51 protein-coding genes, 1 tRNA gene and 1 pseudogene (2 of these 53 cut by a window edge) are annotated in these 56728 nt (G+C 64.9%); 25 read left to right on the top strand and 28 right to left on the bottom strand.

Annotated elements, in window-relative coordinates; genetic code table 11:
- Both BGP00_RS20790 and BGP00_RS20785 read left to right on the top strand, forming a co-directional pair.
- On the top strand, positions 1 to 2412 hold the 3' portion of the coding sequence (locus BGP00_RS20790) for a phosphoenolpyruvate carboxylase (RefSeq protein WP_292688677.1). It extends 357 nt beyond the left edge of the window; only the last 2412 of its 2769 coding nucleotides appear in the window; its start codon lies off the left edge, out of view; the stop codon is at positions 2410 to 2412.
- A 130-nt stretch (positions 2413 to 2542) separates the two neighbouring features.
- On the top strand, positions 2543 to 3328 hold the full coding sequence (locus BGP00_RS20785) for a L,D-transpeptidase family protein (RefSeq protein WP_292688675.1): 786 nt from the start codon (positions 2543 to 2545) through the stop codon (positions 3326 to 3328).
- On the opposite strand, the gene tilS is transcribed toward BGP00_RS20785, so the two are convergent.
- The 5 genes from tilS to BGP00_RS20760 all read right to left on the bottom strand — a co-directional run bounded on the left by tilS (position 3325) and on the right by BGP00_RS20760 (position 9197).
- Positions 3325 to 4278, bottom strand: coding sequence for a tRNA lysidine(34) synthetase TilS (gene tilS / locus BGP00_RS20780; RefSeq protein ID WP_292688674.1), 954 nt, complete (start codon positions 4276 to 4278; stop codon positions 3325 to 3327). The genes BGP00_RS20785 and tilS overlap by 4 nt on opposite strands.
- Positions 4269 to 5237 carry a hypothetical protein gene (locus BGP00_RS20775; RefSeq protein WP_292688672.1) on the bottom strand — a complete coding sequence of 323 codons (969 nt, stop codon included), beginning with the start codon at positions 5235 to 5237 and terminating at the stop codon, positions 4269 to 4271. The genes tilS and BGP00_RS20775 overlap by 10 nt, the downstream gene beginning before the upstream one ends.
- A gap of 108 nt (positions 5238 to 5345) precedes the next feature.
- Positions 5346 to 6332 (bottom strand): helix-turn-helix domain-containing protein, encoded by a 987-nt coding sequence (locus BGP00_RS20770; protein WP_292688670.1) that lies wholly within the window; start codon positions 6330 to 6332, stop codon positions 5346 to 5348.
- Positions 6333 to 6492: 160 nt separating this feature from the next.
- Positions 6493 to 8796: a phosphoenolpyruvate--protein phosphotransferase gene (gene ptsP, locus BGP00_RS20765; protein WP_292688668.1), complete on the bottom strand. Its 2304-nt coding sequence runs from the start codon at positions 8794 to 8796 to the stop codon at positions 6493 to 6495.
- A gap of 245 nt (positions 8797 to 9041) precedes the next feature.
- Positions 9042 to 9197: a DUF465 domain-containing protein gene (locus tag BGP00_RS20760; RefSeq protein WP_168605653.1), complete on the bottom strand. Its 156-nt coding sequence runs from the start codon at positions 9195 to 9197 to the stop codon at positions 9042 to 9044.
- A 438-nt stretch (positions 9198 to 9635) separates the two neighbouring features.
- Between BGP00_RS20760 and BGP00_RS20755 the strand changes: the two genes are divergently transcribed.
- The 5 genes from BGP00_RS20755 to nadA all read left to right on the top strand — a co-directional run bounded on the left by BGP00_RS20755 (position 9636) and on the right by nadA (position 13270).
- Positions 9636 to 9833: a DUF465 domain-containing protein gene (locus BGP00_RS20755; protein ID WP_168605652.1), complete on the top strand. Its 198-nt coding sequence runs from the start codon at positions 9636 to 9638 to the stop codon at positions 9831 to 9833.
- A gap of 190 nt (positions 9834 to 10023) precedes the next feature.
- Positions 10024 to 10485: a DUF1465 family protein gene (locus BGP00_RS20750; protein WP_168605651.1), complete on the top strand. Its 462-nt coding sequence runs from the start codon at positions 10024 to 10026 to the stop codon at positions 10483 to 10485.
- Between the two features lie 44 nt (positions 10486 to 10529).
- The gene (locus tag BGP00_RS20745) at positions 10530 to 11405 is read left to right on the top strand and encodes an MBL fold metallo-hydrolase (protein WP_292688664.1); all 876 of its coding nucleotides are present in this window, start codon (positions 10530 to 10532) and stop codon (positions 11403 to 11405) included.
- A gap of 68 nt (positions 11406 to 11473) precedes the next feature.
- Positions 11474 to 12205, top strand: coding sequence for a hypothetical protein (locus BGP00_RS20740; protein WP_292688662.1), 732 nt, complete (start codon positions 11474 to 11476; stop codon positions 12203 to 12205).
- Between the two features lie 78 nt (positions 12206 to 12283).
- Positions 12284 to 13270, top strand: a complete 987-nt coding sequence (gene nadA, locus BGP00_RS20735; RefSeq protein ID WP_292688660.1) for a quinolinate synthase NadA — start codon at positions 12284 to 12286, stop codon at positions 13268 to 13270.
- 686 nt (positions 13271 to 13956) lie between these two features.
- On the opposite strand, the gene nusG is transcribed toward nadA, so the two are convergent.
- The 4 genes from nusG to BGP00_RS20715 form a co-directional block, all read right to left on the bottom strand.
- Positions 13957 to 14493: a transcription termination/antitermination protein NusG gene (gene nusG, locus BGP00_RS20730; protein ID WP_168605647.1), complete on the bottom strand. Its 537-nt coding sequence runs from the start codon at positions 14491 to 14493 to the stop codon at positions 13957 to 13959.
- A gap of 23 nt (positions 14494 to 14516) precedes the next feature.
- A complete protein-coding gene (secE, locus tag BGP00_RS20725) occupies positions 14517 to 14723 on the bottom strand; it encodes a preprotein translocase subunit SecE (RefSeq protein ID WP_168605646.1) in 207 nt (68 codons plus the stop codon).
- A gap of 145 nt (positions 14724 to 14868) precedes the next feature.
- The gene (locus BGP00_RS20720; RefSeq protein ID WP_292688657.1) at positions 14869 to 16341 is read right to left on the bottom strand and encodes a hypothetical protein; all 1473 of its coding nucleotides are present in this window, start codon (positions 16339 to 16341) and stop codon (positions 14869 to 14871) included.
- A gap of 154 nt (positions 16342 to 16495) precedes the next feature.
- Positions 16496 to 16571 (bottom strand) — tRNA-Trp (locus tag BGP00_RS20715).
- A 154-nt stretch (positions 16572 to 16725) separates the two neighbouring features.
- Here BGP00_RS20715 and aat point away from each other — a divergent pair.
- Entirely contained in the window at positions 16726 to 17520 is a 795-nt protein-coding gene (gene aat, locus BGP00_RS20710) for a leucyl/phenylalanyl-tRNA--protein transferase (RefSeq protein ID WP_172249382.1), read from the top strand.
- Positions 17521 to 17555: 35 nt separating this feature from the next.
- Here aat and BGP00_RS20705 read toward each other — a convergent pair.
- The 3 genes and pseudogenes from BGP00_RS20705 to BGP00_RS20695 form a co-directional block, all read right to left on the bottom strand.
- Positions 17556 to 17954, bottom strand: a pseudogene (locus tag BGP00_RS20705) (DUF2155 domain-containing protein); the annotation flags it as partial.
- 8 nt (positions 17955 to 17962) lie between these two features.
- Positions 17963 to 18361 (bottom strand): NADH:ubiquinone oxidoreductase subunit NDUFA12, encoded by a 399-nt coding sequence (locus BGP00_RS20700; RefSeq protein WP_168605644.1) that lies wholly within the window; start codon positions 18359 to 18361, stop codon positions 17963 to 17965.
- A 123-nt stretch (positions 18362 to 18484) separates the two neighbouring features.
- The gene (locus BGP00_RS20695; RefSeq protein WP_292925863.1) at positions 18485 to 19069 is read right to left on the bottom strand and encodes a RecX family transcriptional regulator; all 585 of its coding nucleotides are present in this window, start codon (positions 19067 to 19069) and stop codon (positions 18485 to 18487) included.
- A 134-nt stretch (positions 19070 to 19203) separates the two neighbouring features.
- Here BGP00_RS20695 and BGP00_RS20690 point away from each other — a divergent pair, with 134 nt between their 5' ends.
- Both BGP00_RS20690 and BGP00_RS20685 read left to right on the top strand, forming a co-directional pair.
- Complete coding sequence (locus BGP00_RS20690; protein WP_292688651.1) at positions 19204 to 20979, top strand: fatty acyl-AMP ligase; 1776 nt, start codon at positions 19204 to 19206, stop codon at positions 20977 to 20979.
- Positions 20980 to 21105: 126 nt separating this feature from the next.
- A complete protein-coding gene (locus tag BGP00_RS20685; protein ID WP_292688649.1) occupies positions 21106 to 22188 on the top strand; it encodes an alkene reductase in 1083 nt (360 codons plus the stop codon).
- 141 nt (positions 22189 to 22329) lie between these two features.
- Here the strand turns inward: BGP00_RS20685 and BGP00_RS20680 are convergent, their stop codons facing one another.
- Both BGP00_RS20680 and lipB read right to left on the bottom strand, forming a co-directional pair.
- Entirely contained in the window at positions 22330 to 22581 is a 252-nt protein-coding gene (locus BGP00_RS20680; protein ID WP_292688647.1) for a hypothetical protein, read from the bottom strand.
- A complete protein-coding gene (gene lipB, locus BGP00_RS20675) occupies positions 22578 to 23294 on the bottom strand; it encodes a lipoyl(octanoyl) transferase LipB (protein WP_292688645.1) in 717 nt (238 codons plus the stop codon). The genes BGP00_RS20680 and lipB overlap by 4 nt, the downstream gene beginning before the upstream one ends.
- 91 nt (positions 23295 to 23385) lie before the next feature.
- Here lipB and BGP00_RS20670 point away from each other — a divergent pair, with 91 nt between their 5' ends.
- Positions 23386 to 24201, top strand: coding sequence for a hypothetical protein (locus tag BGP00_RS20670; RefSeq protein ID WP_292688643.1), 816 nt, complete (start codon positions 23386 to 23388; stop codon positions 24199 to 24201).
- A 265-nt stretch (positions 24202 to 24466) separates the two neighbouring features.
- On the opposite strand, the gene BGP00_RS20665 is transcribed toward BGP00_RS20670, so the two are convergent.
- The 4 genes from BGP00_RS20665 to BGP00_RS20650 form a co-directional block, all read right to left on the bottom strand.
- Positions 24467 to 25096, bottom strand: a complete 630-nt coding sequence (locus tag BGP00_RS20665; protein WP_168605639.1) for a methyltransferase domain-containing protein — start codon at positions 25094 to 25096, stop codon at positions 24467 to 24469.
- Between the two features lie 143 nt (positions 25097 to 25239).
- The gene (locus BGP00_RS20660) at positions 25240 to 25584 is read right to left on the bottom strand and encodes an arsenate reductase family protein (RefSeq protein ID WP_292688641.1); all 345 of its coding nucleotides are present in this window, start codon (positions 25582 to 25584) and stop codon (positions 25240 to 25242) included.
- On the bottom strand, positions 25581 to 26138 hold the full coding sequence (locus BGP00_RS20655) for a (2Fe-2S)-binding protein (RefSeq protein WP_292688639.1): 558 nt from the start codon (positions 26136 to 26138) through the stop codon (positions 25581 to 25583). Before BGP00_RS20655 ends, BGP00_RS20660 begins: the two co-directional genes overlap by 4 nt.
- A gap of 46 nt (positions 26139 to 26184) precedes the next feature.
- A complete protein-coding gene (locus BGP00_RS20650) occupies positions 26185 to 28233 on the bottom strand; it encodes a TonB-dependent receptor (RefSeq protein WP_292688637.1) in 2049 nt (682 codons plus the stop codon).
- 271 nt (positions 28234 to 28504) lie between these two features.
- Here BGP00_RS20650 and dxs point away from each other — a divergent pair, with 271 nt between their 5' ends.
- Both dxs and BGP00_RS20640 read left to right on the top strand, forming a co-directional pair.
- Positions 28505 to 30448: a 1-deoxy-D-xylulose-5-phosphate synthase gene (gene dxs / locus BGP00_RS20645; RefSeq protein ID WP_292688635.1), complete on the top strand. Its 1944-nt coding sequence runs from the start codon at positions 28505 to 28507 to the stop codon at positions 30446 to 30448.
- On the top strand, positions 30445 to 30882 hold the full coding sequence (locus BGP00_RS20640) for a DUF2141 domain-containing protein (protein ID WP_168605634.1): 438 nt from the start codon (positions 30445 to 30447) through the stop codon (positions 30880 to 30882). Before dxs ends, BGP00_RS20640 begins: the two co-directional genes overlap by 4 nt.
- Before the next feature lie 90 nt (positions 30883 to 30972).
- On the opposite strand, the gene BGP00_RS20635 is transcribed toward BGP00_RS20640, so the two are convergent.
- Complete coding sequence (locus BGP00_RS20635) at positions 30973 to 31599, bottom strand: ABC transporter substrate-binding protein (RefSeq protein ID WP_168605633.1); 627 nt, start codon at positions 31597 to 31599, stop codon at positions 30973 to 30975.
- A gap of 282 nt (positions 31600 to 31881) precedes the next feature.
- Here BGP00_RS20635 and ispH point away from each other — a divergent pair, with 282 nt between their 5' ends.
- Both ispH and hpnH read left to right on the top strand, forming a co-directional pair.
- Positions 31882 to 32844: a 4-hydroxy-3-methylbut-2-enyl diphosphate reductase gene (gene ispH / locus BGP00_RS20630; protein ID WP_210428666.1), complete on the top strand. Its 963-nt coding sequence runs from the start codon at positions 31882 to 31884 to the stop codon at positions 32842 to 32844.
- Between the two features lie 23 nt (positions 32845 to 32867).
- A complete protein-coding gene (gene hpnH / locus BGP00_RS20625) occupies positions 32868 to 34040 on the top strand; it encodes an adenosyl-hopene transferase HpnH (protein ID WP_168605632.1) in 1173 nt (390 codons plus the stop codon).
- 52 nt (positions 34041 to 34092) lie between these two features.
- On the opposite strand, the gene BGP00_RS20620 is transcribed toward hpnH, so the two are convergent.
- The 7 genes from BGP00_RS20620 to hpnA are packed head-to-tail and all read right to left on the bottom strand — an operon-like array spanning position 34093 to position 41821.
- On the bottom strand, positions 34093 to 34770 hold the full coding sequence (locus tag BGP00_RS20620; protein WP_168605631.1) for a phosphorylase: 678 nt from the start codon (positions 34768 to 34770) through the stop codon (positions 34093 to 34095).
- Positions 34758 to 36695 (bottom strand): squalene--hopene cyclase, encoded by a 1938-nt coding sequence (gene shc / locus BGP00_RS20615; protein ID WP_292688630.1) that lies wholly within the window; start codon positions 36693 to 36695, stop codon positions 34758 to 34760. Before shc ends, BGP00_RS20620 begins: the two co-directional genes overlap by 13 nt.
- On the bottom strand, positions 36692 to 37963 hold the full coding sequence (gene hpnE, locus BGP00_RS20610) for a hydroxysqualene dehydroxylase HpnE (RefSeq protein ID WP_292688628.1): 1272 nt from the start codon (positions 37961 to 37963) through the stop codon (positions 36692 to 36694). Before hpnE ends, shc begins: the two co-directional genes overlap by 4 nt.
- The gene (hpnD, locus tag BGP00_RS20605; protein ID WP_292688626.1) at positions 37964 to 38824 is read right to left on the bottom strand and encodes a presqualene diphosphate synthase HpnD; all 861 of its coding nucleotides are present in this window, start codon (positions 38822 to 38824) and stop codon (positions 37964 to 37966) included.
- On the bottom strand, positions 38821 to 39696 hold the full coding sequence (gene hpnC / locus BGP00_RS20600; RefSeq protein WP_292688624.1) for a squalene synthase HpnC: 876 nt from the start codon (positions 39694 to 39696) through the stop codon (positions 38821 to 38823). Before hpnC ends, hpnD begins: the two co-directional genes overlap by 4 nt.
- Positions 39693 to 40829 (bottom strand): glycosyltransferase, encoded by a 1137-nt coding sequence (locus BGP00_RS20595; protein ID WP_292688622.1) that lies wholly within the window; start codon positions 40827 to 40829, stop codon positions 39693 to 39695. Before BGP00_RS20595 ends, hpnC begins: the two co-directional genes overlap by 4 nt.
- Positions 40826 to 41821: a hopanoid-associated sugar epimerase gene (gene hpnA, locus BGP00_RS20590; RefSeq protein WP_292688620.1), complete on the bottom strand. Its 996-nt coding sequence runs from the start codon at positions 41819 to 41821 to the stop codon at positions 40826 to 40828. The genes BGP00_RS20595 and hpnA overlap by 4 nt, the downstream gene beginning before the upstream one ends.
- A 65-nt stretch (positions 41822 to 41886) precedes the next feature.
- On the opposite strand from hpnA, the gene hpnI reads away from it, so the two are divergent.
- From hpnI to BGP00_RS20570, 4 genes are read left to right on the top strand one after another with little or no spacing between them, the layout of a single operon-like run.
- The gene (gene hpnI / locus BGP00_RS20585) at positions 41887 to 43038 is read left to right on the top strand and encodes a bacteriohopanetetrol glucosamine biosynthesis glycosyltransferase HpnI (RefSeq protein ID WP_292925860.1); all 1152 of its coding nucleotides are present in this window, start codon (positions 41887 to 41889) and stop codon (positions 43036 to 43038) included.
- Positions 43035 to 44480, top strand: coding sequence for a hopanoid biosynthesis associated radical SAM protein HpnJ (hpnJ, locus tag BGP00_RS20580; protein ID WP_168605623.1), 1446 nt, complete (start codon positions 43035 to 43037; stop codon positions 44478 to 44480). Before hpnI ends, hpnJ begins: the two co-directional genes overlap by 4 nt.
- 4 nt (positions 44481 to 44484) lie before the next feature.
- Positions 44485 to 45300 (top strand): hopanoid biosynthesis-associated protein HpnK, encoded by an 816-nt coding sequence (gene hpnK, locus BGP00_RS20575; protein ID WP_292688616.1) that lies wholly within the window; start codon positions 44485 to 44487, stop codon positions 45298 to 45300.
- Positions 45300 to 46316 (top strand): VacJ family lipoprotein, encoded by a 1017-nt coding sequence (locus BGP00_RS20570; protein WP_292688614.1) that lies wholly within the window; start codon positions 45300 to 45302, stop codon positions 46314 to 46316. The genes hpnK and BGP00_RS20570 overlap by 1 nt, the downstream gene beginning before the upstream one ends.
- A 256-nt stretch (positions 46317 to 46572) precedes the next feature.
- Here BGP00_RS20570 and BGP00_RS20565 read toward each other — a convergent pair whose 3' ends face one another.
- Positions 46573 to 47565: a lysylphosphatidylglycerol synthase domain-containing protein gene (locus BGP00_RS20565; RefSeq protein WP_292688612.1), complete on the bottom strand. Its 993-nt coding sequence runs from the start codon at positions 47563 to 47565 to the stop codon at positions 46573 to 46575.
- An 83-nt stretch (positions 47566 to 47648) separates the two neighbouring features.
- Between BGP00_RS20565 and BGP00_RS20560 the strand changes: the two genes are divergently transcribed.
- The 6 genes from BGP00_RS20560 (at position 47649) to BGP00_RS20535 (ending at position 55385) form a co-directional block, all read left to right on the top strand.
- Positions 47649 to 50261 (top strand): MMPL family transporter, encoded by a 2613-nt coding sequence (locus BGP00_RS20560; protein ID WP_292688610.1) that lies wholly within the window; start codon positions 47649 to 47651, stop codon positions 50259 to 50261.
- A complete protein-coding gene (locus BGP00_RS20555; RefSeq protein WP_292688608.1) occupies positions 50258 to 51001 on the top strand; it encodes a polysaccharide deacetylase family protein in 744 nt (247 codons plus the stop codon). The genes BGP00_RS20560 and BGP00_RS20555 overlap by 4 nt, the downstream gene beginning before the upstream one ends.
- Before the next feature lie 109 nt (positions 51002 to 51110).
- Positions 51111 to 52133: a hypothetical protein gene (locus BGP00_RS20550; protein WP_168605617.1), complete on the top strand. Its 1023-nt coding sequence runs from the start codon at positions 51111 to 51113 to the stop codon at positions 52131 to 52133.
- A 3-nt stretch (positions 52134 to 52136) separates the two neighbouring features.
- The gene (locus BGP00_RS20545; protein ID WP_168605616.1) at positions 52137 to 52661 is read left to right on the top strand and encodes a DUF2141 domain-containing protein; all 525 of its coding nucleotides are present in this window, start codon (positions 52137 to 52139) and stop codon (positions 52659 to 52661) included.
- A gap of 143 nt (positions 52662 to 52804) precedes the next feature.
- A complete protein-coding gene (locus BGP00_RS20540; RefSeq protein ID WP_292688605.1) occupies positions 52805 to 53998 on the top strand; it encodes a glycosyltransferase in 1194 nt (397 codons plus the stop codon).
- Positions 53999 to 54098: 100 nt separating this feature from the next.
- Positions 54099 to 55385, top strand: a complete 1287-nt coding sequence (locus BGP00_RS20535) for a dipeptidase (RefSeq protein ID WP_292688603.1) — start codon at positions 54099 to 54101, stop codon at positions 55383 to 55385.
- 250 nt (positions 55386 to 55635) lie between these two features.
- On the opposite strand, the gene BGP00_RS20530 is transcribed toward BGP00_RS20535, so the two are convergent.
- Positions 55636 to 56728, bottom strand: the 3' end of a protein-coding gene (locus BGP00_RS20530) for a S8 family peptidase (protein ID WP_292688601.1). The gene runs 1271 nt beyond the window's last position; the window shows 1093 of its 2364 coding nt (coding positions 1272-2364); its start codon lies beyond the right edge, outside the window — the gene reads right to left on this strand; it ends in the stop codon at positions 55636 to 55638.

Here is a 56728-nt window from a genome sequence, read left to right as displayed (position 1 = left end):
CAGACCGCCACCGTGGCCCATGCGGCAAGCGAAGGGGATTTCGGCCCCGCTACCTGCGCGGCAACAGCGGCGCGCGACACGATCACGCTGGACACCGAGCATGACGCCGCGCTGGCCGCCATCGCGCGCGGGCATTCGGCTCGCGCCAAGGTCACCCAGACGCTGTTCAACACCGCCCGCGCCCGCTGGCCCCAGCAATGGCGCGCGCTGCGCCCGATGCCGATCCGCTTTGCCTCGTGGGTGGGCTATGACATGGACGGGCGGACGGACATCGGCTGGAACACCTGCATCCGCTATCGCCTGATGGAAAAGGCCCAGCGCCTGTCGGCCTATGCCGCCGATCTGGCCGAGGCCGCGCCCGATATCGCCACGCGCCTGCTGGCCGGTGCCGAGCGCGCCGAGGAAATGGCCGCGCTCTTTGCCCGCGACATGAAGGACCCCGCCACCCTGTCGGAGGCCGCGAACACGCTGACCGGGGATCATCCGGCCAAGCTGACCAGCCTGTCAGGCATCATTGCCGAGCTGGAGGCGCTGGCCGCCACGGCAAGTGATGATGTGGCAGAGGTCCTGCTGACCACGGTTGCCGCGATGCAGGCCGATGGTCTGGGCATGGGCTGGGTGCATTTCCGCGTGAACAGCAGCCAGCTTCAGAACGCGATCCGCCGCCGCATCGATCCCGATGGCCGCCTCGATCTGGCCAGTCAAGCAGCCCTGGTCAAGATGCGCGAACTGCTAGCCACGGCCAAGGTCCTGCGCACCAATTTCGCCGCGCTGGCGATTGAGAACAGCACCGCAATCCGCCTGTTCCTGACCATGGCGCAGATCCTCCACCATGTGGATGCCGACACGCCGATCCGCATGCTGGTGGCCGAATGCGAACAGCCCACCACGATGCTGGCCGCGCTCTATTTCGCCAAGCTGTTCGGGATCGAGGACAAGGTGGACGTCTCGCCCCTGTTCGAGACGGAGACGGCGCTGGAGCATGGCGGACGCTTCCTTGATGCGCTGCTGGCCGAACCGGCGTATCGCGCCTATGCGCGCGGTCGCGGGCGCGTATCGATCCAGACCGGCTTTTCCGATGCCGGGCGCTTCGTGGGCCAGATCCCCGCCGCGCTGGCCATCGAGCGCCTTCAGGGCCGCCTGGCCGAGGCGATGACCGCCAACCAGCTTTCGGACGTCTCCGCGCTGATCTTCAACACCCATGGCGAGAGCATGGGGCGCGGCGCACATCCCGCCTCGCTGGCCGATCGTCTGGCATGGCCGCTCTCGCCTTGGGCGCGGCGCCGTTTCGTGCGGGCGGGCATCCGTCTCGAACCGGAAGTCTCGTTTCAGGGCGGCGACGGCTATCTCTTCTTCGGCAGCGACGAACTGGCGCTGGCCACGCTCACGCGCTTTATCGAACTGGCGCCTGCCGAAACCGATCCCTATGCGCCGACCGACCCGTTCTATCGCCGCACGGACCTGTCCCTCGACTTTTATCGCGCGATCCGCCGGGTTCAGCAACAGCACCTGTCGAGCAGCACCTACAGCCGCGCGCTGACCGCCTTTGGCCTTGGCCTGCTGAACGACACCGGCAGCCGCAAGAGCCGTCGCCAGAGCGACGTTTCCTCCGACCGCACGATGTCGCTGCGCCAGATCCGCGCGATCCCGCATAATGCGGTGCTGCAACAGCTTGGCTATCCGGTGAACATCATCGCCGGGGCGGGCAGCGCGGCTGAGGGCAATTACGAGGAACTGGCCGCTTTGCTCCGCTCGTCGGAGCGCGGGCGTCAGATCGTGCGTCTGGTGCGCGCCGCCAATGCGCTGGCCAGCATCAAGACGCTGACGGCCTTTGGCGAGCTGTTCAACAGCGCCTATTGGGCCAGCCGCCCCTATCGCGGGCATGAAGAGCATATTGCGGATGGCTGCCTTGCGCTGGCCGAATATCTGACGGGGGATGACCGGGCGGGCGTGTTCCGCCGTCTCTCGACACGCCTGCGGGTCGATGCGCTCAAGCTCCACCGCCTGCTGGCGCTGATCCCGGACGAGGCGCCCCTGCCCGACCGCGAACATACGCGCCGCATGATCGGCGTGCTTCAGGCGCTGCGTCTCGCGCTGTTCCAGCATATGTTCCTGCGCGCGGTCATGGTGCCGCAATTCAGCCGCGCCAATGACATCGCGCGCGAAGATGTGCTGGAGATGGTCTTCACCCTGCGTATCGACGATGCGCTGGCCCAGCTTCGCCGCGCCTTCCCCACCAGCTTCCCCAGCCTGGACGATTTCCGGGTCGAGGAACCGGCCGATTATCCCGACGATGCCGCCCATGGCTATGGCGTCATCCGCCGCGATTATATCGAACCGATCGAGCGCGCCTATGGCCTTGCCCTGCGCATCGGCACGGCGATTGCCAATGAATTTGGCGCGCACGGGTAAAATGTGATCGAATGGGGCGGGCGTAAATCCGTCCCATTTCGATACAGGCTTCACAGACCTCTGGCGCGCAGGCACAAGGTAACGCATCTTTAACCATAGCGTTTAACCTTGCCTGCGAGTCTGCCAGACCATGCCTATCGGCACCCATCCCACCCCTGCGACCGGCGACCCGTTTCTGGCGGCGCGCGCGCTGATCATCATGGGCGGGCTGGGGCTGACGGTGCTGGCGGGCCTTGCGCTGATCGAGGCGGATGAGCGGGGCGGCACCGCCCATCTGCCCCGCGACGTTGTGATCGCCGCGCGCCCGCAACTGGCGCATCAGATCGCGCTTGGGGTCGATCCCTATGCCGGGGCGCAGGGCGTCAGTTTCGACACGCCTGCCACCACTATCGGTATGCGCAGCCCCGGCAAGGGCGGCGGCGTGATGCCCACCTCAACCCCGTCCCCCACCGACCGCCGCTTTGTCATCCGGCGCATCCTGCCGATTTCCGGACCGATCAAATATGGCCAATGGGCATGGGACGAGGATGGCGTGCCGCCCGGCCCGCTGGTCATCACCGTCGATCTGGAGGCGCGGGTGCTCTCGGTCTTCCGCAACGGGTTTGAAATCGGGGCCACCGCCGTCCTGCTGGGCACGCAGGAAAAGCCCACCCCCACCGGCACCTTTCCGATCAGCCAGAAGGACAAGGATCACGTCTCAAACCTTTATGACGCGCCCATGCCCTATATGATGCGGCTGACCGATGATGGCATTACGATCCACGCCACCAATGTGCGCAACGGTTTTGCCAGCCATGGCTGCATCGGCGTGCCGCTGGATTTCGCGCGCAAGGTATTTGGCGAGGCGCATATCGGCGACAAGGTTTACATCACGCGGGGCAAGCAGGTGGGGCTTGGAGATTCTCTCGTCGATTAAGCGCGGCGTTTCGGGGCCTTCATAAAGCTCCACACGCCGGGGCCGGGCCGGGCCACCACATCGCCGATCGACACCGGTTGCCGCGCCAGCAGACTGTCAAAGGCGCGGGCCACCGCATTGCCGCGCGGGGCATGGCCGTCGATCTCCTCGACGATCCGGGCGATAACGCGCATGGCAATCGCGCGCGGCGCAGCAGGGCGGTAATTCACCCCCAGCCCTTCGCGCACCACCCGCGCGCCATATTCCCGATCCGCCGCCCAATCGAGCGCGGCATCGGCATCGGCCAGATTTTCCGCGCAGCGCGCCCATGCCCCCACATCCAGCCAATCCGCCCCCGCCAGCGCCTGACGCACGCGCACCCGGTCAAAGGCAGTGTTGCGGTTGGACGGATCATCGGCGGCCACCAGCCCGGCATCGGCCACCACAGCGGCCAAATCCGCCCGCCGCCAGCCCAGCACCGGGCGGATCAGCAAATGCTCGCTCTCGGGCACCCAGCCCCGCTCGCGCACCCCGGCAAGGCCCGCCACCCCGCTGGCGCGGTTCAAGCGCATCACCAGCGTCTCGGCCTGATCGTCGGCATGATGGGCCGTGGCCAGCGCCGCCACCCCCTCACGCGCCATCCAGTCGGCCAGAGCGGCATAGCGCGCCGTGCGGGCCTCGGATTGCACATTGCCCGGTTCGACCGATACCCGGAGCGTTTCATGCGGCACGCCCAGATCGCGGCAGACCGCCGCCACTTGCGCCGCCTCCGCCGCGCTTTCCGCGCGCAGCCCATGGTCGACCGTGGCCGCGCAGACCGCGCCGGGCCGCGCCGCCGCCGCGAGCAGCAGCAGTCCAAGCGAATCCGGCCCGCCGGACACCGCGATCCCCAGCTTCAAGCTCGGATCGCGCGCGCCCTCGGGCCAGATCTGCGCCAGACTTTGTGCGAAACGGTCGGCGGTCAGTTGCACTTCACCTTGGCACGAATGCCGTCATAGGCCGACTTCAATCGCCCGGCGGCATCGGCCGGATAGCCATCGGCAAATTCGCCCAGAGCGATACAGGCACGGTTGATGTCCTTGAGCTCGATCATCGCCTCGGACAGATAGAGCAGGCTGTCGGACGCGCGGGCGCCCTTCTTATCGGCCTGATAGTTCTGGAGGAACCACGGGGCCGCATCGCGCGGCTTGCCATCATCCAGATAGGCGCGACCCAGCAGGTTGCGCGCATAGCTCACGCGCTTGTGCTTGGGATACTGGTCCAGATAGAGCTTCAACTGCTGCTGCGCCTCGGGGAAGAACTTGGCCTCCCACAGCTTGTAGCCATAGGTATAATCATCCTCCGCCGGGTCGCCGGTGGCGGGCTTGGCAATCGCCTTGACCGCCGTGACGCGGCTGGCGGGCGCAGGTGCGGGCTTGACCACCGGCGCTGCAACCGGCGCCGGGACGGGCGCGGGCTTGACCACCGGGCGCGGCGCGGGGGCCGCATCGCCCACGGCGGGCGGGGCCGGTTCAGGCGCGGTCACACCCTGTTCCACCGGCGCATTGGCCGCCGCGCGCGCTGTGTCGAGCTGGCGCACATGGTTCGACAATTCCTCGACCTGCGCGGTCAGGCGGGCGTTCTGCGCCTCCACAGCGCTCAGCCGCGCAAGGATATCGGTCAGCGCCGTATTGGCGGGCGGCGCGGCAGGCACCTCGGCCGCTGCGGCCGGGGCCGCGCCGGGGGCCGGATTGGCCGCCTGCTGGCCGAACAGCTTGGTATCGCCGCCGGGGAACACCTGCCGTTGCAAGGCGCGGACCTCGGCCTCCAGCTTGCGCATGCGGATTTCGCCTGCCGTGCCTTCCTGTGCCTGCGCCGGGATGGCGCTGCCTGTCCAGAGCAGCGCTGCCAGCGCCACGCCAGCCAGCCTGATCCGCTGCTTATACATCATCTTTCTTCAACTCCCACGGCGCGCCCGATCACGGGCGGCCCAGATCATCGGTTGTTCCATGCCCCAAACGCACAGTGCCGCAAGCAACCCCCTGCTGTCGAGTGGGGGTTAAGGCGTAACGGTGGATGGGGTGGCGGGTGCGGCAGGCGCATCAGCCGTTGGTGCGGGCCGGGGGCGCGGGAAATGGCGCAACGGGCGCGGGGCCGCAACGGGCGACGGAACCGCAACGGGCGCATTGGCCGCGCCGGGGATCGGCTCGGCCGGCGGCGTTGCCGCTGGCGCAGGCTTTCCGCGCTCCAGCAAAGCCTTGGCCGAGATCGGCACATTCCGGACAATCTCGGGGACCTTGCTGATCGGCGGCACGTCCTGACCACCCACGGTGATCGCCAGCTTGTCAGGGCGGCCGGTCCATACGGTCGGCCCTTGGGCATCCTCGGGCACCGTATAGGTTTCGCCCATCGCCAGCACCTTTTGCACCAATTGCTTGCCGCCCGCGTCCGAGACCTTGATCCACAGCTTATCCATCTGCGCGGTCAGCACGACAGGGCCGGTGGGCGCGGCGGAGGCTTCTTCGCTGGGCGCCTCGCTGGGCGCGGCCGATGCGGTCTGGCTGGGCACGGCGCTGGGCACTTCATCGGGGATCAGCGAGGGCAGGCTGTCGGTCGCGCTGGAATTGTTCTGCCACCAGATGAAGCCGCCGATGGCGACCACCAGCAGCACGAAACCGGCCATCCAGGCAAAGCGCGAGGAAGGCACGCGCGCCGGATCGCCCGGCGCAAAGGCGGGCGAGGCAGGCGCTTCGGGTTCGGGGGCGGCGCGCGAATAATCGCGGCCCATCGCATCGACCATCGCGGCCGGGTCCAGCCCGACGCTCTTGGCAAAGGTGCGGGTAAAGCCGAAAACATAGGTGCGGCCAGGCAGAGCGGCAAAATCGCCGGTTTCCAGCGCGCCCAGATGACGTTCGGAAATCTTGGTCCGGGCCGACAGTTCCGCCAGTGTCAGCCCCGCCGCCTCACGCGCGGCGGCCAGCCGCTGGCCCGCGGTGGCGGGCTGGCCGCTGGTTGGAGAAGCGAATTCTGACTCATCTGCGCTCATGGCGATACCGAAATCCTTTGCGGCCCGCGCCGGACACAACGCTGGAAGCTCTGGAAAGTCAACAGGCTTGACAGGTCCTTGCGCCGGTTAACAGGCATATTGCGCTCGATTACGCAAAGATATCGATGCGCCGGTCCGTAACAACCTGTTAATTCGCCCTTCAGTCTCCGATCAGGCCCCGCTGGGCCGCCCATGCGGTCATTTCCTCGCGCAGACTGGCGGGCGGGTTGGCCAGCCACCCCTCCATCGCCGCGCTGATTTCGGCCAGATTGACCCGGCGGACCATATCCTTGATCGGCGCCACGCCCGCCGGCGTGATCGACAGCCGCCGGATGCCGATGCCCAGCAAGGCCAGCGCCTCCAACTGGCGCCCGCCCATTTCGCCGCAGACCGTCATCGGCACATTCTGCGCATGGCCCGCCGCCGCGATGCGGCGGACAAAGCGCAGGATCGCAGGAGAAAGCCAGTCATAGCGCTCGGCCAGTTTTGGATTGGACCGGTCAGCGGCAAAGAGGAACTGCGTCAGGTCATTCGTGCCGATCGAGAGGAACGACAGGCGCGGCAGCAACAGATCCAGCACCTCGGCCAGCGCGGGCACTTCGAGCATCGCGCCATATTTGACCGCCTCGGGCGGGGTCTTGCCCAGCTTGCGCAGATGGGCAAGCTGTCCCTCGAACACCGCCTTGGCCGCGTCAAATTCCCACGGTTCGGAAATCATCGGGAACATCACCTGAAGCACCCGCCCCGCCGAAGCTTCGAGCAGCGCGCGGGCCTGGACCTTGAGCAGGGTATCGCGTTCGAGGGCAAGGCGCAGCGCGCGCCAGCCCATCGCCGGGTTCTCCTCCTCGCCATCCTCGTCATGGCGCAGATAAGGCAGGCTCTTGTCGCCGCCGATATCGACCGTGCGGAACACCACCGGCTTGTTGCCCGCCGATTCCAGCACTTCGCGATAAAGCCGCGTCTGGCGCTCGCGGTTGGGCAAAGTGGCTGAGACGAGGAACTGGAACTCTGTGCGATAGAGGCCCACGCCATCCGCGCCCGTCAGCTGCAGATTGGGCATATCCTCGCGCAGGCCCGCGTTGATGTTGACCGCAATGCGCTCGCCATCCAGCGTGATCGGCACCACATCGCGCAGCGCGGCATATTTGGCCTGCTTTTCGCGATTCTTGGCATAGCGCTCGTCAAAGCCGATCATCATGTCGCGCGTGGGCCGGGCAAAGGCCAGCGCCGAATCGGCATCGAGCAGGATCGGATCGCCCTCACGCACCTTGCCGCGCAAGCTCTTGACGCGGCCCAGCACCGGAATGCCCATCGCCCGCGCCACAATCACCACATGCGCGGTCAGCGAGCCTTCCTCAAGGATCACGCCCTTGAGCCTGCGCTTGTCATATTCGAGCAGTTCGGCCGGGCCAAGATTGCGCGCTATCAGGATCGCGTCCTGACGCAGGCCCGCGCTGGCCGCGGTGCCCAATTGGCCAGAGACGATGCGCAGCAGGCGGTTGGCCAGATCCTCCAGATCGTGCATCCGGTCGGCCAGCAAGGGATCGTCGATCTGGCGCATCCGCATACGGGTGCGCTGCTGGACGCGCTCGATGGCGGCCTCGGCGGTCAGGCCGCTGTCGATCGCCTCGTTGATGCGGCGGCTCCAGCCTTCGTCATAGGCGAACATGCGATAGGTTTCCAAAACCTCCTCATGCTCGCCCCCGCTGCCGAATTCGGCCTGAGACGCCATGCGGTCGATCTGTTCGCGCATTTTGTCAAAGGCGAGGTACACGCGCTGGCGCTCGGCCTCGGTGTCCTCGGCCACGATATGTTCGATGGTGATGCGCGGCTGGTGATAGACCGCCACGCCGCTGGCCAGCCCCTTGACCAGCGTGAGGCCGCGCAATTGTTCCGGCCCGGTATGGGCGGCGGCCAGACCTGCGGCTTCTTCCTCATCCACCAGATCGGCGTTGGCGATCAGTTCGGACAGGACCATGGCCACGGTCTGCAGCGCCTCGATCTCGACCTCTTCATAGCGGCGCGGATCGACATGCTGCACACAGACCACCCCCACGCAGCGTTCGCGCCGCACGATGGGCACGCCGGCAAAAGAGTGGAACTTGTCCTCGCCCGTTTCGGGGCGATACGAGAAATCGGGGTGCGCGGTCGCCTCGGCCAGATTGAGTGTTTCGGCGCGAGAGGCAATGGTGCCGACAAGCCCCTCGCCAATGGCCATGCGGGTGACGTGGACCGCCTCCTGCGCCAGGCCCCGCGTGGCGAAAAGTTCGAGCATCCCTTCGCGCAGCAGATAGATCGAGCAGACCTCGCTATCCAGACTGGCGCCGATGACCTCGACCACGGTGTTCAGTTTGGCCTGCGCATGGCTGCGCGAGGCCATGACCTCATGCAGGCGCGTCAGGATCGTGCGCGCGGCCGCCACCGCGCTGGAATTCGAGGTCGGGCCGAGAGGTGCAGTGGTCATGAAAGGGGGTTAGACCAAACATCCGCCTTTGCAAATGCGCCCACCCCTATTTTTGCGCTAACCCTGCCTTTTTGGGCCCTGTTCCATGCAAAAAGGCCGAAATATACAACGCAAAGGCCCGATCCGGCATCATGGGCCGGATCGGGCCGGGGTGATCTCGCAACGGTCGGGTTGTCAGCGTTCAGCCGGCAGGCCCTGCTTTACCGCCTGGGGCCTTGCCATTCCATGCTGCACGCAATGCTGCATCAATGATGCGCGATCTGGTCGCGGATCCGCAGCTTGTGGCGCTTGAGCGCCTGAAGCATGGCTGGGTCGGGATGGGGACTCTTGAGTTCTTCGGCAATCCGGCGTTCAAGACCGGCGTGCTTGTTGTGCAGGGCGTTGATGTGGGATGCTTCCATTTTGGACTCTCCTCCATAGGCCATAAAGCCATTGAAAGTGACCTCCTCGCCAGCGCGGCCCCCAACCGGCCCCATGCGAAGGTCCGACCGGGAAAACCGTGTGGTGGGCGGCCACAGGCTACCCCCCTATTAACGGACGGCTGCAGACGCCCGTCCGATCGGGGCATGACAGAACATGCCTCCTGCGGCCATGTCCGAATCGCGTCATTCCCGTCGATCAGATGCTCAAGGAAACACACTTTGCCCCGCTTGCGAAGCCCCGAATATGACAAATTTAGGTAAGCCGTGCAGGGCCGCGACAAAGCGCCCCTCAGCCTCGTTTACTTGCGCCCGACACTCATTTCATCGTGCCTGTTGCGCCCCCTCTTGCCCGTTGGTCGCGGCGCGATTAGAGCATGAGGAGAACTTGCGACACACCCTTGGCGGGAGCATATTTTGGTGACCGAAGAGGAAATGCGCAAAAAGCTGGAAGCGCTCCGCGTCGAGCATCGCGATCTGGATGCCGCGATCGATGCGCTGACTCTTTCGGGCGCGGGCGATCAACTGCAACTGGCCCGCCTCAAAAAGCGCAAGCTCAAGCTCAAGGACCAGATCTCGCTGATCGAGGACTACCTGATTCCCGACATCATTGCCTGAACCGGGCTCGCGCAAGGCGATTTCGGGTAATTTTGGCCGAACGGCGCGCGCATGAAAGGGCGCGCCGCCCTTGTGCGTGCCGTAACGGGGCCGCTTTAATGCCCAAAACCGGGAATGTCCCAAATCGGGATAAGGGTCAGTCCCTAATGGCATTGCAGCAAGTGCTAATATTTGATTAACCAATTTCACCATGAAGCACACAAGCAACATCAATCCCCGAATCGTCGAGGGTCTGTATTGCGAGGCCCTGGTCCTCTCGGACGAGGTGCGCGCCGCTTTCGACCTGTCGGGCCGTATCGAGGAAACCGGAACGCAGGAAGACGCCCCCCGCATTGCCCTGTCCTGCGAAGCTTTGCGCACGACGACGCGCATGATGCATGCCGTGGCCTGGTTGCTGAATCATCGCGCCTATTTCATGGGCGAATTGTCCGAATTCCAATTGCGCCGCTATGGCCGTCTGGCTCCCGATTTCCCGGCCGCCGATCCTGAAAGGCTGCTCCTGCTCAGCCCGCAGATCCGCAAGCTGATTGCCGCGACCGAGGAGTTTTACGCCCGCCTGCTGCGCATCGACCGGGGCTGGCGCGAGGTGGCCCCCGGCACGCCGCGCGCCATCGACCAGTTGCGCGCCCGGCTGGGCAGCGCGGTGGCCTGAGGCCCTCTCGACAGGGGGCGGGCAAAGCGGCATAGGCTGACCCCATGAACATGCCCCCGCGCCCATGGCCCACCGGCGAGACCGAGCGACTCGAACCGCTCGTCCGGCGCATGCTGGCCAATAATCCCAGCCCGTTCACCTTTACCGGCACCCAGACCTATCTGGTGGGCGATGCGCGCGGGCTGGCGGTGATCGATCCGGGGCCGGACGATGCCGAGCATATTGACGCGCTGCTGGGCGCGATTGGCGACGCGCCGGTGCTGGCGATCCTATGCACCCATACGCACCGCGACCATTCGCCGGGCGCCGCGCCGCTGGCGGCGGCCACGGGCGCGCCGATCATCGGCTGCGCGCCCCTGACGCTGGAGGATGACGGGCCGCGCGCCGATGCCGCCTTTGACACATCCTATGCGCCCGACACCGTGCTGAAGGACGGCGAACTGGTGCGCCTGCCCTCGGCCACGCTGATGGCAGTGGCCACGCCCGGCCATACCAGCAACCATCTGTGCTTTGCCCTGATCGAGAGCGGGGCGCTGTTTACCGGCGACCATGTGATGGGCTGGTCCACCACGGTCGTCTCGCCTCCCGATGGTGATATGAGCGACTATATGATCAGCCTCGACAAGCTCTATGAGCGCGCCGACCGGGTCTATTACCCCGCCCATGGGCCGCAGATCGACAAGCCGCAGCAGATGGTGCGCGGCATGATCGGCCACCGCCGCATGCGCGAGCGGCAAATCCTGCGCGCGCTGGAAACCGGGCCGGTGACGATCGAGATCATGGTGGCGCAGATGTATCCCGGGCTCGACGTGCGCCTGCATCGCGCGGCGGGGCGTTCTGTGCTGGCCCATCTGATCGATCTGCAAAGACGCGATCAGGTGGCGCAGGCGGGCGAGGATCTCTGGGTTCTGGCGGCCTAGCCCGCGATCTTGCATGCCCCCTTCGCCTGGTGTAATACTTAGGCAATACACAGAGAGGGGGAGAATCCATGGCCCATTCATCGACCTCGCCTGCCGTCCTGCTTCATCGTGACCGTCAATTCTTTGCCCGCATAACCCTCGGCCTTGCGCTGATCATCGTGCTTGGCTTTGGCCAGTTCGCCGCGCTGGGGCGGGTGGACTATCGCCATGTCCCGCTCTGGTTCCATGTCCATGGCGCGCTGATGCTCAGCTGGCTGACGCTGGCCGTGGTCCAGACGCAACTGGCCGCGCGCCTTTCCTCGCCCGCGCTGGCGCTGCATCGGCGGATGGGGTGGCTGGCGGTGGCCTATATCGCGGCCGTTCCGCTGGTGGGCGGCATGACGCTGCGCTCGGCGCTGGGCGGGCAACTGATACCGCCTTTCTTTACGCCCGCCTATTTTCTGGCGCTCAATGCCTGCTTCCTGCTGGGATTTCCCGCGCTGATCCTGCTGGCGGTGCTGCGGCGGCGCGAAACAGCGTGGCATGCACGGCTGATTCTGGCGGCCAATGTCCTGCTGCTCGATCCGGCACTGGGGAGGCTCTTGCCGATGCCCCTGCTGGGGCTGAACGGCGAATGGCTGGCCATGGCGGTCGAAATGGTGCCCTTTGCCCTGCTGGCCCGCCATGACCAGCGCCAGATGGGACAGGTCCACCCGGCCACCGTGCTGGGCGCGGGCAGCAATATGGCGCTCCACATCCTGACCGCGCTGCTGGCACAAAACGCGCCGATCATCGCGCTGGCCGCCGATCTGGGCCAATAATTGCAGATTTTCCTTGGGGTCTTGCGCAATGCTCCCTATCTGGGCGGCAAAGCCAATGAACCCCAAGGGGATGTGATTATGACTGCCCAGAGCGCCAGCCTCGCCGGTCTTGACCTGCGCGCCGAAATCGACCGCCTCCGCAAGGAAAAGAACGCGGTTATCCTCGCGCATTATTATCAAAAGCCGGAACTGCAGGATCTGGCTGATTTCGTGGGCGATTCGCTGGAGCTGTCGCGCAAGGCGGCCGAAACGGACGCCGATGTCATCGCCTTTTGCGGCGTGAAATTCATGGCCGAAGTGGCCAAGATCCTTTCGCCCGAAAAGACGGTGGTCCTGCCCGACCTCAACGCCGGATGCAGCCTGGAGGATGCCTGCCCGCCCGAAAAGTTCAAGGCTTTCCGCGAGGCGCATCCTGACCATATCGCCATCACCTATATCAACTGCTCGACCGAGGTGAAGGCGCTCTCCGACATCATCGTCACCTCGTCCTCGGCGGAAAAGATCCTCTCGCAGATCCCGCGCGACCAGAAGATCATCTTCGGCCCCGATCGCCACCTTGGCGGCTATCTCTCGCGCAAGTTCGACCGCGAGATGCTGCTGTGGCCCGGCGTGTGCATCGTGCATGAAGCCTTTTCCGAAACCGAATTGCTCAAGCTGATGGCCCAGCACCCCGGCGCGCCCATCGCGGCCCACCCCGAATGCCCGCCCACCATCGTCGACCATGCCGACTATGTAGGCTCGACCAGCGGCATTCTGAACTATGCCAAGGAAATGGCCGCCGACACGCTGATCGTCGCCACTGAACCGCATATCATCCACCAGATGCAGCTGGCCATCCCGAACAAGACCTTCATCGGCGCGCCGGGGGCCGACGGCAACTGCAACTGCAACATCTGCCCCTATATGGCGCTGAACACGCTGGAAAAGCTCTACATCTCCCTGCGCGACCTGACGCCCCGGATCGAGATCGAGGAAGGGCTGCGGCTGAAGGCCAAGGAAAGCCTCGACCGGATGCTGGGGATGGCTTCGGGGACTGTGGGTATGGGGGATCTTGGGGCAAGGTGAGAGGGCGCCCCCGGCCATGGCTGATAAGATGCGCACTAGGGCTTTTGCTTCTTATCAGCATGCTCGGCTCAGGCTGTGTCATCTATACCCGCTACGCCATTATGCACGGAGCTTTGCTTAAGCCTCCATGGAGTTGCGTCACAGAGCGAGACCGTCTTCATTTGCATGAACTGGCGGATCGCTCTCTCACGCGCCAGATTCAAGTCTGGTATCGTCAGCCTTCCGGGAAAAGCCTGCCATGGCATCTCAGCGGAATTACCGCATACGTCGGATTAAGACTATCCTATTCGGCCGATGTACGAATGGTGTTGGCGATGCCTTCCGTCATGACAATCTCCGTTTGCCAAAGGCCTTGAGAGGTTGAAGTTTTAAAACTTGCCTCCGGCGGGCAAAGGGACTCAGTCCCTTTGCAATCCCGTTACTGGGATGGCGCCAGGTCGGCTAAGCCGGGCTTATGTGATGGATTGAAAGCCTGCGGAGCGGCGAGGTGACGCCGGAAGCGCCGCAGGCTTTATCATTTCTGACGCCGCGTCCGACACCCATCCGCCTAACCCGATGCGTAAACGCAGACAGTAACGGGAGCGCGAGGGTCCAGCCCCGCGCATTTGCCTCTCTTCTTCAAACCCAAAACAAAAAAGGCGGAGGAAATCCCCCGCCCTTTTCAATCCCGAAAACCGGATGAAGTCTTACTTCACCAGCTCGACATGCTCGAAATCCAGCTCGACCGGGGTTGCGCGGCCAAAGATCGACACCGATACCTTGACGCGGTTCTTGTCGAAATCCAGCTCTTCCACGATGCCGGTGAAGCTGTTGAAGGGACCGTCGAGCACCTTGACCGAATCGCCGATTTCGAAATCGACGGCAACGTGCTTCTTGACCGTGGTTGCGACGATTTCGCGGTGGCCGAAATAGCGGGCCGCGTCGCGCTCGGAAATCGCCTGCGGCTTGCCGTTATGGCCCAGAAAGCCGGTGACCTTGGCGGTGTTCTTGACGAGGTGATACACATCGTCATTCATGGTCAGCTTGGCCAGCACATAGCCGGGCATGGTCTTGCGTTCGACCTGAACCTTCTTGCCGCGCTTGACCTCGGTGACCTGTTCGGAGGGCACTTCGATCTGCTCGACCAACTGCGAGAGGCCAAGGCGCTCGGCTTCGGCCTGAATGGCTTCTTTGACCTTGTTTTCAAAGCCGGAATAGGCGTGGATGATATACCAGCGGGCCATATCTTACAGTTCCTATGCTTTTCTCAGGCGAGCGACAGCAGCGTGCGCACGATGTAGCCGAAGAGCGAATCGACGCCGAGGAAGAAGATCGCGAGGATCAGCATCAGAATGCCGACGAAGATGCCGGTCTGAACGGTTTCCTGACGGCTCGGCCACACCACCTTGCGCGCCTCAACCTTGACCTGGTTGAAGAACTCTCCGGGAGAGACCTTGGGCTTCTTATCTTCCATCGACGCAATCCTCGAATAAGCCCGATACCGTTTTGGCCATTGCCGCCGCGCCGCCCCGGATCAGGTCCGGGAGGGGCTTTGCAAGGCTCCGATGTCGGGAGATGTCGGTGATCTAGTCCGACTTCCCTGATTTTGCAAGAGGGCCTTATTTTGCAAGGGAGGCCGGTTTGAGCCGCGTCAGCAAACTGCCCTGTCCCCGCCAGACCACCACCGCGCCCTGCGGCAGAGTATCGGGTGCGCGCTCGCCCACATACCACAGCCAGTCGGCCTGACGCGCCGGGGCGAAATTGGCCAGATCGACCTGTTGCGAGGCGTGCAGCAGCAAGCGCTGCGAGGGATCATCGAAATCGCGCCCGCCCTGCTTCAATTGCAGCATATGCACATGGGGCACCGCGAAATTGGCATTCACCAGCGCATGGCGGCGCACCACCGCATAGGCGCCGATATGTTCGAAATGGTTGAGCGGCCATTGCTCGCGCGTTACCAGCACGGCGCTGGCCACGCGAGCGCCCTGCGGCACATGGTCGAGAGCGACCATGATCTTTTCCATCCGCGCCGAATCATCGTGCCAATCCTGCGTCGTAATCAGCAGGCGCGCCACATAGAGCATCACCACCGGCGTGATCGCCCAGCCCGGCGCGCGCGGCCAGCGAATCGACAGGCAGCAGACCATCAACCCCGTCGTCACCAGCCGGTAATCGGCATAATCCCCGCCCGAAATGTGACGCGGCACCGCAATCGTCATGGCCAGCAGCATCACCGCCGCCCAGCCCAGCCGTCCATCGAGCCGCCGCATCGCCGCCGCCGCCAGAAAGGCCAACGCCACCACCACCAGCGACAGGTAATCCAGCGCATAGACCGTATCGCGCATGGCTTTCAGCCAGATCGCCTGCTTATAGACCCACCAATAGGGCCCATAGGAGAACGTGCCCGCCGTGCCCGGCACCAGCACCATCACCACCAGCGGCGCCAGCAGCGGCCAAGGCGCGATGAACGCCCGCCATCCGCGTCCCATGCCCAGCTCATAGCCCAGCAGCAGCACGCCCAGCACGCCCCATGCCGACAGATGCGACAGCCACACCACCAGCCCGATCGGTACGAAAATCGCCCCGCGCAGCCACCACACCGGCCCTTTACGGTCCAGCCAGACCCAGAGCGCAAAGGCCCAGAGCGCCAGCGCCTGACCCAGCGCATAATTGAGCAGGCCGATCAGCATCATCGGCGACCACGCAAAAGGCATGGCCAGCAGCGAGGCAATGGTGACGCGCCCGTGCAATTGCCGGTCCACCGCGATCAGGCCCAAGGCGGTCAGCGGCGGGATGATCCCGGTAATGATCCGCCCGCCAGTCTCCAGCCCGAAGAGCGCGGCAAAGGGACGAATCAGGATGTCCACCCCAAGATTGCCCGTCCAGGCCCAATGAAACGCATAATAGCGCGCCAGATCCGCGCTGCGCCCGCCATCCAGCATCACCGCATAACGCGCCAGATGCGCGGGATAATCGCTCATCTGGGGATAGCGCGCGACCACGGCGGGCAGGCAAGAAGCCAGCGCCAGCAGCACCGCGAACCAATAAAGCCGCCTCTCGCCCGCGCGCGCGGCCGGCGATGGATCAATCACACGCATGGTTTAGAAGATGCCCCACAGCATTGCCCGAAACCGCATCCCTAGCCGCAGCGGCGCGATTGGCAAGTCGGCATTCGGACCCAGCCGGAACGGAATGCACCGATCGGCGCCCCGAAGGGCTGGATAATCAAGATGTCTGGGAAAACCCTGGCAGGAGCGGAGGGACTCGAACCCACGGCCCTCGGTTTTGGAGACCGATGCTCTACCAACTGAGCTACACTCCTGCGGGAGACGCGCCTCTAGGGTAGGCTCGCGGCTTTGGCAAGTGGGCAATATGCGATGGGCGCGTATTTTTTCGCGGGGACTCAAAGGCGGGGTTTGCGGCCTTTCTCCCTCTTCACGCCCGGATGAACAGGATGCTAGACAGGCACGGTGAAAATGGAAAACCCAGACCTGATTGATCCTGCCCTCTTGCTGCTGGCCTATCGCGGCGGGGTGTTTCCGATGGCGGATTCGCGCGACGACCCCGAAATCTTCTGGGTTGAGCCCAAGCGGCGCGGCATTTTGCCGCTCGACGGCTTTCGCGTTTCGCATTCGCTGGCGCGCAGTTTGCGGCGCGGCAAGTTTACCGTCACCTGCAACACGGCCTTCGATCTGGTGCTCGACGCCTGCGCCGCGCCGCGCCGGGCCGAGGCCGAAGATGGCGGCGAGACTTGGATCAGCGAGCGAATCGCAGCCTCCTATCGCGAACTGCACCGGCTGGGCCATGCCCATTCGATCGAATGCTGGATCGACGGCGCCTTGGTGGGCGGGCTCTATGGCGTTGGTTTCGAACGGGTCTTTTGCGGAGAAAGCATGTTCAGCCGGGTGCCCGACGCCTCCAAGGTGGCGCTGGCATGGCTGGTGGCGGCCATGCGCATCGGGGGCGCCGAACTGCTCGACTGCCAGTTCATCACCAGCCATCTGGCCTCACTGGGCGCGGTGGAGATTCCGCAAAAGCGCTATCTGGCCATGCTGCGCGAAGCGATGCGGCCCAAGGAGCCGGGCCTGCCGGTTCAGTCCGGATTTTCGGGGCTGGGCGCGGGCGCGGCGGGCGCCGGGGCAGCGTCGGCGCTGGGCGTGGTGCTCGCACTGCCCGATGCCTTTGGCGCGCTTTTGGAAACGGCGAAATCGGCCGGGTTCTCTTCCTCGCCGGGGAAGTTCATCGCGCAATCCTTGACCCAGACGTCATAGACCGGGTGCTGAACCACGTTCAGCCCCGGCGAATTGCGGAACAGCCAGCCCGAAAACACCTTCTGCCAGCGCAGGGGATCGGAGATCTGCGAACGCTGCTCGACAAAGACCTGAACAAAGGCGCCCGTTTCCTGCGGGCGTTCCCAAGGCTGGGTCTTTTCGCAGCTCGACAGCTTGACCACGACATTGCCGATGCGCCGCGCCTCGCCCACTTTCAGGACGATATCCTGCTGCTCATTGTTGCGCTTGTTGAGCAGGCCGAGCGTCGCCACCCGATCCTTGACCGGGGTGCCGAACTGATTCTCGACCGCCTGGGCGGCGGCATTGCCCGCCACCGCCTTGGGCACGTCGGTGGCCTGCGTCTCGGGCTCGGACGAACCGCCGCAAGCCGAGAGCGCCAGATATGCGCCAGCCAACACCAGAGTCCGGCGCATGGTATCAATCAGCCTTCAGGCGTCCAGGCTTCATAGCCGGCGGCCTTGGCCTTGCCCGCGCCGCGCAGTTCGGGGTGGGGCTGGTGAGCCTTGGCGGTGCCGGTGGCATTGGGGGTATATTCGGTTTCCCAGATGCGCGGCGGCGGCAGATGGCTCTGCGGCACAGCGTCATAGGAATGGTGCAGCCAGCCATGCCATTCGGCCGGAACGCGGCTCGAATCATTGGCGCCGTTATAGATCACCCAGCGGCGCTCCATGCCCGCAAAGGGGCTGTTGGTGCCGGCCGGAACGACCTTCTTCGAGCGGTAATACTTGTTACCCTGAAAATCGGTGCCAACCTGTTCGCCGCCAAACTTGGTGTTGAGCCAGGTGCCGAAAGTGGAGCCGTTCCACCAGGTGAAGAGCATTGCGCAAGTTTCCCTAAATTTCAGGTCTGCCCGCAGACAGAATCCGCGAAAGCCAGTGACGTTCAGCGCCTAGCCCAAGCCGGGGGGGCAAAGCAAGGGCAAAGGGGCAAGGGCAAAGGGTCCCTATTCCTCGCGCGCTTCCTCAACCCAATCCTGCGCGGCCTGCGGGTCAGCGGCCTCCAGTATGGCGCGCGCCGCGCCCATCGCGTGGCCTGCGCGCAGCATGGCGGCGATCTCCTTTTCGCGGCGGGCGCGGCGCTCCATCGGATCATCGGGCATCGCGCGCCGCGCAAACGGCCCCAGCCCCCGCCGCCGCGCATAAGCCAGCGCCGCCTCGCGCGCGGCCGCTTCGCCCGGCATCACCTCGGCGCGGATATCCTCGTCAATCCCCGCCTGCCCCAGCGCCTGCGCGATCCGCCGCTGCCCAAGGCCCCGGCGCAGCAGGCTGCCCGTCTTCATCCGGGCATAGCTCTCATCGTCAATATAGCCCAGCTCGACATGCCGCTCGACAATCGCGGCCACTTTGGCCTCCGGCGGCCCTTCCCCGTCCCATCCCCGCTCGCGCAATTTGCGCAGCAGATAGTCTTCCAGCCGCCCCGCGCTGGTGGCGAAACGCGCGACATAGGCCAGCGCCATTTCCTCAATCCGGGTCGAATCGAGGGGCTTTGGGGCCATTTTGCGGCGATTGGGGCGCGTCTCATCATCCATCGGCCATATTCGTGCCACAGTCGCGCGCCAAAGGGGACCCCCCGCGTCACCCGATTTGCGGGCCAGTTTTCGATGCCTGCCGCCTTTGCCTTCGCACGCAAGGGCAGCGGGCATAACCCAAGACGGATAAGACCATGACCGACGCCGCCGTGATCGAAGCGACCAACGCCGCCCTGATCCCCACGCCCAACGCCTGCGACCTGCCGCGCCGCTTTGGTGATTTCGCCACCTTTGGCGAGGCGCTGGATTATGCGGCCAAAGGCACACGCGGGCTGAACTTTCACGATCCGCGCGGCAATCTGATCCGGCCCTATCCGTTCCGCGAATTGCGCCATGATGCAATCGCCATGGCGCATCGCCTGATCGCGCGCGGCGTGAATAAGGGCGACCGAATCGCCATGGTTGCCGAAACGGGCGCTGATTTTGCCGCGCTGTTCTGCGGCGTGATCTATGCCGGCGCATGGCCGGTGCCGCTGCCCTTGCCCACCAGCTTTGGCGGCAAGGATAATTATATCGACCAGCTCGCCGTGCAATTGGGCAGCAGCGATCCCTCGTGGTTCTTCTATCCGCCCGAAATCGGCCATCTGGGCCTTGCCGCCGCACAGGCGCACAACGCCAAGGGCGGCGCGTGCGAAGGGCTGGGCTGGGATGTGCTGGCCGCCGATCCGGTGGTGCCGGTCGAATTGCCGCAGGCATCGGGCGATGACATCTGCTATCTGCAATATTCCTCGGGCTCGACCCGTTTTCCCCATGGCGTGGCCGTCACCCACACCTCGCTGCTCAACAATCTGCGCGGCCACGGGCTGGCCATGCAAATGCGCAACGAGGACCGCTGCATCTCGTGGCTGCCGTGGTATCACGACATGGGTCTGGTCGGCTGCTTCCTCTCGATCATCGCCAATCAGGTGTCGACCGATTACCTCAAGACCGAGGATTTTGCCCGCCGCCCGCTGGCCTGGCTGGACATGATCACCCGCAATCCGGGCAATTCGATCTCCTATTCGCCCACCTTCGGCTATGACATCTGCGCGCGCCGCATTTCCAGCCAGAGCCATGTGGACGAACGCTTTGACCTGTCGCGCTGGCGCCTCGCGGGCAATGGCGCGGACATGATCCGCCCCGATGTGATGCAGAGCTTTGTCAACGCCTTTGCCCCCGCCGGGTTCAAGGCCAGCGCCTTCCTGCCCTCCTACGGCCTTGCCGAAGCCACGCTCTCGGTCACCATCATGCCGCCGGGCGAAGGCATCCGCGTGGAACTGGTCGAGGAAGAGCGCCTGTCGGGCCAGCCGCGCGATCTGTCGCGCCCGGCCCGCTATCGCGCCATCGTCAATTGCGGCAAGCCGGTGCTGGACATGGAAATCGAGGTCCGCGACGGGGCGGGCAAGGCTCTGGCCCATCACCAGATCGGCAAGGTGTGGTGCAAGGGGCCTTCGGTCATGCACTCCTATTTCCGCGATCCCGAAGCCACGGCGGCCTGTCTGGTCGATGGCTGGCTGGACACCGGCGACATGGGTTATCAGAACGCCGAGGGCTATCTGTTCATCGTCGGCCGCGCCAAGGACATGATCATCATCAACGGCAAGAACCACTGGCCCCAGGACATCGAATGGGCGGTGGAACAGCTCCCCGGTTTCCATCAGGGCGATATTGCCGCCTTCAGCCTGGAAACCGAAACCGGCGAGGAAACCGCCGCCGTGCTGGTCCATTGCCGCGTTTCCGACCCGGCCGAACGGTTGAAGCTGAAGAATGCCGTGGCCGAAAAGGTGCGCGCGATTCTGGGCCATCCGGCCATCGTCGAACTGGTGCCGCCGCGCACCCTGCCGCGCACCTCTTCGGGCAAGCTTTCGCGCGCCAAGGCCAAGAAGCTCTATCTCTCGGGCGAAATCGCGCCGTTTGAACTGGCCGCCTAAGGCCTGATTGGCGAAATCTGTCGGCGGGGCGCAAGGTTCAGGCCTTGCGCCCCGTTAGTGTTTCTTGTCCCCTCAAAAGATCTGCTTGCACTGGACATTGTCGCGGCGCAGCACAACATCAGGAGCATGACAAACCCGCTACTCACGCCAATCGCCCTTGGCGATATTGCCGCCCCCAACCGCATCCTGATGGCACCGCTGACCCGCGCGCGATCCAACCGCGAAGGTCTCGCCAACCCGCTGATGGCGCAATATTACGCCCAGCGCGCCGGGGCGGGCCTGATCATTTCCGAAGCCACCGCGATCAGCGCCGAGGGGCGCGGTTGGCCCAATGCGCCGAGCATCTGGAACCGCGAACAGGCCGAAAGCTGGAAGCAGGTGACGCAGGCCGTGCATGATGCGGGCGGTCGGATCGTCCTGCAATTGTGGCATATGGGCCGCGTATCGCACCCCGAACTTCACGGCATCCAGCCCGTTTCGGCCAGTGCCACCACCGCGCCGGGCGAAGCGCATACCTATCAGGGCAAACAGCCCTATGTCGAAGCCCGCGCGCTGGAAACCCACGAGATCCCCCGCCTGATCGCCGATTATGAGAATGCCGCCCTCCTTGCCAAGGAAGCCGGTTTCGACGGCGTCCAGCTTCACGGCGCGAATGGCTATCTGATCGACCAATTCCTGCGCGACGGCACCAACCACCGCACCGATGCCTACGGCGGCTCCATTGAAAACCGCACCCGCCTGCTGAAAGAAGTCACCGAGGCGTTGATCCGCGTCTGGGGCGCCGGGCGCGTGTCGGTCCGCCTCTCGCCCAATGACGGCATTCAGGGCGTCGAGGACAGCGACACCTATGCCCTGTTCGACCATGCGGCAAAGGTGCTCGATGACCTGAACATCGGCTTCCTCGAAATCCGCGATCCGCTGCCCAGCGGCACGTTCGGTTCGGGCCTTGGGCCGCGCCGGTCTGCGCATCTCAAAACCATCTTTAAAGGCCCGGTGGTCGATAATGCCGATTACACGGCGGAATCGGGCGAGGCGGCTCTTGAAAAGGGCGAGGCCGACGCCATCTCTTATGGACGGCCCTTTATTACCAATCCCGATCTGGTCGACCGTATCGCCCACGGGCATCCGTGGACCGAAGGAGGCGATCCTTCGGCATGGTACGGCAACAGCGCAGAAGGCTATACCAGCTTTCCGCCCTATTCGGCCTGATCGCTGGCCCCGGCTCCCCCCTCTCGGCCGGGCCAGTACGAGCGATGCTGACCAGCAGGATCACACTCCGTCCCCTATGGTCAGCCTCTCGCCCAATGCTGCCCGGCCCGCCGCAAGGTTTTCGGCGGGCCGGGTTCGCACTTATTCGGCGGCGCTGTCGGCTTCTTCGGGCGCGGCCGCTTCGGTCGGCGCGGCGCTGGGCGCGGCGGCCACAGCGCGCGGGGCCAAAGGCGCCCGCGAGGTCAGCGCTTCATAGGCAATCATGGCATCGCTGGTCGAACCGGGCAGGATCTGGCCCGAGGCGGTGCGCTGGTCATCGGCCTTGCTGGCCTTCTTGCCCCAACATCCGCCCAGAGCGAGCGTGAGAGCCAGAATGGTGACGGCGCGCTTCATGCCTGATTCCCTTCCGATGTTGCCACGGGCGGACATGCCTGCTCCAGCTTGGCCAGAAACTGATCCGCGCGGGCCAGCAAAGCTTCATCCCATTGCTGCGCCGAAACGGCGATGCCAAGGCGGGCCAGCGAGGTGACGCCTTTCTCGGCGATTCCGCAAGGCACGATGCCGGTGAAATGCGACAGGTCCGGGTTCAGATTGACCGAAAACCCATGCATCGTCACCCAGCGGCGGATGCGCACGCCGATCGCGCCGATCTTGGCCTCGGAGCCATCAATATCGCGGGTCCAGATGCCAACGCCCGCCTCGCTGCGCCAGCTTTCCACCCCGAAATCGGCCAAAGTGTCGATCACCCAGCCTTCCAGAGCATGGACAAAGCCGCGCACATCGCGCGCGCGCTGCTTCAGGTCGATCAGCACATAGCCGATCCGCTGCCCCGGCCCGTGATAGGTATATTTGCCGCCGCGCCCGGCCTCGACCACTTCGAAGCGCGGATCGAGCATGTCATCCGCCTTGGCGCTGGTGCCCGCCGTATAGACCGGGGGATGTTCGAGCAGCCAGATCAGATCGGGTGCAAGCCCTTCATAAATCGCATTATTGCGCGCGGTCTGAAAATCCAGAGCCTCGCGATACGACACAGGCTCATAATCCCGGCGCACGGCGACGCCGTTTTCGAGCAGAATCTCAGCCTTGATTGCATCTTGCATGACCATGATTCTTGCGTGGGGCAATCCGCTCCGCTTATCAAGGGGGCAGATGCGCCGCAGGCATATGGGCCGGGCTTGGCGCGAAAGGAGTACCCCGATGCGTTTTGACAGCAATCTGGCCTGGCGGACGGCCCATTCGGCGATTCTGGCCAATCGGGATGTCCTGCTGGCTCTGGCCGGGGTGTTCTTCCTGCTGCCGCGTCTGGCCTTTGCGCTGCTGATGCCCGATCCGCCCGCCGCGCAAGGGGCCTCGCCCGCGCAATCGATGCAGGCGATCGAACAATTCTATGCCACCGCCCTGCCCTTTGTGATTCCGATGATCCTGTTTCAGGCCGTGGGCGTGCTGGCCATCCTGACGCTGTTCACCGACCGCAGCCGTCCTACCGTGGGGCAGGCGTTGACGCTGGGGGCCAAGGGCGTGTTTCCCTATGTGCTGGCGCAGATCCTGCTGGCGGCGGCGGTGGCGCTGGTCGGCGGTGGACTGATCGGCGTGCTGACCCTTACCAAGCAGCCGACGCTGGCGGTGGCCGGGATGATCGTGGTGATGATCGTGGCGGCGGCTGCCTATGTCCGCATGTCGCTGGTTGGGCCGGTGGTGGCGGTGGAGCGGGTCTATAATCCCGCGCGCGCGCTGATGCGGTCATGGGCGATCACGCGCGGCAATGGCTGGCGCCTCTTTGGCTTCGCCGTGCTGGTGGGCATTGTGGTGATGGTGGCGATGCTCGCCGTCATTTCCATCGGCGGGTCGATCGGCACGCTGGCCGGGGGGCCGGACGTGGGGCGGATCGTCTCGGCGGTGGTATCCTCTGTGCTGGCCGCCATCGTCACACTCTATATCGCCGGGCTGATGGCCGCGATCCACCGGCAACTGGCCGGGCCGAGCGTGGATGATATTATGGCGACGTTTGAGTGAATTAGGTTTTAGGAAGGGATGAATGCGAGGGTCTCGACCCTCGCGCTCCCGTTACTGTCTGCATTGCGCGATAGGTGCGGCGTTGAGTGTCGGACGCGGCGTTTGAAAATTAAAGCCTGCGGCACCTTTAGCGCAAGTTCGCCGCGCCGCAGGCTTTAGAAACAAAAAAGCGCCCCGCCATGAACGAAGCGCTCCCCCATTAAAGGGATTGCAAAGGGTCCAAGACCCTTTGCCCGCCGGAGGCATAAAACCCCCGCCCCCGAAATCAATCCTCGTCCTTCCACCCCCAGAACAGGAAGCAGGGCGGGACATTGATCCACTCCAGCCCCTTGTCGATGCGCTTGAAGAACTGGGCCATGAAATCGCCCGCGCGGGGGGTGAATTGGTACACGAGGAAAGCTCCGCCCTTGCGCAGCACGCGGTAGGTGGCCGCCGCGATGGCCGGGCCGACGCCGGGCGGCAGGGTCGAGAAAGGCAGGCCCGAGATGATGTAGTCGGCCTTTTCATGGCCGTGGGCGCGAATGATCTCTTCAACATCCGCCGCCGAACCATGGACCGCGACAAAGCGGCTGTCGGTGATCGTGTGCGAGAGATATTCGATGAAATCGGGGTTGAGGTCGATGACCAGCAGCGTGCCGTCGCGGCGCAGGCGGTCTAGGACAGGCTGGCAGAAGGTGCCCACGCCCGGCCCATATTCGACGAAGAGCTTGGTATTGTCCCAATCGACAGCGGACAGCACGCGGTTGATGGTAAAGCGCGAGGAGGGCACGATCGAGCCGACCATAACAGGGTTTTTCAGGAAGCCTTCAAAAAAGACCCCCCACGGCCCCAGCGCCCGTTTCAGCCGACTTTTCACTTTGGCAAGCGGCGCCTGTCCGGCCAGTTCGGTTGTCATGCTCTTGTCAAATCCCTACCCTAGGATTGCGTGCTCTGCCCAAAGGTTTGCAAAACTGCAAGCCCGTTGGCAAGCGGCCATGCGTATCATTTGCCGCAAACCGCACGCCATCGGAACAGTAATCCACGATAACGGATATGGTTCTAAAGGATCTGGGCCACCAGTTCCTGCGGGCGGCACAGCGCCACACCTTTCTCGGTTTCCACCAGAGGTCGCTCGATCAGCTTGGGCTCGGCGGCCATGGCGGCCAGCACGGTGGCGTCATCGGCATCGGGCAGCCTCCGTTCAACCGCATCGGTGCCCCGCAGGCGCAGCCCCGCCTGCGGCGTCATGCCCGCATCGCGATAAAGCTGGGCCAGCTTTTCAGCAGAAGGCGGGGTCTTGAGATATTCCACCACGGTCAGCTCAATGCCGGGCGTTTCCTCCAGAATTGCCAAGGTCTTGCGCGATGTGCCGCAGGCCGGATTGTGCCAGATGGTTGCCTTCATGGGATGCTCCTTTGATCGTTATCGCCGCGCGCTTGCGGCGCGCTGCCCGGTCCTTGTCGGGCGCTGCCGCCGGGCGCGGGGGCCGCGGCAATAGTTTCCAGGCCCCGCATCACCCGCCCGGCGCGCTGGATCGCGCGGACCAGCCGGGGATAGATGCCGCAGCGACAAAGATTGGTGACGGCCTTGCCGATATCCTCGGTGCTGGGGTCCGCATTGGCGGCCAGCAGCGCCGCCCCGGCCATGACAATGCCCGGCGTGCAGAAACCGCATTGGATCGCGCCCTCGGCCACCAGCGCCTGTTGCAGCGGGTGTGAACGGTCGCGGCTCAACCCCTCGATGGTGGTGATCGCGCGGCCTTGCGCCTGCGCCAAAGTCATCTGGCATGAGGGCAGCGCCTGCCCGTCGACCATCACCATGCATGCGCCGCATTCGCCCGTGCCGCAGCCATATTTCGCGCCCGTCAGGTTCGCGCCGCAGCGCAAGCCCCACAGCAGGGGCGTCTGCGCATCCATGCGCAGATCGACGGGATGGCCATTAAGGGTGAAGGCGGGCATGGCTCCTCCCATGCCCGCATGATGCCCTTACTTCAACCCAAACCGCTTATTTCAAGCCAAAGCGGAATCCCGCCCAGACCGTGCGCGGCGCGCCAATGTCCATGCTGCCCGCCTGATTGCGGGTAATGACGGTCACATCGGCCAGATTTTCGCCGCGCAGGATGAAGCTAACGCCATGGCCCAGCGGGGCCTGAACAAAGGCGCCGATGGTGGTGGCCGAAGGCATCAGATAGGCTTGCAGATCGTCCTCATACTGCGATCCGAAATGGCGCAGCACCACGGCCCCCTGCCAGCCATCGCGCGGCTTCCACGTGACGGTGGCGCTGGCGGCGATCTTGGGCGTCTGGGCCGGACGCATACCGTTCAGCGCGATTTGCGTCCCGCTGGCCCGCACCACCGCATCGGTCAGGGCGAGACTGCCATCCAGGCTCACCTTGCCCAGATCGAGGGCGGCGGCAAATTCAAGGCCGCGCGCGCGGATCGCATCTACATTCTGGCGCACGCGGGTGATCACCGTGGCGGTTTGCGCCGTGGTGACATTGGCAATGGCATGGGCCACGCGGTTATAAAAAGCCGTGGCCGAGAGTTTCAAAGCCGGGACCGGCGTGAAATCGACGCCCGCCTCATAGCCCTGCATCATTTCATTGCCCAGCGCCGGATTGGCATTGGTCACGGTCGAAATGCCCGAGGCCACCAGCGTGAAGCTGCGATACAATTCATTGATCGTGGGCTGGCGCAACCCGCTGTAGGCCGAGCCGCGCAGTTCCAGCCCCGGCGCCAGTTTCAGCAAAGCCCCGCCGCGCCCCGTCACCGCCCAGTCGCTGCGCGGATCATAGGCGGTGTTGGCGGTGACGACGCCCGCGGCATTGGCGGCCCGGTTATAGCCCGCATTCACGCTCCAGCGATCCGTGCGCACCCCGCCCGTCAGCGTCAGCGGGCCCAGTTTCCAGTCGTCCTCGGCATAAAAGCCCAGATCATCATTGCGCCCGCCCGCCCAGCGATAGGCCGTGACCGCCCCGGTGGCGGCATTATAAGCCACTTCGTTGAGATCACCCCGCGCGCGGCGCCAGTCGCTGCCCACGCGCAGCAGATGGTCCGGCCCGACCGGCGGGCGGATCTCGATCTTGCCGCCAAGGCCGGTGGCGGGCGTCTGGCGCTGGTCAAGGCTGGGGCGGAAGGTCGTGGCCGAAATGGTGACATTGGAGAAGCCGCGGTCCTGAATATAGGCCAGCGCGTCAAACTGCCACGGCCCGCGCCCGACCAGACGCAGCGAGAAATCCTCGCCGCTCGAATGGCTGGTGGCCCCGGCAAAGCGCAGCACGCGGTGATCGTCAAAGACCATCGCGCGCGCCTGCAATTCGACATTGTTGGCAATCGGGGCCACGCCGCGCGCGCCGATCGACCAGCTATCATAGCGCGATTTGACGCTGGCGCCGACGCGCTGGCTTTCGGGCGTGGTCCAGAAGCCGTCGCCCCGGTCCCAGCGGCCCGACACTTCGGCAAAGCCCGCGCCCAGTTTCGGCGCCACCGCGCCCGAGAGCGAGGTTTCGCCGCGATCATTGGCCAGCGCCTCGGCGGAAATCAGGCCCAGCGTGTCGCGCCCGGCGCTGTTCAGTTCAATCGTCCCGGCCACCGCGCCCGAACCGAACGCCCCCGAACCGCCGCCCCGCGTCACCCGCACCGAGCCGAGCCGTTCGGGCGTGATCGCATTCCACGGCACCGAGCCGAACATCGGATCGGCCATCGGCACGCCATCAAGCAGCACCTGCGTGCGGGCCGCCGCATTGCCGCCCAGCGCACGCAGGGTCGCGCCCTGGGCCGAAGGGTTGGTGTAACGGCTGTCCGAACGACGAAACTGTTGAAAACCTGCAACATTGGCCAGCACATCCTCGATCCGGCCCGAGGCCGAAGAGGTCAGCGCCTCGCGGTCGATTTCGCGCGAGGAATAGGCGGGCACAGCGGGCGCCGCATTTAGCCCCGCGCCGGTCACGATAATCGGCGAACCGGCGTCTTCATCGGCCGCCTGCGCCGCCATCGGCATCAACGCCGCCCCGGCCAGCATGATCGCCCGCAGCCCTTGCGTGCCCAGTTTCATCCTCAGTCCCCTATGAATATACTTTTACAGCGACCCTATTGGCCCGCCCCCCTCCTGCCAAGCTGGCCGATAGAACGAGGCGCCTCGGGCCGATCAGGCGCAGCATGTCCTTGAGGCATACAGGAAAAACAAGAGCCAGGAGCGAACAGGCGCATTTTTCCTGCCGCCCTGTGGTTCGCGTGTCCCACTTGCAACAACCGCACAGCGCAAATGCATTATGAACACCATGCGATCAATCGACAGCGCCGATTAACCCGTGTAAGGCTGGGCCATGGAAGCTGAACTGAAGACGCCGATCCTGGATCGAGTGAAGGTGCCTGCCGACATGCGCGGCCTGTCGATGGGCGAATTGCGCCAGTTGGCCGATGACGTGCGTCAGGAAATGATTCACACCGTTGGTCAGACCGGAGGCCATCTGGGTTCCGGCCTTGGCGTGGTGGAATTGACCGTGGCGCTGCATTACGTGTTCGACACGCCGCGCGACAAGGTGATCTGGGACGTGGGCCATCAGGCCTATCCGCACAAGATCGTCACCGGGCGGCGCGACCGCATCCGCACCCTGCGCCAGCCGGGCGGCCTGTCGGGTTTCACCAAGCGCAGCGAATCAGAATACGACCCCTTTGGCGCTGCCCATTCCAGCACCTCGATTTCGGCCGCTATCGGCTTTGCCATGGCCAACAAGATGAGCGATCAGCCCGGCAAGGCGATTGCCGTCATCGGCGATGGCTCGATGAGCGCGGGCATGGCCTATGAGGCGATGAACAATGCGCAAGCGGCGGGCAACCGGCTGGTCGTCATCCTCAATGACAATGATATGTCGATTGCGCCGCCGGTCGGCGGGCTGTCGGCTTACCTCGCGCGGCTGGTGTCCTCGCGGCCCTTCCTCGAACTGCGCGAAATGGCCAAGAAGCTCTCGCGCCATCTGCCCGCCCCGCTGCATCGCGCGGCCAGCAAGACCGACGAGTTTGCACGCGGCATGGTCATGGGCGGAACCCTGTTTGAGGAGCTGGGCTTTTACTATGTCGGCCCGATCGACGGGCACAATCTGGAACAGTTGATCCCAGTGCTGGAGAACGTGCGCGATGCGGCGGCCGGTCCCTGCCTGATCCATGTCGTCACGCAAAAGGGCAAGGGCTATGCCCCGGCCGAGGCGGCGGCGGACAAGTATCACGGCGTCCAGAAATTCAATGTCATCACCGGCGAGCAGGTCAAGGCCCCGGCCAAGGCGCCCGCCTATCAGAACGTGTTTGGCGAAACGCTGGCCAAGATTGCCGATAGTGATCCGCGCATCGTGGCGATCACCGCCGCCATGCCGTCGGGCACCGGCGTCGACAAATTCGCCAAGGCGCACCCGGATCGCAGCTTTGACGTGGGCATTGCCGAACAACATGCCGTGACCTTTGCCGCCGGTCTTGCCGCGCAGGGGATGCGTCCGTTCTGCGCGATCTATTCCACCTTCCTGCAACGCGCCTATGATCAGGTGGTGCATGACGTGGCGATCCAGAACCTGCCGGTGCGCTTTGCCATCGACCGCGCCGGTCTGGTGGGCGCCGATGGCGCGACCCATGCGGGCACGTTTGACATCACCTATCTGGCCTCGCTGCCCAATTTCGTGGTGATGGCGGCGGCTGACGAGGCCGAGCTGGTCCATATGACCTATACGGCGGCCTGTCATGACAGCGGGCCGATTGCCTTCCGCTATCCGCGCGGCAATGGCACGGGCGTGGAGATGCCTGCAGTTCCGCAGAAGCTGGAGATCGGCAAGGGGCGGGTCGTGCGCGGCGGGGCCGGCAAGATCGCCATCCTCTCGCTGGGCACCCGTCTGGCCGAGGCGATGAAGGCCGCCGAGGTGCTGGAGGCCAAGGGCCTGCCCACCACCGTGGCCGATCTGCGCTTTGCCAAGCCGCTGGACGAGGATCTGATCCGCCGTCTGGCCACCACGCATGAGGTGGTCGTCACCATCGAGGAAGGCGCGATCGGCGGCCTTGGCTCGCATGTGCTGACGCTGGCCAGCGACGAAGGGCTGACCGATACCGGCCTCAAGATCCGCACGATGCGTCTGCCCGATGTGTTTCAGGACCATGATGCGCCCGACAAGCAATATGACACGGCGGGCCTCAACGCGCCGCATATCGTGGAAACGGTGCTCAAGGCGCTGCGCTGGAACGATGCGGAAATCGTGAGCGCCGATATCGTGGGCGAGGTCCGCGCTTGAGCCTTGCCCTGATCGCTTTGACGCTTGCCAATGCCGGGGCCGATGCCGCTGCCGGCGGCGGCGGTGATTCTGGCGCACCGCTGACGGTGGTGGTCGGGAATGTCCGCTCGAATGCGGGCCGGGTGCATGTCGCGCTTTGCCCGCAAAAGAGCTTTTTGAAGGACGATTGCGCGCTGGAGGCGTCCGCCCCCGCGCAAAAGGGCACGACCAGCGTAACCTTTGCCAATGTGCCCCCCGGCGAATGGGCGGCGCAGGTGTTTCAGGACGAGAACGGCAACAAGAAGGTTGATCGCAACTTTCTGGGTATTCCCAAGGAAGGCGTCGGCTTTTCCCGCGATGCCAAGATCGTCTTCAGCCCGCCCAAATGGCGCGATGCGGTTTTCAGCCATGAGGCAAAACCGCAGGTGATCCATTTGGCCCTGCGCTATTTCTAAAAGCGTTATTTCTGACCCCAGCGGGGCAGACACGAAAAAGCCCCGGTGCGGCGATGCGCGCACCGGGGCTTTTTCGTGTCTGCCCGCCAATTATTTCGGATTGGCGGCCAACCGGTTGAGATGCGCCACCAGCGCGCCCGGCCCGCCCTTGGCGATCACGCCTGCAAAATCGGAACGGCGCGTGGCGATCTGGCTGATTGCGTTGCGATAGAACACGTCGATGATCCGCCATTGCCCGCCATTTTCGCGCAGGCGATAGTTGAGCGATTCGTTGGTGCCCGGCCCGGTCAGCTGCGTGCGCACCAGCTTGTCCGTGCCGCGCGTTTCCACCCCGCCCACAAGGCTCAGCTTCTCACCCGAATAGCTGTCGAAATTGGCGGCATATTGCGCCACCGTCATCGCGCGGAAGGCGGCAATGACATTGGCCTGCTCCAGCGGGGAAAAGGTGGTCCATGGCGGGCCGACCGACAGGCGGGCCATCGCGGGAATATCAAAGGCGCGATCAACCACCGGGCCGATCACGCGCGCGCGCGCGGCCTGTCCGCCCTGCGCCTTCATCGTGGCGATCAGGCCTGCGTTGAGCGCTTCGACCGTCTGGGCCGCCGGATCGCCCGCCTGCGCCATGGCCGCGCCCGGCACGGCCACCACCGACACTGGCGCCAGCAAGGCCAGCGCCACAGCGCCCCGCAGCGATGCGAATCCCGATTGACTTGTCATGCTCACTCCAAACCAGAACACCGGACCATATGGGCTCGCCCTGTGGCGCGCGCCATGCCGCAGCGGGCTGTCGCGCGTCCTTGAGCCAGGGCAATACGTAAAACAAGTGGCATGAGCGCGCAATGAAGCCGCGGTTCAGGCTGGCGCAATCTTTTCTCTGCCAACAGAAGCGGTTACAATGCCTACCGCGCTTTAGCGCGCCCTGCCCTATTTCCCCCCAAGGGCACAGGTTCAAAAGGGATATACCGTTTGACACCGACAGAGAGTTCCCCCGCTCGGCTGCTGGCCGCCCCCTTATCCATCAAACTCGCCTCGCCGCGCGGATTTTGCGCAGGCGTGGTGCGCGCGATACGCATCGTCGAACGCGCGCTCGAGATCCATGGCGCACCGGTTTATGTCCGCCATGAGATTGTTCATAACGCGCATGTCGTGAACAGGTTGCGCGCCATGGGCGCAATTTTTGTCGAAGAGCTCGACGAAGTGCCCCCCGGCGCGGTCACGGTGTTTTCCGCCCATGGCGTGCCGCAAACCGTCGAACAGGAAGCCGAGCAGCGCGGATTGCCCGTCTATGACGCCACCTGCCCGCTGGTGACCAAGGTGCATCTGCACGGCGGCCGCTTTGCCCGCGAGGGGCGCGAGGTCGTGCTGATCGGCCATGCAGGCCACCCCGAGGTGGTGGGCACGCTGGGCCAGATCCCGGCGCCCGTCCATCTGGTGGCCACGCCCGAGGATGTGGCTGCGCTGCCGCTGGGCACGGACAGCTCGATTGCCTATGTGACGCAGACCACGCTGTCGGTTGACGATACGCGCGGCGTCATTGCCGCGCTGCATGATCGCTTTGACGATGTGGCCGGGCCGGATGTGTCCGACATCTGCTATGCCACGCAGAACCGCCAGAATGCCGTGCGCGCGCTGGTGGAGGAATGCGATGCGCTGATCGTGGTGGGCGCGGCCAATTCCAGCAATTCGAACCGGCTGCGCGATGTCGCGCTTTCGCTGGGCAAACCGGCATGGCTGGTGGGCGATGCGGGCGATCTGGATCCGCAATGGCTGGACGGGGTCGAACGCCTTGGCGTCACCGCCGGGGCCAGCGCGCCCGAGGAACTGGTCGAGGATGTGATTGCCGCAATCGCCCTTTCGCGAAAAATAACCGTCTCAGAGCTTGACGGCATCCGCGAAAACGTGTCGTTCAGCCTGCCTGCGGCCTTGCGCCGGGCGGGCGAACCAGCCCGCGCCCGCGTATAACGCCTTAGTTGGAGTAAGCCCCCTTGTCCCTTCCCCTTGGCCCCGCCCTTCGCATTGCCGGTCATGCCATTTCCAGCCAGATCAAGGGCGGCAAATACCCGCTCGTGCTGATGCTTGAGCCGCTGCTGCGCTGCAATCTTGCCTGCCCGGGCTGCGGCAAGATCGATTATCCCGACGCGATCCTCAACCGCCGCCTGTCGGTGGAGGAATGTATGGCCGCAATCGAGGAATCGGGCGCGCCCGCCGTGTCGATCGCAGGCGGCGAACCGCTGCTGCACCGGGATATGCCCAAGATTGTCGAAGGCTATATCGCGCGCAAGAAATTCGTGATCCTTTGCACCAACGCGCTGCTGCTGAAAAAGAAGATCAACGACTACAAGCCCTCGTCCTATTTCACCTGGTCGATCCATCTCGATGGCGACAAGGCCATGCATGACAAGGCCGTGGATCAGGAAGGCACCTATGACGTCGCTCTCGAAGCGATCCATCTGGCCAAGTCGAAGGGCTTCCGCGTTCAGGTCAATTGCACCGTGTTCAACGACGCCAAACCCGAGAGCATGGCCAAGTTCCTCGACCTGATGACCAGCCTCGATGTCGAGGTGACCATCAGCCCCGGTTATGCCTATGAACGCGCCGCCGATCAGGAGCATTTCCTGAACCGCGAAAAGACCAAGAACCTGTTCCGCGACCTGCTCAAGCGCGGCGCGGCCAAGAATGCCAAGCCGGGCGAAGGCGGCGGCAAGGCGTGGAAATTCACCAATTCGCCGCTGTTCCTCGACTTCCTCGCGGGCAACCGTTCGTATGAATGCACGCCCTGGTCGATGCCGCTGCGCACGGTGTTTGGCTGGCAAAAGCCCTGCTATCTGGTGGGCGAAGGCTATGTCGAAACCTTTGCCGAGCTGATGGAAGGCACCGACTGGGACCAGTATGGTGTGGGCAAGTACGAGAAATGCTCGAACTGCATGGTCCATTGCGGGTTTGAAGGCACGGCGGCCAAGGAAGGACTGACGCGCCCGTGGGAATTCATCAAGGTGGGCATGCAGGGCATCCGCACCGAAGGCCCGATGGCGCCCGACATCGACCTGTCCAACGCCCGCAAGGCCGTGGACGTTCACGCCACGCAGGTTGAGCAGGAATTGGAAAAGATCAAGATTTCCGATCCCGAAGGATACGCCCGCGCCACCCGCGCGGCCTGATCCCTTCAGCGCCGGTTACGAAAAAGGCGGGGCATCCACCCCGCCTTTTTTCTTACCGCAAATCAAAGCCCAGATAGGGCCCGGCCTGTTTCGATCCCTTGATCAGTGAACGATAGGCCTTGGCAAAACCCATGATCGTCTTGGTCAGCGATCCGATCTGATCGGGCTGCTGACGGATCGACTTGAAGATCGCGCCCAACGCCAGCTCGCCATTGGGGCCCATCATCACATTGACCGCGGGCGGCAATTCCACCTCGGCAATATCGGAAATGCAGCGCAAAATGCCAAAGGGCAGGTTCATATGCGCCGCCACCTCGGCCACGATATGGCTTTCCATATCCGCCGCAATGGCCGCACTGGCCCATGCACGCTCGGCCTTGTCATGCGAATCGGTCAGCAGATGGCCATCGGCATGGACCGTGCCCACCCGTGCCTGAGGCAGCAAGGCCTGAAGCGCGGCCACCCAGCGTTCGTCGCATTTGGCATGGAACGCGCCGGTCAGCCTTTTGCCGATCACCATCGTGCCCAGTTTGAGCGTATGATCAACCGCCCCGCACATGCCATAGCTGAGCAGGGCGCCGGCGTTCTTGGCGCGTTCCATCAACTCTTCGCGCAGGCGGTCGGGGTCGTTGCCACCCGCGATCACCTCGACCTGATGCTGATCAAGCACCGCCGCCTCGCGCAGCGTGCCTGTCACCACGATCACCGGCTTGCCGTTCACATTCCCCACTGGGCTTGCTCCACATTGGCCTGCGCCATATTGCGATACCGCGCCAGAGCCCAAAGCGGGAAATAGCGCGGATAGCCATGATAACGCAGGTAAAAGACTCGCGGGAAACCCCCGCCCGTATAATGCTCCTGCCCCCAGAGACCGTCCCCGGCCTGATTGGCGATCAGCCACGCGATCCCGCGCGCGACTGCCTCGCTTTTTGCCTCGCCCACCGCCATCAGGCCGAGCGTGGCCCATGCGGTCTGGCTGGCGTTCGAATCGAAAGTTTCATGGCCCTTGCGGTCCAGCGCATAGGAATCGCAGCTTTCGCCCCAGCCGCCATCCGCATTCTGCACCGATTTCAACCATTCGACCGCGCGCGCCACCATCGGATGGTCGCGCCCGATCCCTGCCCGGCCCAAGGCGCACAGCACCGACCAGGTTCCATAGACATGGTTGACCCCCCAGCGGCCAAACCAACTGCCTTCCTTCTCCTGCTCTTTCTCCAGCCAGCCCAGCGCGGCTGTCATGCGCGGGCTGTCGACGGGCTCGCCCATCTGCGCCAGCATCGAGACCACGCGGGCCGAAACATCGGCTGTGGGCGGGTCGAGCAGAGCGCCATGATCGGCAAAGGGCAGGTTGTTCAGATAGAGCTTGTCATTGTCCGCATCGAAAGCGGCAAACCCGCCATCCTTCGATTGCAGACCCACGGTCCATTCAAACCCGCGCGCGATGGCTTCCTTGTCCTTGTCGCCGCGCAGGCCCGAGGCGCGGTCCATCGCCATCACCACCACGGCGGTGTCGTCCAGATCGGGATAGTGATCGTTATTATACTGAAACGCCCAGCCGCCGGGCCGGACATAGCGCTGCTCGACCCAATCGCCCGCCGTATCAAGGATCTGGCGCGGCCCCAGCCAGTCGAGCGCGCGGTCGGCTCCGGCCAACGCCTCCTCGCTGCCCACCTCCAGCATGGCATGGGCGGCCAGAGCGGTGTCCCAGACCGGGCTGACGCAGGGCTGGCAATAGGCCTCGTCCTCTTTGACCACCAACAGCCGCTCGACCGATTCGCGGGCAATGGCGCGATGCGGATGGTCGGGCGCATAGCCCAGCACGTCGAACATCATCACGCTGTTGGCCATGGCCGGATAGATCGCGCCAAGACCATCAACGCCGTTGAGGCGCTCGACCACCCATTCCTCGCACAGGCGGATGGCGCGGGCGCGCATCGCCTTGGGCCAGCGTCCCTCAAACCGTTTCAGCCCCCAGTCCAGCGCCTCGAACCCGTTCTTCCATACCGGATGCACATGGTCGGCCTGGCTGGTCAGCTTGCGCGGCACGCCGGTGTACAGCTCCGGCACAAACACCTGTTTCGGATTGCGCGCCACGGGCTTCAACGCACATAGCACCAAGAGCGGCACCACCACCGTGCGCGCCCAATAGCTCATCTTCAGCAGATGGACCGGAAACCAGCGCGGCGCGAGGATCAGCTCGGGCGGGATGGTGGGCACAGCATCCCACGGCCCGGCGCCGAACAACGCCAGTTGGATGCGGGTAAAGACATTGACCGCCTCGGCCCCGCCCGCCTTCAGGATTGCGGCGCGGGCGCGGGCCATATGCGGCGCATCGACATCATCGCCGATCATCTTCAGCGCGTAATAGGCCTTCACCGTGGCCGAAATATCGAACCCGCCCTCGTGATAGAGCGGCCAGCCATCATGGGCCTCCGACTGAATCCGGCGCAGATAGCGGCCGATCTTGCCTTCCAACTCCTCATCCACCGGCTCGCCAAGGAAATGACGCAGCAGGACATATTCGGACGGAATGGTGGCATCGGCCTCCAGTTCATAAACCCAATGGCCATCCTCGCGCTGCTCGGCCAGCAGGGCGTGGGCGGCGCGGCCGATGGTGGCGTCCAGAAGGGCGCGATCAGGGGCGGTTTGGCTCATTGTCCTTTTCCATATTTCAAGGGCTGGCCCAGAACCAGCCGTGCCGCGCTGTCGCCGGAGCGGATCGCCCCCTCGATCGTCGCGGGCAGTCCGTTTTGCACCCAATCTCCGGCCAGAAACAGGTTGCGCCAGCGGGTATTCGTATGCGGGCGCCGCGCGTCCTGCTCGGGCGTGGCGGCAAAGGTGGCGCGCTTTTCCTTGACGATCTGCCAGCGCGGCATCGGCGCGGTGATCCCCAGAGCCTGCGCCACCTCGGCCCAGATCATCGCGGCCAGCGCCTCGCGGTCCTCGTCCATCAACCGGTCCGCGCCCGAAATGGTCACGGAAATCCGGTCGGGATGGGTAAAGATCCATTCGCTGGTGGCATTGGTCAGCCCCAGCATCTCGGGCGCGCCCGCCGGGGGCGTACAAGCGAAATGCGCGTTGAGGATCGAGCGATGATCGTCCGGCACGGTCAGATCCGGCACCAGCGAAGCCGCGACCCATGCGGGCACCGCCAGCACCACCGCCTCATCCGCACCAATCGCCTGCGCCCCCTCGGCCCATTCCAGCGCCGATACACAATCGCCCTCAAACCGGATGCCGCGCAGTCGCCGCCCGGTCTGCAAAGCGACGCCCTTCGCCTCCAGCCAGTCCACTGCCGGATCGATAAACGCCGCCGCCAGCGTCGGCACCGCCACGCGCGGCGCGCTGGCCCGCCCGCCCTTGGCCAGCGTTTCGGCCAGCACATTGGCGCAAAGCGCGGCAGAGGAGGCCGCCGGATCGGTGTTCAAGGCCGCCAGCAGGACCGGATGCAGCATCCTTTCCCACACCGGCCCCTGCGGCTTTACCAGATCGCCGATGGTCTGATCCGCCCGCCCCTTGAGCAAGCGCCCCAAAGGCAGATAATCGGCCAGACGCGATCCCGGCACCCGGCGCGATGGCACCAGCACCCACCATGGCACCGGCCCGTCATTGATCCGCAAGGTCCAGCGCTCGCCCGTGGCCAGATCGGCAAAGGCGAAATCGGCATGGAGCGGCCCGGCCAGAGGCGCATCCGCGCCCACTACCTCGCGAAACCGCGCCACCGCCGGATTGCCCGCCAGCACCAGATGGTTGCCATTGTCGATGGTCAGCCCCAGCGATGGGTCGAAATAAGAGCGGCAGCGCCCGCCCGCCCGCGGCCCGGCCTCGGACAGCGACACGGGGCAACCGGCTGCGGACAATTCCACCGCCGCCGCCAGCCCGGCCATGCCCGCCCCGATCACCTGTGCGCGGAGGAAAGCCATTTATCCCATCACCAGATGACGGATCAGCGAGAAGAGCAGGCGCGGCTTGGACGTGCTGACACGGCGGCGCGGCGCGTGCCAGCCCTGCGCCAGCATCCGGCGCAGGACCAGCGCATAGGCTTCCGCCATCAGGCGCGGGGCGATCAAGCGACCCTTGGGACGCGCGGCAAGGCAGGCCCCGGCGGCCACGAAATGCGCCTCGGCCCGCGCGGCCAGCCAGCGCGCGGCGCTGTCCATGCCGGGGTCCTGCATCAAGGTCGTGGGCGTGGTGGGATGAATGCCCGCATGGGTCAGCGCCTCGATGGGCAGATAGACGCGCGCGATTTCCGCATCCTCGTCCAGATCGCGCAATATATTGGTGAATTGCAGCGCCCGGCCAAGGTGATGCGCCAGATGGACGCCCTCGGCCCGGTCCATGCCAAAAATATTGACCGACAGGCGCCCCACCGCGCTGGCCACGCAATCGCAATAATGGTCGAGCAGGGCAAATGTGGGCCATTGGATATCGGCATCGACATCCATCTGCATCCCCTCGATCACGGCGAGGAAATCGGCCTCTTCCAGCGCAAAATCACGCACGGCCTGCGCGAGGAAACCGGCCTGTCCGGTGTCCCCTCCGCGATAGAGCGCGCCGATCCAGCGCCGCCAGTCGGCCAGCATCGCGCCGCGTTGGTCGCGCGGGGCCTGCTGATCGTCGGCAATGTCATCGACGATGCGGCAAAAGCCATAGATGGCGAACATCGCCTCGCGCTCGGCACGCGGCAGGATGCGCATACCGGCGTAAAAGCTGCTGCCCGCGACCTTGGCGCGCAGGGCTTCCGGCATCGAGGAGGGAGTGGGCGATAGGGTGGTTGCGGTCATGATCTTTTGCCCGGCCAGATACGGCGGCCCGCCTGCCGCATTGCAGCACGAAGCGCAAGGGTGAGCGCGCGGGCCTTGGTATGATGGACCTTTTCGCTCAAGGGATCGCGGGCCAGCAGCACCTCGCACAGATCTTCGGCCAGCCGCTGGATGATGGCCACCTCGGCGGCCAGCCGCCAGTCGCGGATCGCATCGGCAAAGGGCGCGCTGGCCCGCAGCAGGCCCTGCGTGCGCAGCGTCAGATCGGTCAGCACCCCGCGCAGGGCCGGATTGGCGCGCTTTTCAGCCAGAGCCTCCACCCCGATTCCCGCCGCGCGCAGCGAATCGAGCGGAATATAGACCCGGTCGATGGCGCGGTAATCCTTGGCGCAATCCTGAAGGTGGTTGATGATCTGCAAAGCGGCGCAGAGCGAATCGTTCATCGGCCAGAGGACGCGATCCTCGCCATGGCAATCAAGGACGAAGCGACCCACCGGCATCGCCGAATAACGGCAATAGTCGATCAGCCCGGCCCAGTCCTGATAGCGGTCCACCGTGCAGTCGCGCTCAAAGGCGGTCAACAGGTCATGGGCATGGGCAAGGCTGATGCCCCGCTCGCGGCATACCGTGCCCAGCGCCTGCGCCAGCGGGTCGCCGACACCCGCATCCGCGCCCTCCAGCCCGGCGCGCATCAGGCCCAGCAGGCGCAGCTTTTCCGCCGCGCTGGCGGTGGGGTGGTCGGCAATATCATCGGCCGCGCGGGCAAAGCGATAATAGGCCATCACCGGCGCGCGCGCATCGGGGCGCACCAGAAAACTGGCCACGGGAAAGTTCTCGCCCGTGTGATCCTTGCCGCTTTGCAGATCGGCGGTGGTTAGGATGGTGTCTGTCATGCCCCCGAAATGTCCCCGGAAAGATCCAATGCCTGTGCGCGGCCTTTCCACATGCCACCCTTGCCCCGGTAATAGGCCCAAGCTGAATAGATTGTGCATGAAACATAGAACAGCGCGACCAAAGGCAGAGCCAGAGCGCGCATCGGGGCGCGGCCGTAAAAGCCGAGAATCGGCTGATAAGACCCCAGCATCAGCCCCAGCGCGATCAGGCCCATGACCTGCACCGCGCCATGCCCCGTCAACGCCAACCACACCGGCGCGCCAAACATCAAGCCCAGCCCCAGCACCGTGCCCACCAGCATCAGCGGATTATAGCGCAATTGCGCATAGGCGCTGCGGGCGATCATCATGCCGATCTCGCGCCAGTTGCTATAGGGACGGATCGACACGCTGCGCCGCGTCAGGCCCAGCCAGATCGGCCCCTGTTTCTTGATGAGCGCGCCCAAGGTGCAATCGTCAATCAGCGCCCCGCGCATCGCGCCAATGCCGCCTGCGGCCTCCAGCGCCTGACGCTCGACCAGCACGCAGCCGCCCGCCGCGCCCGCGATCGGGGCCTTGGGCCGGTTGATCCAATTGAACGGATAAAGCATCATGAAGAACCAGATGAAGGCGGGCACCAGCCATTTTTCCGCCCATGTCCGGCAAGACAGCAGCGCCATGAAGGACACCAGCCTGCGGTCTCCGCCATGGGCAATGCCGACAAGGCGCGTCAGCGTATCGGGCGCATGTTCAATGTCCGCGTCCGTCAGCCACAGGTATCGCGGCGCCCCGGCCTCGATGATCCCCTGATGCACGGCCCAGAGCTTTCCGGTCCAGCCCGCCGCCAAGGGCGAGCCGCGCAGCACGGTCAGGCGATCAGCCCCAAGAGTGTGGGCCAGATCGCCGGTGCCATCTTCGGAATTGTCATCCACCAGCACGACCCGGAACGGCCCGGCATAATCCTGCGCCAACAGGCTGCCGATGGAGCGGGTGATCACATCGGCCTCATTGCGCGCAGGCACCACGGCGACCACCTCGGGCCAGACATCGGGGGCGGCGAAAGGGGCATTGTCATCGGCCTCACGGCAGGTCCAGAAGCCCGTGGCGACCAGCCCCAGCCAGATCGCCAGCACCAGCGCGGCAAGGATGGTCATGGGATCATGCCTTCCTGCGCAAACCAGCCCAGCGCATCACGCACCGCCTCCTGCCAGGGCCGCGCGGTATAGCCCAGTTCGGCCTGCGCCCGCGCGCTGGAGAAATACATGTGGTGCCGCGCCATTTTCAGCGCGTCCACGGTGACGAAAGGTTCAACCCCCGTCATCCGCCCCCACAATTCCGCGCCCACCGCCAGCGGAAACAAAGGCGCGACCGGCAATTTCACGCGCGGCGGCTTCCTGCCCACCTGCGTGCAGATTTCCGCCAGCATCGCGCCCAGCGTCACATCCTGACCGCCAAGAATATAGCGCCGCCCGATCTGCCCTCGTTCCGCCGCCAATACATGCCCGCGCGCAACATCCTCGACATGGACAAGGTTGAGGCCCGTCTCGACATAGGCGGGCATGCGCCCATGCGCGCATTCGACAAGGATGCGGCCCGTGGGCGTGGGTTTGACATCGCGCGGGCCGATGGGGGTCGACGGCTGGACGATGATCGCGGGCAGGCCCTCGCGCGCCACCATATCCTCGACCAGCCTTTCGGCCACGACTTTGGATTGTTTGTAAATACCCACCGCTTCTTCGACAGTGGCGGGCCGCGTTTCATCGGCCGCGCCATGGTCCAGCGGTTTCAAGGTCGCCACGGACGAGGTGTAGACCACCCGCCCCACACCTTCGGCCAGCGCGGCGCGCATCACGGCGCGCGTCATCGCTTCATTGTTGCGCAGGATCTCGCCCGGATCGCGCGCCCAGAGGCGATAGTCGGCGGCGACATGGAACAATTCCCCGCCCCCGCGCATCGCCTCGCGCACCGCGCCTTCATCGCGCAGGTCGGCCTCGACGATTTCGCCGGGGAAATCGGCCAGATTGACCCGCGAGGACGACCCACGCACCACACCGCGCACCTGTCGCCCCTGCGCCGCCAGCACCCGCGCCACCGCGCTGCCCAGAAAACCGGCGACGCCGGTAACGATCGTGATGGGTCCGCTCATGGCGATGCCCCTAAACCCTTTTGCTGCGACTGCAAAGCGGTGTAGGGGCTTGCGCCATGGTATATGTGCTGTTGGCATATGGCGCCTTGGCGCTGGCGGGGGTTGGCCTGCTCTATCAACTCTTTGCCCTTGGCGCGCTGGGGCGGTTCCTTGCCGCGCCGCCCGCGCCCCACGCGCCTGCCCAGGCCATTACAATTCTGAAACCGCTGCATGGCGCAGAGCCACGCCTGGCCGAAAATCTGGCCGGATTCACACATCAGGATTATCCCGGAGCGGTGCAGATCGTGCTGGGCACCAATGCGCCCGAGGACACCGCCGCGCCCGTGGCCCGCGCCATGGTCGCGGCGCATAATAACATCGCCTATTACCCCGGCCCGCGCGCGCCTGCGGCCAATGGGAAAGTCGGCTCGCTGATCGCGATGATGCCTTTGGCCGCGCATGATGTGCTGGTCCTCTCGGACAGCGATATGGTGGTGGCCCCTGATTATCTGGCGCGGATCAACGATGCGCTGAGCCAGCCGGGCGTCGGGGCGGTCTCGTGCCTCTATGTCGGGCGGGGCGATGCGGGATTGTGGAGCCGGGTGGGCGCGATGATGATCGCTGCCCAGACTTTGCCCAATATGGTGGTCGGCATCGCCACCGGCATGGCCCAGCCCTGCATGGGATCCACCATCGCCCTGCGCCGCGAGACGCTCGACGCGATGGGCGGGTTTGCGGCGCTGGCCGATGTGCTGGCCGACGATCATGCGATCGGCGCAGGCGTGCGGGCGCAGGGGCTGCGGGTGGATATTCCGCCGATGATTCTGGTCCATGCCGGGGCCGAATCCTCGTTCCGCATGCTCTGGCGCCAGCATCTGCGCTGGGCCGTGACAGTGCGCGATCTGGCGGGTGCGGGCCATTACGGCTCGATTGTCACGCATGGATTGCCGCTGGGGGTCTTGGCGGCGGCGCTTGCGCCCGGTATAGGCGGGGCCTTGCTGCTGGCAATAATCCTTGCCCGACTTGCGCTTGCAGCAAAGGTTCATAAATATGCGCCTATTGCCCTGCCCCTATGGCTGATACCCATCGCCGACCTCATCAGCTTTTGCGTTTTTTGCGCCAGCCTGTTCGCAACTGCGATTGATTGGCGCGGCGCAAGCCTTACAATGACCTCCAAAGGCCGCATCAGGGGCCTCCCTGCCACCGACCATGCCGCCCGCACCAAGAGAGACCGATGAAGCGCACCATTTTTCTCCAAGCCCCCTCCTTCCACGGTTTCGACGGGGGCGCCGGCGCCCGCTATCAGGCCAAGCGTGAGATCAAGAGCTTCTGGTATCCGACATGGCTGGCCCAGCCCGCCGCGATGGTGCCGGGTTCCAAGCTGATCGACGCTCCCGCCCACGATCAAAGCTGGGAAGACATCGCCCACGAGTTCGACACGGCCGAACTGGTCATCCTGCACACCTCGACGCCCAGCTTTATGCAGGACATCAAGACGGCCGAGCTGATCAAAGCGCGCAACCCGAACTGCCTCGTCGGCTTTGTCGGCGCCAAGGTGATGATCGAGACCGAGCAGAGCCTCGAGGCCTCCACCGCCATCGATTTCGTCGCGCGCGAGGAATATGACTACACCTGCGTCGATTTGGCCGAGGGCAAGCCCTTTGCCGAAATCGACGGCATTTCCTATCGCGGGCCGGACGGCAAGATCATCCACAACAAGAACCGCGCCATCATCGAGGATATGGACGCGCTGCCCATGGTTTCGCCCATGTACAAGCGCGACCTGAAGATCGACAATTACTTCATCGGCTATCTGAAGGCGCCCTATGTGTCCTTCTACACCGGGCGCGGGTGCAAGAGCCGCTGCACCTTCTGCCTGTGGCCCCAGACCATTTCGGGCCACCGCTATCGCTCGCGCTCGGTCGCCAAGGTGATCGAGGAGATCCAGTATATCCTCAAGGAAATCCCCGAAACCAAGGAGATCTTCTTTGACGACGACACGCTGACCGATGACATCGACCGCGTCGAAAAGCTGGCCATCGCGATGGGCGAACTGGGCTTTGGCAAGCCGGGCTTCCCGCTGACGTGGAGCTGCAACGCCAAGGCCAATGTGCCCCGCAAGACGCTGGAAATCATGAAGGCCAACGGCTGCCGCCTGCTGCTCGTCGGCTATGAAAGCGGCAATCAGCAGATCCTGCACAACATCAAGAAGGGCCTGCGCGTCGAAGTGGCGCGCGAGTTCACCAAGAATTGCCACGAGCTTGGCATCGCCATCCACGGCACCTTCATCCTCGGCCTGCCCGGCGAAACGCTGGAAACGATCGAGGAAACCATCCGCTATGCTCAGGAAATCAACCCGCACACCATTCAGGTGTCGCTGGCCGCGCCCTATCCTGGCACGTTCCTGTACAATCAGGCGGTGGAAAACGGCTGGTTCGCGGGCGGCAAGCCGATGACCGACGATGGCGGCCACCAGATCGCCCAGCTTTCCTATCCGCACCTGCCCGCGTCGGTCATCCACGCCAAGGTCGAGGAATTCTACAAGCGCTTCTATTTCCGCCCGCGCAAGATCGGCGCCATCGTCAATGAAATGGTGCGCGATTGGGACATGATGAAGCGCCGGTTGCGCGAAGGCGTGGAATTCTTCCAGTTCCTGCGTCAGCGCAAGGAAGCCGCGTAAACTGATGACCAAGCGCCGCCTCGTGGTGACGGCCGATGATTTCGGCGCCGCGCTGGCGGTGAACGAAGCGGTCGAGCGCGCCCATACGCAAGGCATCCTGACCGCCGCCAGCCTGATGGTTTCGGGCGAGGCGGCGCAGGATGCGGTGGCGAGGGCGCGCCGCCTGCCGGGGCTGGGCGTGGGGCTGCATGTGGTGCTGGCCGATGGCCGCCCCGTGCTGCCGCCGGAGCGGGTCTCGGCGCTGGTGGGGCCCGATGGCTGGTTTCACCCCTCCATGGTCAAGACCGCCTTTGCCATCGCCCTCTCGCCCGTGGCCCGCGCACAGATGCGGGCCGAGGTGGCCGCGCAATTTGCCGCTTTTGCCGAAACGGGCCTCGCGCTCGATCATGTCAACGCGCACAAGCATTTCCACCTCCACCCGATGATCGCGGCGGCGATTCTGGAGGAAGGGCGCCGCCATGGTCTGCCCGCGATCCGTATGCCCGCGCAGGCCGGGACCGGGATGATGGAACATTGGGCGCGCCTACTGGGGCGGCAATGGCGCAAGGCGGGTGTGGCGACCAATGACAATGTGACCGGCCTGATCCAGACCGGCGCCTTTACCGCCGAGCGCATGGCCGCCGCGCTGGCCGACCTGCCCGAGGGGCTGACCGAACTTTACACCCATCCGGCCACGGTGGACGCCTATCCCGGCTCGGCGCCCGGCTATCTTTATCGCGCGGAACTTGCCGCGCTGACCGATCCGGGCGTGATCGCGGCCCTGCGCGCCAGCGGGGTGGAAACCGGCCCCTTCGCCCGATTCGCGGGGCGGGCGAACTGATGGCGCTGCCCCTCGTCCTGCCGCTGGCGCTGGCGCCTCTCGCCGCAGCCGCCAGCACGCCCGATCCAGCCACCTCGCCCGAGGACGCCGAAGCCGCTGCCCAGGTGGCCGCCATCGCCGCAGAACATCCCGATGACCCGGCCCATCCCGACGACAATGCCCCCATCATCGTGATCGGCATGGCGCAGGCCGCCCAGCGCGACGGCAAGAGTTTCGAGGAACCCGAGGAAGGCCCCGACACGATCGCCAACCTCGCCAATCCCGACCCGCTCGAAGGCATGAACCGCGTGTTCTTTGCCATCACCCAGCCGATCGACCGCTTTATCCTGCGCCCCATTGCCATCGTCTATCGCACCGTCCTGCCCGAACCGGTGCGCGACGGGGTGCATAATGCGCTGGCCAATATCTTCATGCCCTCGACGCTGGCCAATGACATGATCCAGTTGAAACCCGAACGCGCGTGGCAGACCGCCAAACGCTTCGTGCTCAATTCGACGCTGGGCTTTGGCGGTCTGGTCGATGTGGCCAAACGCAAGCCCTTCAACACGCCCGCGCACAGCAACGGCTTTTCCAATACGCTGGGCGTGGCCGGGGCCGGGCCGGGGGTTTACCTCTATCTGCCCCTCCTTGGGCCGACAACGATCCGGGACCTGATCGGCATGGGCGGCGATGCCTTTACCCAGCCGCTGCTGCTGGACCGCGTGTCGCGCCCGCAGGTTTCGGTGGCCCCCAACCGCCGCCCGCGCTCCTTCGTGACCGAGGCGGTTTCGGTCTCCACCCCCGGCGCCATCGCGCTGGGCACCAGCGGCGTCGATACGCGCGCCCGCGCCGAGCCCGAGCTCAAGGCGCTCAAGGCCCAGTCGGTCGACTTCTACGCTGCCCTGCGCTCCACCTATCTGCAGCACCGCGCCGGGCAGATCGCCGCGCTCAAAGTCCCGCCGGGGCAAGCGCCCGAAGTGCCCGAATTCGATGATCCGCTGGAGGATCCGGGGGCGAAACCGGCGGCGAAGCCTTAAAGGTGTTTAAAAGGTGCCTCCGGCGGGCAAAGGGACTTGTCCCTTTGCAATCCCGTTAATGGGGGGTGGGAGGTTTGCCGCCTCGCGCTCTATAAGATGGTTTGAAAGCCTGCGGCGCGGCGGCCAAGCGCCGAAAAGCGCCGCAGGCTTTATCATTCTAACGCCGCGCCAATCAGCCGTGGCGGCCCGATAAGCGCAACGACGACAGTACCGGGATTGCAAAGGGCCCCCGCCCTTTGCCCGCCGGAGGCAAATCTCATCCTTCAGACCTCTCGCGCCGCGCCCGATACTCCAGCACTGGCCACATCAACAGCGAGAGCCCGAAGGCCAACTCGCGCAACCGCAAAATCAAACTCAGCGCCAGCGCCTGAGGCGCGGCCACGCCCATGGCGGTGCCTGCCAGCACCGCGCCCGCTTCCTGCATAACCAGCCCGCCGGGGACGAAGAAGAGGATCATGCGGGCGGCGGTGGCGGCGCTTTCGATGGCGAAGGCGGCAAAGAGCGAGAGGTTCATGCCGAATATATGGGCCGCGATATAGACCTGCACCCCGGACATGCTCCATGCGAAAAAGTGCAGGATGATGGCCAGCGGCAACCCCGTACGCTGGCGGGCCAGTTCGCGGCGCATCAGGTGGATTTCGGCGCGCAGGCGGCGTCCGGTGCGGGTCTGGATAAAGCGACGGTGGTGGGCGCTGCCCCGCCAGATCCGCCATCCGACATAGGCCAGCGGCGGCACCGCCAGCAGGCCCCACCACAACGAGGCGCCCGAAGAAGGGGCCGTGGGCGCAGCCTGCTCTCCCCAATGCCCCCAATGATACAGCACATAGGCGGCCAGCCCCATATAAGGCAGTTCGGCAATCACCTCGGCGATGATGTCGAGCGCGCGCAGGGCCACCGCCGCGCGCCCGCGCCCGCCCAGCAGCACCACCGCCCGCGCGCCCACCACATCGCCGAGGCCGGGAGGAAACAGCAGCAGGCTGTGCGCCGCATCGCGCACCAACCGCGCAATCAGGCTGGAACGGAAGGGGATGCCCACCTTGAGCGCCTGCTGCGCCGCGGTGCAAAGCAAAATCGCCACGAATTGCACCGGCAGGATCGCCAGCACCGCCAGCGGGTCGATGGTCGCCACGGCCTGGGCAAACATATGCCGCAGCCCGCTGTTGGCCGCCACCATGCCCAGCAGGCCGGCAAGCAAAAGCACCGAGGGCAGAATGGCGCTCCACCGGCGGCTGGATCTGGTTTCAGTCATGGGGCGGCGCGATAGGAGCATACGTCGCTTTGGGCAAGGTTGTGCCTTGTTTGCGCCCCAGTTTTCGGTCAGAGCAGGCCGCGATGATCACCGCCCGATTGACCCCCGCCATCCTGCGCGCCATCCGCGCGGCATCCCATCGCCCTGCGGTCACGCTGATTCTGGCGCTGGCGCTGGTGGCGGGCGCGCTGGCCTATGTGGCGGGGCATTTCGCGATGACCACCGACACCGGCCAGTTGATCAGCGCGAAAACGCCATGGCGTCAGGATGGCGCGGCGATCGAGGCGGCCTTTCCGCAATTGAAGGATTCGATCCTGGTCGTGGTCGACGGGCAAACGCCCGAACTGGCCGAGGATGGCGCGATCCGGCTCAGCGAGGCGCTGGGCAAGCTGGGGCCGAAAGGGCCGGTGGTGGCGGTGCGGCGGCCCGATGGGGGCGCGTTCTTTGACCGCTCGGGCCTGCTCTTTGCCGATCTGCCCGAGGTGCAGCAGACCACGCAGCGCCTGATTGATGCGCAGCCCTTGCTGGGCGGCCTTGCGGGCGATCCCAGCCTGCACGGCATTGCGGCCACCATCGACACCGTGGCCGATGGCGCCGCGCGCGGCACACAGGATGCCTCGCGCCTTGCCGATCCGCTGAGCAAGCTGTCGGCCGCGATTGACGCCAAGCTTTCGGGCAAGGTGCAGTATTTCTCATGGCAGCGGATGTTTTCGACCGACAAGGGCTCGCTCGCCCCGCCCACGCGCCGTTTGCTGATCGTGATGCCGCGCATGGATTATGGCGATCTGGAACCGGGCGCGGCCGCCGTCGAGGCTATCCGCGCGCAGGCCGCCGCGCTGGGGCTGGACGCGGCGCATGGGATGCGCGTGGGCATCACCGGCGAAGTGCCGCTGGCCGACGAGGAATTCGCCTCGATCCGCGAGGGCATGGGGATGATCGGGCTGGGCATGCTGGCCGCGATGCTGGCCTGCCTGTGGCTGGCCACGCGCTCGGCCAAGATCGTGGGCGCGATCATGGTGACGATCATCGCAGGGCTGGCCATCACGCTGGCGCTTGGGCTGCTGGCGGTCGGGCGGCTCAATCTGATTTCGGTGGCGTTTATTCCGCTGTTCGTCGGGCTGGGCGTCGATTTCGGCATTCAGGTGGCGGTGCGTTTCAACCATGAGCGCCGCGCCGGGGCCGCGCCGATGGAAGCGCTGGAACGCATGGCGGCCGCTATCGGTGAACCTTTGTCCTTGGCGGCGGCGGCGATTTTCCTCGCGCTGGGGGCGTTTCTGCCCACCGATTATGTCGGCATCGCCGAATTGGGCGTGATTGCGGGCATGGGCATGATCGTCGCCTTTTTGCTCAACATCACGCTGCTCCCCGCGCTGTTGATGGTGCTGCGTCCTGCTGTTCCAGCGGCGGATGTGGGCTGGGCCGGGGCCGCGCCGCTCGATGCGTTTCTGCATCGGCATCGGCGCGATGTGCTGATCGCCTTTGTCGGCGCGATGCTGCTTTCCGTGGTCACGCTGGTGTGGGTCAAATTCGACTTCAACCCGCTGCACCTGCGCGATCCGCATAGCCCGGCGATGCGCGAACTCTCGATCCTGATGAAGGATGCCGACCGCACGCCCAACACGATCACGATTCTGGCCCCCAATGTGGCCGCCGCCGACGATCTGGAAGCCCGTCTGGCCCGGCGCAAGGAAGTGGCCCGCGCGGTCACCATCGACAGTTTCGTGCCCGAGGCGCAGGGGGTGAAGCTGGCGCTGATTTCGGACGCCTCGCTGCTGCTGGACGCCACGATCAATCCTTTCGACTTTCCGCCCGCCAGCGATGATGCCGCCACCGTGGCCGCGCTGAACAAGGCCGCCGGATCGCTCAAGGCTCTGGCCGCGCGGCCCGGCGCAACGGCGGCGCCCGCCGCGCATCTGGCCGCCAGCTTTGCCGCTCTGGCCGCCGCCAGCCCGGCGCGGCGCGAGGCGGTGAGCGCCATGCTGGTGCCGCCGCTCCATCTGACGCTGGACAAGATCCGCGCATCGCTGACCGCCAGCGAGGTGACCCGCGAGAACCTGCCCGAGGAGATCCGCCGCGACTGGCTGGCCAAGGATGGCCGCGCGCTGGTTCAGGTGACGCCTGCAGGCAATGGCACAGACAATGCCACCATCGCGCGCTTTACCGCCGCCGTGCGCGCCGAGGCGCCGCGCGCCACCGGCCTGCCCGTAGCGACGCAGGAGGCGGCCAAGACCGTCGCCCATGCCTTTATCACGGCGGGCATCCTGGCGCTGGCGCTGGTGTCGCTCCTGCTCTGGCTGGTGCTGCGTTCGGTGCGAGAGGTGGCCTTTACGCTGGCCCCGGTGGTGCTGTCGGGGTTCCTGACGCTGGGCACCTGCGTGGCGATCGGGCAACCGTTGAACTTTGCCAATATCATCGCCTTTCCGCTGCTGTTCGGGGTGGGCGTGGCGTTTCACATCTATTTCGTCATGGCGTGGCGTTCGGGCGTGGGCGATCTGTTGCAGACCTCGCTGGCCCGCGCGGTTTTGTGCAGCGCGCTGGCCACGGGTTCAGCCTTTGGCGCGCTGTGGTTCAGCGCCCATCCCGGCACGGCCAGCATGGGGCTGATCCTGATGCTCTCGCTGGTCTGGACGCTGATCTGTGCGCTGATCTTTGAGCCTGCGCTGCTTGGCCCCGTGCATAAGAAGGATAAGCCATGAGCCGGGAAAAGATCCTTTTGGCCTCGATCCACGATGTCGGCCCGCGCGCCGAGGCGCAGGTTGATCAGCTGGCCGATCTGCTGGCCGAACTGCTGGGCGGCATGAATTTCGCCATGCTGGTCGTGCCCGATCATTGGAGCGAGGCGCCGCTGGCGGGCAATCCGGCCTATCAGGCCAAGTTGCGGCGCTGGGCGGACATGGGCGTGGAAATGTTTGTCCATGGCTGGTTTCACAAGGATCTGGCCCAGCACAGCGGCGTGGCGGCCTTCAAGGCCAAGCACATGACCGCCAGCGAGGGCGAGTTCCTCGGCCTTTCGCAGGCCGAGGCGGCGCGGCGGATGGCCGACGGGCGCAAGCTGATCGAGGATATCATCGGGCGCGAGACGGCGGGCTTTATCGCGCCGGCCTGGCTTTATGGGCGGGGCGCGATGGCGGCGCTGGCCGAATCGGGCTTTCCTCTGGCCGAGGATCATATGCGCGTGTGGCGGCCCGAAACCGGCGAAACGCTGGCGCGCGGCCCGGTGGTGACATGGGCCAGCCGGACCAAGGGGCGCCAGCTTTCCTCGCGATTCTTTGCCGGTCTCGCGCGGGTGGGGCTGCATGGGCTGGATGTGGCGCGCATCGCGGTGCATCCGGGCGATACCACTGTTCCCGCGCTGATTTCCTCGATCCGCGCCACCTACACCAGCTTTGCCGCCCGCCGCCGCCCGGCGCGCTACGGCGAATTGCTGGCAGACTGAACATCAGCCCCATGGCCCGTTCAGCCCCCGTTAGCCCCAAAAGGCCCATCAGCATGGCGCAAGTTGCCTACTGGCAATCACGGGCAAAGCCTGCCAAGGCGGCGCCACTATGAGCGACAAGACACCATCGGGCGCGGCACCCACCGTGGCGGATCAGGAAGCACAACAGATGTTGACCCAAAGCCCCGCCCATGGCGAGGCCTCAAAACCGGCAGGCGAACCGGCGGCCGAACCGGCCCCCGTCCGCGACATCGCCCTGGAAGAGGCCAATCAGCGCCGTTCGCGCATCGCCGGTTTTGCCAGCTCATTGATCTCGCTGGCGATTCTAGTGGTGGTGGCGGTGCGGTTGCTCGATCTCAACCCCAAGGGGCTGATCGAGATGGTGCCGCGTTCGGCCCCGTTCTGGATTGTGTTTGCCATCAATTACATGATGCCGCCGCTGTCCGAATGGGTGATCTATCGCCGGTTGTGGCGCATCCCGGCCTCGGGCATCCCGGCGCTGCTGCGCAAGCAGGTGTCGAACGAATTGCTGATGTCGTACCTGGGCGAGGTGCAGTTCTATGCCTGGGCGCGGGCGCGGCTGGGCATGGTGACGGCCCCCTTCGGCGCGATCAAGGACATGGCCATCCTTTCGGCGCTGACGGGCAATATCGCCACGCTGGTGATGCTGGGCGCGGCGTGGAAGATCATCCAGTCGGGCGTGATGGGCAAGGACACGACCACCGTGTTCACCTCGCTGGGCGTGGTGCTGGTGACCTCCTTTGTCATCCTGCTGTTCCGGCAAAAGCTGTTCTCGCTGCCCCGGCGCGAATTGTGGATCATCACCGGCGTCCATTTCCTGCGCATCATCGCCTATGTGGGGCTGACCGCGCTGCTCTGGCATCTGGTGCTGCCCGATGTGGCCTATGGCATCTGGCTGGTGCTGGCCACGCTGCGCATGCTGATTTCGCGCCTGCCGCTTGTGCCTTATAAAGACGCCGCTTTTTCGGGTCTTGCCATCTTCCTGATGGGGCATGATGATCAGATTTCATACCTGCTGGCGATGATGGCTGTCCTTTACCCGATTGCCCATATTATCGTGGGCACGGTGTTTGCCACTGTCGATCTTATCACCTCGCGCAAAGAAGGATAAAGCATGGCTCTGTTGTTGCCCCTGATCCTTGCCGCCGAAGCGCCGGCCAAGCCGGCGGTGCCGCTGGCCTCCACGCCCGAATTGGGCAAGGCGGAAGGCAAATGTCGCGCCAATGAAAGCGGCCCGGCCTTTCTGGTCGATGTGGTGGGGCTCAAGGATCGCACCGGCAAGCTCAAGCTTGAGGTCTATCCCAACAATGACGCCGATTTCCTGATGGATGACAATGTGCTCGTCTATCAGGGCAAGGCGTTTCGCCGGGTTGAGGAAGAAACGCCCGCCAGCGGCAATGTCCAGATCTGCGTGCGGGTTCCGGCGGCGGGGGCCTATTCGATCATGCTGCTGCACGACCGGGACAACAACCGCAAGTTCGGCTGGTGGGTCGATGGCATCGGCTTTGCCTCGAACCCGCGCCTTGGCTGGCACAAGCCCAAGGCCGCCGCGACCAAGGCGGTGGCGGGCAACGGCCCCACGCGCGTTTCGATCACGCTCAATTATCGCAACGGTCTGGGCATGTCGCCCATCAACTGATGCCGGTTAACTGATGCAGGCGTGACACACCGTGTCACACCCGGCGCCCTCCCTCTTGCGCTTTGCCCCGCCAGAGGCCACATGCGCCCCGGATGTCATCGGGCATCGGAAATGCAAACCTGTCCGGCGACAGGAGGGGCCAGTTGCGGATCGTTGATGTTTGCGCCTTTTACACGCCCCATGGCGGCGGCGTAAAAACCTATGTCGAGCAGAAGATGCGGATTGGCCCGGAACTGGGCCATGAGATCATCATCCTTGCCCCCGGCGACCGGCATGAGGTGATCGAACGCGGGCCGATGGCGCGGATCGTAACGATCCCGGCGCCGCGCTTTCCGCTGGATCGCAAATATTGGTATTTCAAGGATGAGGACGCGCTGCACGCGGAGATCACCGCGCTCAAGCCCGATTTCCTTGAGGTTTCTTCGCCATGGCGCAGCGCCAGCATGGTGGCCCGCTGGCCCGGCGATGCGCCGCGCGCGCTGGTGATGCATGCCGATCCGCTCTCGGCCTATGCCTATCGCTGGTTCGAACCGATCATGAGCCGCGAGGCCATCGACCGCAGCTTCGAGCCTTTCTGGAAGCACCTGCGCGAGCTGGGCCATCAGTTTGAGCGCGTGGTCTGCGCCAGCGCGGAATTGCGCGACCGTCTGGCGGCAGGCGGCGTGGCGCATACGGTGCTGCATCCGATGGGGATCGAGGCGGGATTGTTCAGCCCGAAACGGCGCAGCCCGGCGCTGCGGCGGCGGCTGCTGGAAATGTGCGGTCTGCCTGAAAGCGCCAAATTGCTGATCGGCGTGGGGCGGCTCAGCCCGGAAAAGCGCTGGCCGATGATCGTGGACGCGGTGGCCGCGGCCAGCCAGTCGATGCCAATCGGGCTGGTGCTGCTGGGCGCCGGCAACCAAAAGACGCGGATTTTGAAGCAGGTGGCGGGCAATCCGCATATCAAGCTGCTGAAACCCGAGAAGGACCGCGCCAAATTTGCCACCATTCTGGCCAGCGCCGATGCGCTGATCCATGGGTGCGAGGCCGAAACCTTCTGCATGGCCGCCGCAGAGGCGCGGGCCAGCGGGGTGCCGGTGATCGTGCCGGATCGCGGAGGCGCGGCCGACCATGCGCGCGGCGGCGCGGGCGTCACCTATAGCGCGGGCAGCGCCATGGCCGCCGCCCGCGCCACCCTGCGCCTGCTGCGCAACCTGCCCAAGGCCCCGCCCGAGGTGAAGGTCGTTTCGACCCAAGGCCATTTCGAGGCTCTGTTTGCCGATTACGCCAAGGCCCGGCGCGGGCAAGGACCCGAGGGCGCCGAGGAATATCTGTCCGAAAAAGCCGAAGTCGCCTGAGCTTACCTGACACGGATGTTGATACGCGCTTTGCCCCTCTTGCGCAGGGACAGGCGATGGCCTCTTGTGCGCGCCAAATCCTTCCTGCTGCGGAGCTTTCATGCGACACGCGATTACCGGCGCCCTTGCCTTCCTGCTTTCCACCTCCAGCTTGCTGGCTGCGCCTGCACAAACGCCCGAACAGATCGCGGCCGCCGCGCTGAAGGAGGCTCCGGTGTGGGACGGCCATATCGACGTGCCCGAACAATTGCGCGACCGGCGCCACGACGTGCTTAAAGGCTTTGATTTCCACGACACCACCCGCGAACCGGGCGATGACAAGTGGAACACCAATGCCAAGCCCGCCATCGTGCCGATGCAGACCGATCTGACCCGCATGAAGCAGGGCCATCTTCAGGCCGTGTTCTGGTCGGTCTATGTCTCGGCGGCGCTCAACGATCAGCAGGCCGTGCAGGCGACCCTTGAACAGGTCGATGTGATGAAACGCATCATCGCGGCCAACCCGGCCGAGATGCAGTTCTGCGCCGACGCCGCCTGCGTCGAAAAGGCATGGAAGGCAGGCAAGGTCGCCAGCCTGCTGGGCGCCGAAGGTGGGCATTCCATCGGCGGCTCGCTGGCCGTGCTGCGGACCCTGCATGAAATCGGCGTGCGCTATATGACGCTGACGCATTTCAAAACGACCCCATGGGCTGACAGCGGCACCGATGCGCCCCAACACAATGGCCTGACGCCCTTTGGCAAGGATGTGGTGCGCGAGATGAACCGGCTGGGGATTCTGGTCGACCTCTCGCATGTCAGCCAGAAGACCATGCTGGACGCGCTGGAGGTTTCGGGCGCGCCGGTGATCTTCTCGCACTCCAACGCGCAGGCGATTTCCGGCCATCCGCGCAATGTGTCGGATGAGGTGCTGGACAAGGTGAAGGCCAATGGCGGCGTGGTCGCGGTCAATTTCTTCCCCGGCTATATCAGCCCCGGCCAGTACGCCTGGGCCGCCAACCGCGCGGGCGAAATGGCGCGGCAAAAGGCGCTGCACCCCGACCGGCCCGACATCGCGGCGGCCGCTCTGGCCGATTGGGAAAAGGCCAATCCCAAGCCCGTCGCCACGCTGGCCGATGTCGTCGCCCATATCGACCATATCAAGCAGCGCATCGGCATCGACCATATCGCGCTCGGCTCGGACTTCGATGGCGGATCCGTCGGCTTGCAGGGCCTGCCCGACACCTCGGCCTACCCCGCGCTCTTCGTCGAACTGGCCCGCAAGGGCTACACCAAGGAGGATCTGAAAAAGATCGCCAGCGGGAATTTCCTGCGCGTGTTGAAGGCGGCAGAAGCCTATGCGGCGGCGCATAAGGGGGATCCGGCGATTGAGAATCCGACGGTGTTTTGAGGTTTTTTGCCTCCGGCGGGCAAAGGGACTTGTCCCTTTGCAATCCCGTTAATGGGGTGGTGTAAGGTTGGCAGAGTCAGGTTTGGCGGATGATGGGAAAGCCTGCGGCGCGGGAAGCTCATCGCTAAAAGCGCCGCGGGCTTTCAAAACCATGACACGCGCGCAACCTTGCCAACCAAGCGCAACCCCATATCGGGATTGTTAAGGGCCCCCGCCCTTAACCCGCCGGAGGCACTTAAAACCCCAAACCCTAAAACCCCTTCTTCCACCCCAAACTCACCCCGCGATCATCGGGCAGCGCCGCATAATGCCCCGGATTCCCCCGCCAAAACAGGTTCAGCCCCGCCGAACCGCCTTTCACAGGAAACTGCCACGCCAGCTCGGCATCCACCTCGCGCCCGGTCGGGGCCAGTGAGAGCCGCCGCATCCCCCAGACCGCGCCCGTGTCATAGTCATAGGCGACGGGCAGGTGGAAATTCATGCCCCCACGCTCGACACGCAGGGGTTGCGAGAGGCGCAGCGCCAGCACATCGCCGAATTTGAAGAAATTGGCGATCGAGCCATCAACCACCCAGCCGTTGGACACCAGCCCTGATCCCGCGCCGATAAAGTCCGAGCCGCGTACCTGCGTAAAGCCCTGCCGCCAAGCCGCGCCGAAGTGGAAATCGGGATAGGGCCGCCAGCCAAGCGCCGCATCGACAAACACTGTATCCGCCCCATGCGCGCCCAGCGCCGGGTTGAACCGCGCGCCCAGAATGCCGCGCTGCTCGCTCATCCAGCTTGCGCCAAGGCTGGCCTCGACATCGCCCCGCCGCCGGTCGAGGGCCAAGCCGAAGCGCTGCACAAGGTCGCGGCTCTCATTCTGGCTCGAAGCACCGACCGCCTGCCATGGCGATCCGGTCCAGCCGTAGCCCTGCTGGCCCATCACGGTCAGGCCCCATTGGCCAAGGCCCCGCCTGATCGCCAGCGAGGTTTCTCCGCTGCGGAAAAAGCCGGTGTCCTCCAGCGGATTGCCCGCCACCATGAAGGCGGGCCGGTCCTGCCCCTGAAGCGAGGCCACGATCCCATCGGCCCCCTGCGCCATGGCAAAGCCCATGGAAAGGCCCGGCGCCACCCGCGCGATCACCCGCCCGGCCAGCACGCGGGCCGCCGCCGCATCCTCCTGGCTGAGCCGCAGCGCGCCCGACCAGGGCAGCGCCAGGTTGCGCCCGGTGGCGTCCACGCTGAAGGCCATCGCCACCGCACCATCGCCCAGCGAAAAACCGCGATTCTGGTTCACCAGCGCCGGGGCCAGTTTCGGGATCAGCGACGCGCCGCGCAGCCCATTGGCCAGATTGGCCCCA

Source organism: Novosphingobium sp. 63-713 (genome assembly GCF_001898925.1).
Taxonomy (GTDB): Bacteria; Pseudomonadota; Alphaproteobacteria; order Sphingomonadales; family Sphingomonadaceae; genus Novosphingobium.
The sequence above is the reverse complement of the archived record's forward strand: the minus strand, read 5'-3'. Positions and strand labels throughout refer to the sequence as shown.

Excerpts from the sequence above, each read along its gene's own strand:
- BGP00_RS20785 (WP_292688675.1), top strand. The coding sequence starts at position 2,543 with ATGCCTATCGGCACCCATCCCACCCCTGCGACCGGCGACCCGTTTCTG.
- BGP00_RS20775 (WP_292688672.1), bottom strand. The coding sequence starts at position 5,237 with ATGATGTATAAGCAGCGGATCAGGCTGGCTGGCGTGGCGCTGGCAGCG.
- BGP00_RS20770 (WP_292688670.1), bottom strand. The coding sequence starts at position 6,332 with ATGAGCGCAGATGAGTCAGAATTCGCTTCTCCAACCAGCGGCCAGCCC.
- ptsP (WP_292688668.1), bottom strand. The coding sequence starts at position 8,796 with ATGACCACTGCACCTCTCGGCCCGACCTCGAATTCCAGCGCGGTGGCG.
- BGP00_RS20760 (WP_168605653.1), bottom strand. The coding sequence starts at position 9,197 with ATGGAAGCATCCCACATCAACGCCCTGCACAACAAGCACGCCGGTCTT.
- BGP00_RS20750 (WP_168605651.1), top strand. The coding sequence starts at position 10,024 with ATGAAGCACACAAGCAACATCAATCCCCGAATCGTCGAGGGTCTGTAT.
- BGP00_RS20745 (WP_292688664.1), top strand. The coding sequence starts at position 10,530 with ATGAACATGCCCCCGCGCCCATGGCCCACCGGCGAGACCGAGCGACTC.
- BGP00_RS20740 (WP_292688662.1), top strand. The coding sequence starts at position 11,474 with ATGGCCCATTCATCGACCTCGCCTGCCGTCCTGCTTCATCGTGACCGT.
- nadA (WP_292688660.1), top strand. The coding sequence starts at position 12,284 with ATGACTGCCCAGAGCGCCAGCCTCGCCGGTCTTGACCTGCGCGCCGAA.
- nusG (WP_168605647.1), bottom strand. The coding sequence starts at position 14,493 with ATGGCCCGCTGGTATATCATCCACGCCTATTCCGGCTTTGAAAACAAG.
- secE (WP_168605646.1), bottom strand. The coding sequence starts at position 14,723 with ATGGAAGATAAGAAGCCCAAGGTCTCTCCCGGAGAGTTCTTCAACCAG.
- aat (WP_172249382.1), top strand. The coding sequence starts at position 16,726 with ATGGAAAACCCAGACCTGATTGATCCTGCCCTCTTGCTGCTGGCCTAT.
- BGP00_RS20700 (WP_168605644.1), bottom strand. The coding sequence starts at position 18,361 with ATGCTCTTCACCTGGTGGAACGGCTCCACTTTCGGCACCTGGCTCAAC.
- BGP00_RS20695 (WP_292925863.1), bottom strand. The coding sequence starts at position 19,069 with ATGGATGATGAGACGCGCCCCAATCGCCGCAAAATGGCCCCAAAGCCC.
- BGP00_RS20690 (WP_292688651.1), top strand. The coding sequence starts at position 19,204 with ATGACCGACGCCGCCGTGATCGAAGCGACCAACGCCGCCCTGATCCCC.
- BGP00_RS20685 (WP_292688649.1), top strand. The coding sequence starts at position 21,106 with ATGACAAACCCGCTACTCACGCCAATCGCCCTTGGCGATATTGCCGCC.
- BGP00_RS20680 (WP_292688647.1), bottom strand. The coding sequence starts at position 22,581 with ATGAAGCGCGCCGTCACCATTCTGGCTCTCACGCTCGCTCTGGGCGGA.
- lipB (WP_292688645.1), bottom strand. The coding sequence starts at position 23,294 with ATGGTCATGCAAGATGCAATCAAGGCTGAGATTCTGCTCGAAAACGGC.
- BGP00_RS20670 (WP_292688643.1), top strand. The coding sequence starts at position 23,386 with ATGCGTTTTGACAGCAATCTGGCCTGGCGGACGGCCCATTCGGCGATT.
- BGP00_RS20665 (WP_168605639.1), bottom strand. The coding sequence starts at position 25,096 with ATGACAACCGAACTGGCCGGACAGGCGCCGCTTGCCAAAGTGAAAAGT.
- BGP00_RS20660 (WP_292688641.1), bottom strand. The coding sequence starts at position 25,584 with ATGAAGGCAACCATCTGGCACAATCCGGCCTGCGGCACATCGCGCAAG.
- BGP00_RS20655 (WP_292688639.1), bottom strand. The coding sequence starts at position 26,138 with ATGCCCGCCTTCACCCTTAATGGCCATCCCGTCGATCTGCGCATGGAT.
- BGP00_RS20650 (WP_292688637.1), bottom strand. The coding sequence starts at position 28,233 with ATGAAACTGGGCACGCAAGGGCTGCGGGCGATCATGCTGGCCGGGGCG.
- dxs (WP_292688635.1), top strand. The coding sequence starts at position 28,505 with ATGGAAGCTGAACTGAAGACGCCGATCCTGGATCGAGTGAAGGTGCCT.
- BGP00_RS20635 (WP_168605633.1), bottom strand. The coding sequence starts at position 31,599 with ATGACAAGTCAATCGGGATTCGCATCGCTGCGGGGCGCTGTGGCGCTG.
- shc (WP_292688630.1), bottom strand. The coding sequence starts at position 36,695 with ATGAGCCAAACCGCCCCTGATCGCGCCCTTCTGGACGCCACCATCGGC.
- hpnE (WP_292688628.1), bottom strand. The coding sequence starts at position 37,963 with ATGGCTTTCCTCCGCGCACAGGTGATCGGGGCGGGCATGGCCGGGCTG.
- hpnD (WP_292688626.1), bottom strand. The coding sequence starts at position 38,824 with ATGACCGCAACCACCCTATCGCCCACTCCCTCCTCGATGCCGGAAGCC.
- hpnC (WP_292688624.1), bottom strand. The coding sequence starts at position 39,696 with ATGACAGACACCATCCTAACCACCGCCGATCTGCAAAGCGGCAAGGAT.
- BGP00_RS20595 (WP_292688622.1), bottom strand. The coding sequence starts at position 40,829 with ATGACCATCCTTGCCGCGCTGGTGCTGGCGATCTGGCTGGGGCTGGTC.
- hpnA (WP_292688620.1), bottom strand. The coding sequence starts at position 41,821 with ATGAGCGGACCCATCACGATCGTTACCGGCGTCGCCGGTTTTCTGGGC.
- hpnJ (WP_168605623.1), top strand. The coding sequence starts at position 43,035 with ATGAAGCGCACCATTTTTCTCCAAGCCCCCTCCTTCCACGGTTTCGAC.
- hpnK (WP_292688616.1), top strand. The coding sequence starts at position 44,485 with ATGACCAAGCGCCGCCTCGTGGTGACGGCCGATGATTTCGGCGCCGCG.
- BGP00_RS20570 (WP_292688614.1), top strand. The coding sequence starts at position 45,300 with ATGGCGCTGCCCCTCGTCCTGCCGCTGGCGCTGGCGCCTCTCGCCGCA.
- BGP00_RS20565 (WP_292688612.1), bottom strand. The coding sequence starts at position 47,565 with ATGACTGAAACCAGATCCAGCCGCCGGTGGAGCGCCATTCTGCCCTCG.
- BGP00_RS20560 (WP_292688610.1), top strand. The coding sequence starts at position 47,649 with ATGATCACCGCCCGATTGACCCCCGCCATCCTGCGCGCCATCCGCGCG.
- BGP00_RS20555 (WP_292688608.1), top strand. The coding sequence starts at position 50,258 with ATGAGCCGGGAAAAGATCCTTTTGGCCTCGATCCACGATGTCGGCCCG.
- BGP00_RS20550 (WP_168605617.1), top strand. The coding sequence starts at position 51,111 with ATGAGCGACAAGACACCATCGGGCGCGGCACCCACCGTGGCGGATCAG.
- BGP00_RS20545 (WP_168605616.1), top strand. The coding sequence starts at position 52,137 with ATGGCTCTGTTGTTGCCCCTGATCCTTGCCGCCGAAGCGCCGGCCAAG.
- BGP00_RS20535 (WP_292688603.1), top strand. The coding sequence starts at position 54,099 with ATGCGACACGCGATTACCGGCGCCCTTGCCTTCCTGCTTTCCACCTCC.